Below are 49,094 nucleotides of genomic sequence, written 5' to 3'. Positions count from 1 at the left end.
TCTCCGCTGCGCGCCTCAAGGTCGTCGCCATCGAGCGCTTCGCGCGTCAACGGCGCTCCACCTTGACCCGCTCCGCTACGACGGCGGGTTGGCGGCTATCGGGAAAGGGGGAAGGGTGGTCGAGGTCTGAGCGGGAAAATCTCGGGCTCCGCCCGATAACTGCGTCGGCCTGGCGGCCGATGCCTGCCCCTGCGCCGGAGCGTTGACGCCTGGCGGTGTCGCGGCCGGTCAATCACCCATGCGAACCCCGAACAGCGCGGCCTTCGGCCGGGTGGGTCCCTGCGCCGGAGTCGACCGGTTGCGGGTGTCGCGGCCGGTCAATGTTCGCGGCGAAAACCCCGATGATCTTGCTCCTGTCTCCACCCTCGGCCGTCGAGAATGGCGACAGGAGCAAGATCATTCCCATGCTGGAACACATTTGTCCGCTTTGTCTAAGAATGCACACGAGGGATGGGGGCTCCTTTTCTGGTGGCTTCTTTCCGGGGAATGGGAAAGGCGGGTCTGGGTGGCCTGGTAAGGGTGTTATCACCTCCGGGATGGGTCCTTTCTGTTCCTTTTTTGATATCCTGGTGGTATGACTTCTTCTTTCGGGCAGTGCGGGAATGCGGCGGGAAACACCCCCGCCGTGGCCGCCATGGGTGCTGCCCGGGGAAAGATCACCGTGGAGATGGCGGAGGTGCCCCCGACCGGTGCGGCTGGCCAGGTCCTGGATGTGATTTCTCAGGTGTTCGAGGACTTCGACCGGGCCCAGCTTGCGATGCTGCTGCGTCTGGCGCAGCTGGAGGCGGCCGGGACCCTGTTGGAGGCGGGTGGGCAGCGGTCGGTGCAGAACTGGCTGATCCACTCGGTGGGGATGGCCCCCGTTGAGGCCAACGGGCGCGCCGAGCTGGCCCGCAGGCTCTTTGCCCAGGAGTTGCCCGCCACCCGCGAAGGCCTGGACTCCGGGTTGTTGTCGATCGGGGAGGCGGTGGCGGTGTGCAAGGCCGCTGATAAGGCGGTGGGGGCGCGCAACACTGGCCGCTACCCGGATGCTGGCCTCTTCCGGCGGATGGTGGAGGCCGGGATTTTGGCTTCCAAGGCCAGGGAGCCGGCGATGTCGAGCTCCGACATCGCCCGGCTGGGTAGGGAGCTGCTGGCCCAGTACAACCCGGCGGTGGTGGAGGAGCAGTACCAGGCCGCCTTCGACGCCCGTGGTGCGCGTTTGGTGCGGACCTTTGATGGCACTCACCTGTTCGAGGCCTGGGGTCCGGGTGAGCACGCCGAGGAGCTTAGGTGTGTGCTTAAGGCCCACGAGTCGGAGTATGACCCCGAGAGGCTGCACGTGTCGTCCTCGGAGCGGATGTATGACGCGTTCATGAACCTGGTCCGGTCCGCGACCAACCCCACCGGCCCCACCGACTCCAGCGAGGGCGCTGAGGGTGCCCGGGGCGGGGACGGCAAGCGCGGCAAGGGCGGTCAGGGTCGCAAGCGTGCTGCGGTGGCGATGATCAACATCATGGTGCCCCTGCCCACCTTCCTCGGCCTCCAGAACCAGACCGAGGGTGCGGGTCCGGCGGTGACGCAGGATGGGCAGGTGGTCTCCATGGCCGCGATCCGTGCCCTGGCCCCCAACAGTGTGCTGCGCCGGATGATCACCTCCCCCAAGGGTGACCGGGTGCTGGACGTGGGCCGTACCCAGCGCGATGCCACGGGTGCTCTGCGGGATGCGGGGATGTTCGGTCACACCACCTGTGCCTGGTACCAGGGCTGCAACTTCCCGGCCAGTGGGTCGGAGGCCGACCACAAGCAGAGCTTCTCGGCCGGTGGGTCCACCAGTGCGGACAACATTCAGCCGCTGTGCTCGGACCACAACCGGCTCAAGTACCGGAGGGAGACCAACCCGGAGGCCTCCATCTGGCAGGGTCGTCCCTCCCACCGCAACCGCAGCAACAAGGGGGAGGACCCGGGCGGGGACCCGGAGCCAGCCCAACCCCCTTCCTGGAGTCACGGTCACCCTCGTTTTTGACTCCAACTGGGGGGTTCACCACACACCGGTACCACTCGAGACCGCTCCGGTGTTTCGCGCTGCCCACAGTGACCGGCCGCGACACCCTCAACCGGTGTGCTCCGGCGCAGGGGCCCACCCGGCCGCAGGCCGCGCTGTTCGGGGTTCGAGGTTCGGCTTTCGCAGCTCAGATTGACCGGCCGTGACACCGCCAGGCGTCAACGCTCCGGCGCAGGGGCAGGCATCGGCCCCCAGGCCGAGGGGTCGGGCGAAGCCCGAGGGGTTCGGCCGAAGGCCGTGTTGGTCCCGCTCGGACCTCGACCACGCGTCCCCCTTTCCCGATAGCCGCCAACCCGCCGTCGCAGCGGAGCGGGTCAAGGTGGAGCGCCTGCGATAGCGCGCCAGCGCTTCGACGGCGACGACCTTGAGGCGCGCAGCGGAGACGGCCACAATCGGGCGGCGGGAAAGGAGGGAACCCCAGCCAACAGAGGCCACTCAAATCCCACCGTGGCATCCCAGTCATCCGCTGTTCCTTTCGGCCAGGAATCCACTGTTGACCTCAACTAGAGTTGAGGTTCTACGGTGAAGTCAACCCCTCCGGACCAGCACAGGAACGAAGAGTAAGAACCGATAGTGAGTGCATGAGATAAACATGGAGACAGATCCGTAGAACTCATCTCACACCGGCCGCCACGCCGGAAAGAATCACCAAAATCTCACCCCGACATCGAAAACTCCCCACCGGCACAAACACGCCTGCACCACTGAGATCGAAAGCATTCTCATTGAACCGTCCAAGACCAGGATGAAATTCGCACGGTAACCCGCCGGGAACCCACCAGGAACCCGCGGCATATTCGATCACAGCGCGCAAGAACCACGGTCGCGATAGATACAACCAGGCAAGGAGAAGGCATGCTGCTGACCCACGTCACTGTCGGGACAACCGATATGGACGCACTGGAGCGTTTCCACCGAGACACACTGCTGCTACCGGTGGACCGGATCAGCAACACCACCGTCGAAGTGCAGGTCGGTACCGGCACCGTGCGCTACGAACAGCGGCCCCAGTTCGCGGGCGCCCATCACCTGGCCTTCTCGATCGCCCCTGAGGACTTCGATCAGGCCCACGCATTCCTGGCCGACCGGGTGGATATATCACCTTCCAACGGCTCAAGCGTGGTCTACTCCGCGTCGTTGGACAGCCGCTCGGTCTATTTCAACGCTCCTGAAGGGCTGATCCTGGAGTACATCGCCCATGAAAGCCACCGCGGACACGGAGGCATCGGGGGGCCACCAGCACCCTTGGGCATAGCAGAGGTCGGTATCGGGGTCGCCGATGTCGCAGCCGCTGTCGGTGAACTCAATAGCCGGGGACTTGCTTCCTTCGCGCCCCCGGAAAAGGCCTTCGCCACTGTCGGGACTATCGATAACCGCCTTGTCATCGTTGACCGAGACCGTTTTTGGTTCCCCGAGATGCGTAATCACCCGGCCACCGATACTTCGACCATCTCCATTAAATCTGAAGGGGCGGTTACCGGAAGAATGAGCCTGGACCGTGCGGAGCTCATCATTACCTGATCGGGCAGCAGGCGAGGTAGTCCATTCACCGGTCACCAAAGCGTTGGTCGAGGAGGAACTTGAACTACAGGAAGACCTCGCCGCTCAGGTAGAGGACGAGGGGCCGTGGGGCCACAGCTACGGGCTGGCTCTTCAGGAGCGGGCCCTCAACGCCCTGTTGTTCGTGCCGGTCGGGATCGCGGCATTCTTCGCTTTCAGCTCTTGGTCCGCCCGGATCTTCTTCGGTCCGGTTCTGTCGCTGACCGTCGAAACCACCCAGTGGGCGTTGGCCGCGGACAGGATGGCGGACACCGGGGACTTGCTCGTCAACAGCGCGGGGTCATGGGTCGGCACTCTGCTCGCCTTGGTCGCCGTCGCCATGACGAGCCGATGGGGACGCCGAGAACCGGTATCCCCAAGCGTCAGCGACGACCACCGACCCCGGCATCCGGACCGCAGCTGAATCCATCGCCACCGTTCACTAGGCTCTCGCGGCCCCTTCGGCTCAGAATCACGACGCAACGGCGGTCGGCAATCACCCTGGAAAGTCCGAGAGCTGGCTGCCGACCCGCTCCACCGTCTCCTCCGGGCCCAGGTCGCCCGTCGAACCCCCGGTCGGTGCCTCGCGCTCCTCGGGGAGCTCCGCCAAGCGCTGGCGCGCGAGCCTCAGGCTGCGCTCGTGGTCGCGGACCAGGGCCACACCGATCCCGCCGAACAGCACCCCCGCGACCCCCAGCACCACCGTGAGCAGCGCCAGGTCGTCCCAGTAGAGGACCCCGAAGACGACCGCCAGGACCGCCAGCAGCCCGGCGACCCCGTAGGCCGTCCACGCCAGCAGCTTGGGGTCGCGCTGCTCCAACTGCTCCAGCTTCTTGCTGAGCCGCTCGCGTTCGGCCTCCACCTGCTCGGTCTCCGGCTGGTCGTCCACGTACCGGTCGAGTTCGGCCAACCGCACGGCGAGCTCCCGGAAGTCGCCCGCGTAGGCGCGGACGGCGACCGCGGCCGGCCAGGGCTCCCCGGCGTCCAGGACGACCCTGCGCACCTGCTCCCGCACCCGGTCCTCTGCGACCCCTTCGGCCGCCCAGTCGGCGCGCTCCGCCGCCGCTTCCGTGTCGGTCCGCTCCCCCGCCCCTGCCAGGGCATGGGTGGCGAGGGTGTGCACCATGTCCCCCTTGGTGTCCGGAGAGATCTCGCTGGGCACGATGCCGAGGTCCCGGCCGATCTGCCCCAGCCATGCCTCGCACTTGCGCAGGTACTCGAACATCACCGCGGTCTGGCGGGCGACCCGCATGTAGTGTCCGCAGCCCTGCCCCGGGCGGCAGTCGTGGTCGCTCTGGACGCAGTCGTGTCGGCTGAACGGCTCCAGCAGATTCCGCTTGGTCACCAGGTGGACGAGCCGCTGGTGCTCCTTGCCCCGGTACGGCCAGGCCCGCCCGGCGCGGGTACCGAAGAGCGCACCCCACGACAGGTCGAGGTCGCGGAAGAGCGGCGGGAGCTCCGGCCGGAGTTCCGCGATGAGCTGGGCCGCCTGCACGTCCGCGCCGCCCCAGTCCTCGGGCAGCTGCTCCACGATCCGCCGCGCCTGCTCCTCTTCCTCCGGCAGCCAGCGCAGCAGGTCCTGGCGCAGGGGCGCGTTCCGCAGGAGGGCGTGCGCCTTCTCCCAGTCGCGCTGGATCCCCTTGGCGAGCGCGTTGGCATTGGAGTAGGACTCACCGCCGATCAGGAAGAGCTCGTCCCGGTCGGTCGGCGTGTGGGCGAACGTGGGCAGGCCGGACAGGTCGATGGGGCCGCTGCCCTGCCCGACCCGCACCCCCATCGCCAGCAGGTCCGTCTTGGCGTCGGCCCCGTCCGGCCACGTGCCGTAGGGACCGGCTCCCGTGCCGTCAGGGCCACCGGTACTCGCCGTAATAACGGTGCCGCCCAGGCCGTCCAACCCGTCCACGGTCCCGGAGTCGCCGGAGATCCCCTGACCGGCGATGCCCTGGCCGGAGATCCCCCGCACCGCTCCCTCATGACCCGGTTCCTCGACCCCGAGCAGCGAAGCCAGGAGCTGGTTCGCGCTCGGCCGCACCTCCGGGTCCTTGTACAGGCACCAGCGCACGATCGCCCCGAGGCTGTCGGGCAGCCCGCTCAGGTCCGGCTTCTCGAACAGAACCTTCCGCAGGGTCACCGCGAGGTTCTCCCCCGCGAAGGCGTCGCGGCCGGTACCGGCGAAGGCGATCACCGAGCCCCACGCGAACACGTCGATGGCGGGGCTGACCTGGGTGCCGAGGAACTGTTCGGGCGCCATGTACTTGGGGGTGCCGAGCAGCGCGCTCGCGGACGCGGGGCTGTTCTCCAGGGCGCGGGCGATCCCGAAGTCGATCACCCGGATGCCGTCGGGGGTGACCATGATGTTGGAGGGCGTGAAGTCGCGGTGCACCACTCCCGAGGCGTGGATGGCGGTGAGCGCCGTCGCCGTGGAGACCGCGGTCCGGTAGAGGTCGCCCTCGGACCGGGGTCCGCCGTCGGGCCCGGGATCCTGCACGGTCTGCCGCAGGGTCGGGCCCTCGACGTACTCGGTCACCACCCAGGGCGGGCTGCCTTCGGGGTCGGCGTCGAGGACCCGTGCGATGCAGAACTCGGAGACCTTCATGCTGTTCTCGACCTCGGCCCGGAACCGCGCCCGGAACTGGGGGCTGTCGGCGTAGTGGTGGTGCAGCACCTTGACCGCGCCGAGCGCACCGTCGGCGCCGCGCCCCAGGTAGACCGTCCCGAACCCTCCCCTGCCGATGACTTCCAGGAGCTCGTATCCGCCGAGTTCGTCGCCGATCTTCACGTGTGACCTCTCCAAGCCGGGGGATGGGCGCGCCCCTCGCTCTCTCGGGCGGCCCCGCATGGTGTGATGCGTGCCAAAGGCACATTGTGCTACGGACTACCCGGTCCCATGGCTGAATCCCAACCCGTAATCCTGCCCGGAACCGGCCATTTCAGTCAGGCTGCTTCAATCAGGCTGCTTCAGTCAGATTGCGCGCCGCTCTCCGGTCCGGACATCCCCGCCCGGTTTCGCTCACCGGCAGTGCTCGGACGGGAACCCCGTGCTGACGGGAGGGGTCGGGTGCGGAGTCCGGGCGCGTCCAGGGGTGATGATTCGGTGTGCGACGGAGGGCGTGACCTCACTCCGCCGCACACCCCAGGGACCGGGTGTCTCCCCTCATGGACACCCCGACCCGGACCAGGGCACCTCACCGGATCGCCGGGGCCACGGAACCAGCAGAAAACGGGCCCTCCCCAGTGGCCCTTTTCTGCCCCGTCGTTCCGCTTCGGCTTTCCGGCCATTCCGGCACAGCTTATGCCGGATTTGTGCGGGCGCCGTAACGAATGGATCGCGGATGGAGGGGAACGAATGGAACCGTTCCCCGCGAACCACCTACTAGGGCGGCCCGTATAAAACTTAACACCAATCGGGGTGGAACAGAATCCCCCGCCTGGCCTGACTCGGCCATTGCCCCCGAGGAGCTAGGGGGCATTCAACGCGATCCTCGCCAACCACCGCGTTCTCCCCGCGGCACAGGGCTTACTCCACCCAGACACCAAAGATCGGATCATCCCTACTCACAGCACGGCCTGATCTTCCCTGAGCCTTTGCGCAAGAACCCGTCACCCCACCACCGGAGGAAAGTCCGTGCCACTGGCAACCCGCACTTCACGGAGCGCCCTAATCGTCCCAGGCGGCGATCTCGTCGGGCTCCGGGACCTCCAACTCAACCCCCTCGTCCACACTCACGAAGGTGTACTCCGTGTACGTGTACGGCTGGTCCCTATGGAAATCCCCCCACATAGCGGTCGTCGGGTTGCCCATGGGCCAAGGCCTCTGCCACTCGTCGTAGTTCGTCTGCGACAAGGCCCAGGAGAAGCTGAGCGGCACGCCCTCGGGTGTGGTCACGAGCGTGTACGCCGTGGTGACCTCTCCCTCCAGACCTTCGTGGGTGATCTCCCCGTCGATCCGCACAGCCGTATCGACGGGATCCGCCTCGGGATGCTCGAACTCTGCCTCGGGGGCCGGGATGGGCACGAAGTCCGACTCGTCCTCGTCGGTGTTCTGCCCGGCATCGAGTATCCCGAAGAAGACTTCGAAGATGTGTTCCGTGGCGTGCGCGTCAGGGTTCGTCCTGTCGCCCGGAGCGGCCCCAACCCAACCGCCGTCCGGAGTCTCGTAGACGAGTTCGCCGTCCACGGACATCGTGACCGTGCTGCCGCCCAACCAGTTCATGTGCGACGCCCGGTACGCCGGCTCGCCCGGTCCGGCCAGGACGTGAGCGTAGTCGAAGGTGTAGGGGGCGTCCGGGTCGGCCGGTGCTTCCTGCCGCGGCTCCGGGCTCTCCGTCCCGAAGGAGTACATGAGCAGTTCGTAGTCGTCGGCCTCCATGACGCTCTCCTGCGCGGCCTCCAGGAGTTCGGGTGCGGTCAGCGGGTCCGGTTCCTCCGGCTCCTCCTCGGGTTCGGCGGCGACTTGGACCTCTTCCTCGTCACCGCCCAACCGGTCCAGGGCGAGATACCCGCCCCCGGCCACCACGGCCACGCCCAGGCAGCCGCCCACGATCATGCTGGTCATCTTGGCCCCGGCTCCCGCGGCCCCCACGGCGCCGGTACCGCCCGTGGCCATCGAAGCACCGCCGGTGCCGCCCGTACCCGCACCGCTGCCCGCGACCGCGCCCGTACCGGAACCACCGGCACCCGAACCCGCGAGACCCTCGGCCACCCGTGCCGCCCCGGTCCCGCCGAGGTCCGCACCGGACCCGCCGGGGTCGTGCACCGGGGCGGAGCCGGAGGCCGCGACGGCCGCCGCCGCACCCAGCCACCGCGAGGGCCGGTCCCAGCCGATGTCGATGCTCGGCCAGCGCTCCCCGAGCAGTTCCCGCAGTTCTCGCTGTCTGCCCGGTTCCCCAGGCTCCTCCCCCAGGGCCCGAACGCAGTCCTCGTAGGCGCTGACCGCCTCCGGCCGGTCTGCGGCACGCGTTGCCAGTGACCGCCGGACGAGGCCGCGAATCTCCTCCGGGATCGCGGACAGGTCGGCGGCAACCCCTTGCACCCGTCGCATGAGCTCGATCTCGCGCTTGAACCGGGTGTTGGCTCTGCTCTCCGAGCCGCCGGAGCCTGCGCTCTGGCTCTGGTCGCCGGGCGCCGGGTGGGCGACCTTCACCGCCACCCGCCCCAGTTCGGCGGAGACCCCCGCGTACACGGTGCCCATGCCGCCGCTGCCCAGTCGGCCGATGAGCGTGTAGTCACCGATCCGTCCGGGATCGCCGTTCTGGAGCGGGTGGACGTGCGGTGGGAGCTGTGCCGGGGAGGGGTAGCGGAGGTCGAAGCCATGGGGGATCGCTTTCGGCTGCCGGAGCACGCTGTTGCATCATCGTGCGCCGGGGTCGGCCATTTGGCCAGACCTCATCCCGAGAAATGAGACAACCGGTGATGTTCCGCTCCGGCCCGGTCGGCGGCAGCCAACGCCGCGAACGGGTTTGGGGCCGCCCACGGAATTTTGGCTACGCAGCTCAGCGGGTTTTCGCCGCCCCTTGACCCCCTCGCGGACCGTGGCCGCACCTGGCCAGCCAACCCGCGTTCCCCCGGGCCGCCGCCCGTCCGACAGCGGCCAAGCGGTCACCTAAGGGTCCAAACCACCAACAAAAGGTGGTCCAGATCCTTCGCTTCGAACAATCCTGCGGAGCTCATGACCCAGTACGAGTGCGTCTCCTCGCCGAACCAGACAATCAACTTCGGGAATTGGCGCTGAACGGCTGCGGACCGGTGGTGTTCTCGGGCATACTCAGAGCGTCGGCCACCGAGTCGGCGCAGGCTTTGGGCCCGAAGCCTGCGGCAACTGCGGTGTCCGCAGGATGTGCATGTCGTTCCATGCATTCGTCCGCTTTGGGGTGCCGTCGGGGGGTTCGCGCCACTTCCCCCCTCATCCCCGGACAGCGGTACAGAATGGTCCCGTGAAGCGATAGAGTACATCTGCAGGTCCCGCTTTCTCACGTTAGTCACACGAGGGTTGGTGGGGCGATCGGGAGTTGCGCTTCGATCGGAAATTCGGTTTACAATAGGGGGGATTTTCCGATGAAACCCACTCCCAGTCGGCCGGGCAGTGTTTAATTCGGGGGAATTCACGTTCTTTCCAGCACGTGAATACACTGCTCGACCATCCAGGGGCTTCCGAGTTCCTCCTGGCCTCTCCCTTCGCGCTGGCATGCTGGGGAGAGGTAGAGAAGAGGGGATCTGGGGGATCACGGGAGCCCCGCTTCTCAAAGGGGGGCGGACGGGCGGCGGCCTGCGGTAGGGGGCTGTGTCCGGGTCGTCGCCCGTCCTCTGGAGACCCCGGCCCGGTGTTACTCGCGCGAGTTGCACCGGGCCGGGGTTTTTTCTGTGCTCAGCCCCGGACGGTTTCCGCGACCGCCGGCGACCTGGCCCCCAGGTAGAACCAGACGTCCCGCGAGGCGTACCGGGCCCGCTCGCCCCACGCCTGGGAGTAGGCGTCGACGATCGCCAGCCCGCGGCCGGACTCCGCCTCCAGATCGAAGGCGCAGCCCGACACCTGGAGCGGCGCGGGGTCACGGTCGCCGTTGCCCCGGTCCCGGCAGATCAGCCGGAGCCCGTCCGCGTGCCGCTCGGTACGCAGGGAGTAGGTGGCCCCGGGCTGACTGGAGAGGCTGTGCCGGATCGCGTTGTTCGCGAGCTCGCTGCCCAGGAGGGTGAAGAGGTAGCGGAAGTCGGCGGGGTACTCGGCCGCACAGGTGTCCAGGTAGGCCCGGACCAGCGGCATCGCGTGCACGATCCCCGGGAAGTCGTACTTGCGCACCCGGTACTTGGGCCGCTCGGGCCGCCCGGAGAAGTAGTGCCGGTGGTGCGGTCGGATGAAGCTGATCAGCGGAACCGTGGCGTTCCCCAGGGGCGGGAACTGGACGTTCATGGACATAGCGAACACACTCCTTGGCATGACTGAGCGAAGGCACAGGTGAAAGGGGTGAAGCGAACGCCCGTTGGAAGATTCACGATTCACGCGACGCACGGAACGGGCAAGTCATAGCCTGACCAGCAGGAACCCTCGGTGACTCACTGCGTCCGGCTACATCTCCATAGTGAAGTTAACCGTTAAGATCGTCAAGCGGTTCTGGTTAACCGACATGATTTTTTCCGGAGTAGACTGATGGCCGTGCAGCAACACCCCCATAGCCCCACAATTCGCCGCCGCCGACTGTCCGCAGAACTGCGCCGCGCACGCGAAAAAGCCCAGCTCACCAGCCGTGGAGCCGCCAAGGAGCTGCGATGGTCATCGGCCAAGCTCAGCCTGATTGAGAATGCCGAGCTCCAGTCCGTGAAAACGGAAGATCTGGACAAAATGCTCGATCTATATCAAGTTGAAGATCAGGACAAACGCGAAGTCCTGCATCAACTTGCCCGCGATGCGAAAATCCGGGGCTGGTGGACCAAGTACAAGGACGTCTTCGAGAACGAGTCCCTCCCGGACTTCGAAGCCGAGGCATCCAACCTGAAAACTCACCAGACCCAGGTCATCCCTGGACTACTCCAGACACCCGACTACGCACTCGCCCTCTTCCAAGGCGGGAGGTTCACCGACCCGAACGAGGTTCAGCGCAGGGCAGATGCTCGCATGGGCCGCAGGGAAATCCTGACGAAGTTCGACCCTGTCTACTTGCGCGCCGTCATCGACGAGGCAGCCTTTCACCGCATGATCGGTGGCCCCGACGTAATGGTCCAGCAACTCAGATGCCTGCTGCACATGGCCCAGATGCCGCATATCGATGTACAAGTGCTCCCCTTCAACAAGGGAGCGCATGCAGGGATCACTGCCCCCTTCACCATCCTCGACTTCCCCAACCCCCTGGACCCCACCATCGTCTGTGTGGAGACCCTGATCGATGCCCTTTACCTTGAGGAACCTCACCAGGTCGAGCGGTACGGAGCTGTCTTCGGGGACGTTCAAGGATCGGCGATCAGCGCGGCAGAGTCCGCTGAGTACATCGCCGAACGGATCAAGATTCTGGAGAGCACCCAATGAGACAGATCGAGTTGAACTTCCGAAAGAGCAGCTACAGCGGTCAGGGCGTCGACTGCGTCGAGGTTGCCCCCATCCCCACTGACTTCCGCAAGAGCAGCTACAGCGGCCAAGACCAGAACTGCGTCGAGATCGGCTCCCTCCCCCAGGGGGCTGCGATCCGGGACTCGAAGCATCCCGACGCCGGGTTCCTGCCCTTCCCCTCCGCCGAGTGGTCGAGCTTCCTCGGTAGCGCGCGGGCCTGACCCTCCTCACGGGCCCCTTCCGCACCGCACACCCCACCCTCTCGCCCCCTCGCCAACCCCCACACAGAACTCACCGCGAAGCCCGACCCGGCACCGGGAACTAGGTCGGGTTGGGCTTCGTTGCGCTTGGTGTGAGTCGAGATATGACGCGGATCGGGCGCGGGAACCCTCTAATGCGGGTCCCGGCAGCTCAGCACGGTCTCCAGCAGCCCGGGGAACCGGCCTTCGAGCTCCTGGTCGCGGAGCGAGAGGTAGCAGCGCGTGCCCTCGGTGCGGTTCTGCACGACTCCGGCGTTGCGCAGGATCTTCAGGTGGTGGCTGAGGGTCGACTGCGCGATGGGCAGCTCGATGTCCTTCCACGCCCGCTCACCACCGAGTTCGGCGAGCATGCACACGATCCGGAGCCGGGTGGGTTCGGCGAGCGCGGACAGCACCGTGACCAGTTCCACTTCGGACAGGGCCGGATGCTCGTAACCCTTCGCCACCCCCTTGGGAACCACGTCCCGACCTCCACTTCCGCTGCCATGCAGCCGCTGCGAGCCCCCGCCCGGGGACTCACCCACTCCTCCACCGGCCACCGTCGTCCGCCGCGCCGAAGCGCCGACGCCCGGACGGGATTTGGTGTGCGTTCAGCGGCGAGTGTACCGTCAATGTTCGATGTTCGTCGATCATCGAATATTCGAGGTCAGTAGGGGTAACTGAGATGTCGGAAACAGCTGGAACACCCGCAGGCACCACCGGATCCGTGAAGCCCGCACCGGCGCTGTCGGTGCTGGACCACGCCAGCATCGTCGAGGGTTCCAACCCCGGCGAGGCCATCCGCGACGCCCGCGAGCTCGCCCAGAACCTGGAGCGCTGGGGCTACAACCGCTTCTGGCTCTCCGAGCACCACAACATGCGGGCGATCGCCAGCGCCGCCACCTCGGTCTCGCTCGGCTTCATCGCCGAGGGCACGTCCACCATCCGCGTCGGTTCGGGCGGCGTGATGCTGCCCAACCACTCCCCGCTGGTGATCGCCGAGCAGTTCGGCACCCTGGAGTCGCTCTTCCCGGGACGGATCGACCTGGGCCTGGGCCGCGCGCCCGGCACCGACCCGCGCACCATGCGGGCGCTGCGCCGCGACGCCAGCTCCTCCTCCACGTTCCCGCAGGACGTCCAGGAGCTCCAGGCCTTCTTCGAGCCCGCCGCACCCGGCCAGCCGGTCCGCGCCGTGCCCGGCGAGGGTCTGCGGGTCCCGCTGTGGATCCTCGGCTCCAGCCTGTTCGGCGCCCAGCTCGCCGCGCACCTGGGCCTGCCGTACGCCTTCGCCTCGCACTTCGCGCCGAACGCCCTCTACGATGCTCTTGCCGCATACCGGGAGGACTTCGCCCCGTCGGAGCAGGCGTCGAAGCCGTACGCGATGGCCGGGATCAACGTCTTCATCGCCGACACCGATGCCGAGGCGGAGAGCCTGTTCACCTCCATGCAGCAGGCGTTCCTCGGCACCCTGCGCAATTCGCGCGGCCTGCTCCAGCCGCCGATGGAGAAGGGTTCGCTCGACACCATGTGGCGCCCCGGGGAGAAGCAGCAGCTGGACATGATGCTGCGCTACTCCTTCGTGGGTTCGCCGGAAACGGTCAAGCCGAAGATCGACCAGTTCATCGCCGATACCGGGGTGGACGAGCTGATGATCTCGTCGATGATCTACGACAAGAAGGCCCGCATGTACTCCTACGAGGCGCTGGCCGAGCTGTACGACCTGGAGGCTCCGAAGGGGAGCTGATTCAGGCCGGGGCGGAACAGGCCTCGGAGAAAACCCTGGCCGGGGGTACTGGTCAAGGGTGGCGGTGCCGGTCCAGGCAGGGTCCGGCACCGTCTCCCCCGGTCACCGGGGCGCGGGGCGGGGTTGCCACAGACCCCGCCCCGCCTTCGTGCTCGTGCTTCGTGCCTGTGCTGTCTCCACCCGTGGCGGCGCGGGGTCACCCGGCGGTGTCGTGGGAGACCTTCTCCGCGCCGATCAGCGCGATGCGCTCGCGGCCCCACTCCCCCAGGCTCTCGAGCGCATTGTTCAGCGAGACGCCCTGCTCGGTGAGGGAGTACTCGACCCGGGGCGGCACCTCCCGGTAGACCTCGCGGTGGACGATGCCGTCCTCGGCCAGCTCGCGCAGGTGCTGGATCAGCATCTTCTCCGAAATGCCCGGAAGGCCGCGCCTGAGCTCACCGAAGCGGCGCGTCCCGCTGTTCTCCAGCTCCCACAGGATCAGTACCTTCCACTTTCCGCTGACCACGTCCATCGCGGCGTCGATCCCGCAGAAATACGGCCCGGTCCGGCTCACGGAAACCCTCCCTCACCTCGATACACACCTAAAGGTAAGTATTCCACAAATTAGTAGGTACTTGTGGAATGGTGAGCACCAGAACGAGTATCGGGAGCGTCTTCGACCACCACGCTCGCGCGGAAACCACACCCTTTTTCGCGCACAGGGGGAATCAGAACCATGACGCAGCACGCACCCGCCCCGGTCTCCGTTCTCGGGCTCGGCGCCATGGGCCGGGCCCTGGCCGACGCCTTCCTGCGTGCCGGGCACCCCACCACCGTCTGGAACCGCACGTCCGGCAAGGACACCGAACTCGTGGCCGCCGGCGCCCACGGGGCCTCTAGCGCCGGGGACGCCCTGGCAGCCGGGGGTCTCACCGTGCTCTGCCTGCTCGAGCACAACTCCGTCCACGACGTCCTCGACCCGATCGCCGACCAGCTCCGCGGGCACACGGTGGTCAATCTGACCAGCACCACGGCCGAGGAGGCGCGGGAACTGGCCGCCTGGGCCGGGAAGCAGGGGGTGCACTACCTGGACGGCGGCATCATGGCCACCCCGGACATGGTGGGCACGGCCCCGGCGAGCTTCCTGTACAGCGGGACGCAAGCCGTCTTCGACGACCACCGCACAGCCCTCGAGGTGCTGGGGACGTCCGAGTACCTGGGCGAGGACCCCGGCACCGCGTCGCAGTTGGACTTCGCGCTCCTGGCAGGGATGTACGTGATGTTCGCGGGCTTCCACCACGGAGCGGCCATGGCCCGGACCGCGGGGATCCCGGCTTCGGAGTTCGCCCAGCGGGCCAAGCCGTGGCTCACCGCGATGACGGCGGCCTTCGACTACCACGCCCAGTTCCTCGACAGCGGGGACTACACGACCGACGTACAGAGCCTGGACTTCAACCGCTCCGCGCTCGACGCCATCGCGCGCACCAGCCGCGAGTCCGGTGTCAGCGTGGACGTGGTGGCCCCGGTCAAGGCCCTGATCGACAGCCAGATCGTCGAGGGCCACGGGGCCGAGAGCTTCTCCCGCATCTTCGAGGGCATCAAGGCCGACTGAGTCGGCGGCGGGGGCCCGGGTTCGTCCCGTTCCGACACGGTTTCCAGATTCGCGCCAGCCACAGGAATCAAACCTCGCTCATGACTTTGCTGACCAGGCGGTCCAGGTCATCTTGCCCTGGAAAACGGGCAGGAGCCAGGTGAGCAAGTCGAATCAACGTTTCAACAGGAGGAAACGGTAGCATGCGCAGATCTGTAGCGTTCACTTGAGTATGCCCGCTGAAGGTACGGAACACCTGGTCAAGAATGGTTGAGTTCAACCACAGCACGAGTCCGAACGCCAGATTCGAGTCTATACCCTGCCCGCCGACATGAAGATAATTGGTCTTGTTGTCGAAAGCAGTAGGTACATCGCTGCTCCAGACCCCTGCTGCGACCCTGTGCTTTTCTTCCTTGGCGGAAAATCGCTTGATCAGCACATACGTTCCAGCCGGAACCGTGAGCTTGTCAGATACCGCTGCACCGGTGCGAAACCACTGTGGCTTACCCCTCACGGGCAGCTGGTGGTTCACCGTGCCCGCTCGAATATTCGCCGGGTAGATCATGGGAACAGCATCCGATGAAGGATATGGATCCAGAAACTCACGACAGCGAAAATCCACAACTTTTCCCGTTGACGCCGTGATGCCGAGATCGGACAAGGCACAGGAGGCCGCGGCCGGCACGACAACCTCACCGTCAGTGAACCTCACAAACGCGTACCGGTCTTCCGGGAGGACCACGGCCTCAAAGGGGACAGAACGCCGATTGATCTCATATCCGGAACCAAGAGTGTTGCACATGGTGACGGCAGAGCCCTGAGCCCCCTTGGTTACGGCAACAACGACATTCTCCTGCCGTACCCCCGAATCTGCAAATACACTAGAGCGATTCTCGAAAACCAACAGGCTGTCAAGGCTGACCTGTGCGAGCAGCCACTGGCGAAAGGACGTGAAGTAGACGCCGTTGGCCCAGGACCGGGGCACGATGACTACCGCTTGCCCGCCATCTGCCAGGGCTTTCACACTGTCGGCCCAGAACGCGGCATAGCGGTTCGGGGTATCCACGGACCGGCGAGCACTGCTCTTGCGTTCCTCGCTTTTCCGGGCGAGTTTGCCGTACGGCGGATTGGCAATCACCAGGTCGAACGGTCCGCGCATCCGGGAGTCGCTGGAGGTGAGGAAGTCTCCCTGAACCAGCTCCGTCTCCACTTGCCCGTACCGCTCACATTCAGCCAGGGACTCAGCCAGGTGCGGCGCCAGGTCCGGGTCTACCTCGACCGCGGTGACGTGGACTGGGAGTTCAGGCCGCTCAGTACGCAACCGGTGAACCACAGCAGCGGTGAGGGAACCCGTCCCCGCCCCCGGGTCGAGAACACGAACCGTCCCGCTCACAGCATCCAGACGCAGCATCCCGGTCAGGAGGTCACCCGTGACAGAGGGCGTGAAGTGCTGCCCGAAGGCTTCTTGAGTTGCGGGGTCGAGCCCTCTTTGGGCGATCTGGCGACGAGTCTCGATAGCGCCACGGATGTCCACCAGGTCAGGCTAGCGGCCAGCCTCTTGTGGATACGGCCTGACGTTGCTGCGCTGCTCAGGCCAGAGCCAACAGGGACCGCGTGAGCGCTTCAGCAGCGTCGTCCTCCCCGAGCAGCACCCCGTGCAGTTGCGCGTCGGCGGTGTGCACCAGCAAGGCGGCCGTGCGCTCCGGGTCCGAGCCGCCCCGCCCGCACCTGCGCAGGTGCGCGGTCAGCCCTTCCGCGACGGTCCGGTGCAGCTCCTGCAGTCGGCGCACACCCTCTGGGACGCGCGGTGCGTGGGCGTGCATCACCTCGTGCAGCACGGGCCGGTCCTGGTGCAGCACCACCACCTCTTCCGCGAACGCGCGCACCGTGTGCTCCCAGTCGGCCTGCGACTCCGCCAGCCTCGCGAACAGCGCGGTCAGCCTCGCTTCGGCGTCGTCCAGGTGCCGCTCCGCCAGGACGTACAGCAGTGCCCGCTTGTTCGGGAAGTACTGGTAGAGGGTGCCCACCGAATACCCGGCCCGTTCAGCGATCCGGTTCGTGGTCGCGTCCAGCCCTTCGGCCTCGAAAACCTGAGCAGCCGCCTCCAGGAGCACGTCGACGGTCTCCCTCGAGCGCTGCTGGTGGGGCAGTTTCCTGGGCGTATCGATGACGCGTCCAATGCGAGTTGTCAGGGCTGGCCACGGCACAGAGGATCGTGGCATGACCCATTCTTACACCGCCCATATGCCCGTGGCCCTGCGTCCGGATCCCCGGCCCCGGTGCGAGTCCACCTGGTGGCGCCGCGCAAACGAGCTCGTGCACGTGGAACGGGTGGGCGAACCCGACGCGCCGGTGCGTGCCGTGTTCCTCCACGGCGCGGGCGGCCACGCCGGACTCCTGCGGCCCTACGCCGAGCTCCTCGCCCAGCGCGGGGCGCAATGCGTGGTCCCCGACCTGCCCGGTTACGGGCGCACCATCGTGCGCCGCCGTGCGGCGGTGCGCTACCCCGACTGGGTCGCCGCCGCCACTGACCTGGTCCTCCGCGAACGCGAGTCCCACGACGGCACACTGCTTCTCGTCGGTGCCAGCGTGGGCGGAATGCTGGCCTACGACACCGCCACCCGTACCGGTGCCGCCGACGCCGTCGTGGCGACCTGTCTGCTGGACCCCCGTGATCCGGCGGCCCGTCGAGTCATCTCACACCACCCCCTACTGGGTGATCTCGCGCTTCCGCTGATCCGAGTGGTCGCCGGACCCCTCGCGGGGGTCTCCGTGCCGATGCGCTGGTTGACCAATATGCGGGCGATCAGCAACCGCCCCGAGCTAACCGAACTGGTGCTCCGCGACCGTCTGGGCGGTGGCAACAGTATGCCGCTGGGTTTCCTGCGCAGTTATCTGGAGTACACCCCGCCCGTGGCACCCGAGCAGGCGAACGTTCCGGTCGTCCTGGCCCACCCCGCCGAGGACCGGTGGACGCCCGTGGAGGTCAGCCTGCCGTTCTATGAGCGGTTGGCGGGTCCCAAACGGCTGGTGATGCTCGAAGGGGCGGGACACATCCCCGTGGAGGAGCCGGGTGTCGGCCAGCTGGCGGAAGCGGTCGCGAACGCGGTATCGCTCGAGGGGTAGCTCGAGAGGGAAGGGGTTCGGACGGTGGGGCCCGGGGCGACACCGTTGTTCCAGGGTGTTGGCCCAAGCTCCTACCGGTGCTCGCGCTGGCACCTATACGGATTCACCACGGGCCTGCACCATCTGGTCCGGTACTGCACGTACACGGCGCCACCTCAGGTGCCTCTTGGCTGCCTAAGCCGATCGCTGCAGCTTGCGGTGCAGAAAGTCGGTCTGGGCCGCCACGGCCTCTTTGAAGAGGCGGCTCTCCGGATACAGCAGCCCGAAGTGGCCGCCATCGGTGTCGACCCACTCCTTGGGTGCGACCAGCGAGTCGTACACCTGCCGGGTGACGGCCGGGTCCGCCTCATTGATCTCGTCGTCGGGCGCCACGATCAAGAGGACCGGGCAGGCTACCTGCGGAGCCGCCAGCCCGGCGTGGAACGGTGGTGCCTCGGCGGGGACGGCGAACGTGGCCTGGTTCTGCCAGCCTGTGCCGAACCGGCCGCCGAAGTCGACGAACCAGCGGTACGCCTGGATCGGCGGAAGGAAGGACGGGGACCGGGGGTCAGCCGACACCACCGGCAGCGGGCCGACCGCATCCCCGGGAGCCGCCAGCACGTCCCCTTCCAGGAGGCGCCGCTTGATCTCCAGGAACATCGCTCCGTCGGGATCGTCGGGCACAGCGCTCTCACCGAAGGCCGGGACCTGGGCGACCACGGCGCTGACCCGGTAGTCCGCGGCCGCCACCACCAGGGCGCCGCCAGCGCTCAGGCTGTCGCCCCACAGCGCGATCGAACCGGACGGCCCGAGGCTGCTGGCTTCGAGGTAGTCGATCGCGTCCCGGTAGCCGACTGCTTGGAGCCACGGATTGGCCTGCTGGCGCGGTTCCCCGTCGCTGGAGCCGAAGTTGCGGTGGTCGTAGAGGAGAACCGTGAACCCGGCCTCGCACAGCGCTTCGGCGTAGCGGTCGATGGCCATGGTGATCGTCGCCGTGAACCCGTGGCTCATGACCACCGCTGGCTGGTCATCGGATTCGTTGGCTCGGTAGAGCCGCCCCCGTAAGGTCGCTCCCTGCGACTCGAACGCCGCTGGCTGGTAGTCGATGGCCATGAGAATCACAGCTCCCGGGTCACTGATGAGGACGGGATGGGCCAGCGGGGTTTGGTACGGCCGACTCTGGGTCGGCCGGAGCTGCTCAAGGGGTGTGACCTGAGTCACATATCAGACGCTACCACTAGCGGGAGCGGCAGAGTCGGGGTTCGCGCACGCGTAGTCAGTACCCCGGAGGGCCGTAGCTTCGTTGGCCATCCCACTTGGACCCGTATACGGCCGCCGGGACGAAGGGAAGTAGAGCGGAACCGCGGTCAGCGCGGTGGGCGAGGGCCGATCCGGACTACCGCTGAACCACAGAATCCGCGGAACCACCAGTTCAGCGCCAGGAACTATCCGGGACCCATCTCGAAGGGCTTGTAGCTCATCGCTGCATCAGCCATCTCCTCTATGGTCCCCCCATCAGGATTGAGGCCATGATAATGGGGATAGAAAATAATATCGGACACATTAGGACAGGGAATACCAAAATACAACTGCTCGATTTTTTCATCCAGCAGTTCATCATCAATGCCTTGCGAACCATTGATGATGTTCCTTATTTCTTCAAACGCCAGAATCACTTGACGCCGGGACAGAGCTGCCATATTATTCCTCCTGAGTTAGCCATCTCTATCTTCCGGACTTTCCTGCCACAGCCCACACTGAAACCCGATCCCCTCCGGGAAAGCTGAACACAACACTGCGATCGACGTTTTCACCCTGCTGTACGGACGTGCACCTGCGGGGATCAACCAGCTCCGCTTCACCGATGAAGTGCCGCTCGTGCTGTTCCTGCTTCAGTTCACCGTCAGGCACAGGAAGATAGTTGCCAATATTGCCGCTTCGGCAGAAATCTGCGACGCCTTCTTCACTAGCCAGGGTGAAGGTGGCGACATATATCGGGAACGAGTCGACTTCACCTACAGAGAAGACCTCGACGGACTCGGCAGAGTCGGGAATCTCAGCGCCTGAGAGCTCCTCGAAGTCGCTCAACTCGGCCGGTTCGGTCGGTTCAGGCTCGGGTTCGGCAACGTCCCCGGAGCCGATACAGCCAGCCAGCAGAACGACCAACAGCGCGATCAGGGCAGGGGCGATGCTTCGCAGCATCAAAGGGATGGCACCCCCGCTTTTCCGGCGTCAGCTCCAAGCCGGTGGTACTGCTCGCTCATATAGACCCGAGGCTCCACGTCGTCGGTTCCAGCCCGCCAAAGCGTAGCGCCAGCTCTTGACGAATTCCACTGGGATTCCCGGACACCGGACCCCATCAGCCCTGGTCAGAAACCGAATCCTCCGGGCGACAAATCACTTGTCACCGCTCGCTACGTGGCGGCGTTCCCGCCTTGTGTACAGGTCCGGTGCTCTCCTGGGCGACGATCGTGTCGAGTTCTCGACGGGCGGGGCCGCTGGCCGGGATCCTGCGCCACCACCAGTCAGCGTGCCCGGCGACGTCGGGGTCGGCCAGGGCCAGGCGCCCGTCCCCGTCCTCGTCGGTGAGGGCGCGGAACCGCTCGTCCACGTCGGCGACCGCAGCGTCCACGCCAGCCGTGCGCTCCGTCCCGAGTTCGTCGAGCCCCCGTTCGACGAAGTCGCGCAGGAAGAGCGCGGCGATCACGTCGTGGATGCCCCAGGCGGTCTGGTCCGTGTCGGGGAGCGGAAGGTCAGCGGCGAGCTTTCGGACATGCAGGTACCAGGCGCCCAGCAGGCCCAGGAGTTCGAACTCGTGGCCGGTGGGGACGCGGACCGGGATCCGTTCGAGCCGGGTGAGCTCCTCCGGCGCGAAGAAGCGGAGGAACCACTCGCCGACCTCTGCTTCTGCTTCCATGACGCCCCTCCCGAGCAGACACCGCTGCGCGCCCCGCACGCAGGGCCCCCTTGAACTCTTCCACCAGCGGGCCGCGGGTGGAAGTCCCGGCCGCCAAGCTTCACCGCGCCGACACACACCGGCGGGGCTCCGGGGGCACGGGGTGCAGCGGTCAGGTGGAGGGGTTTGTGGGACTCCCGCCCCGGCAGCGGTACCGACCTTTCGCAGGGCCCGGGAGCGGGGCCGTGCTTCGGGTCCGCGCGTGGAACGGTACGCCCGATGCGGATCACGCATAGCCGATCTTGCACGAGCCGCATAGTGGTTCTTCGGCGGGTTAGAGACCGTCCGAAGCACAGGGCGAGGGGTGCCCGAAACAGGGCGACCACCCTTGCCCGAGCGGCAAAAGGGGTGTCTGTGTACCTTCTGACCCCTGCTCCGGAAGCCCGGGCGTGTCGGGCTTCCCGCTTCATGACACCTGGTCGTTCCGCCCAGGTGGAAGCCCCGGAACTTTCTCGGGAAACGGCCCCACAGCGGTGGTACCCGGTGTACAAATGACTGCGGAGGGGGACGCACGGACCCGAGGTGCTGGGAGGGGCCCCGAGTCCGCTCCTCGAGCGCCCTCGGCAGCCCGATCTCTTGCCGGGCCACAAGGGGGAGTGCCCGGTACTCCCATCGGGCTTCTCCGAGGGCCACCTGGTGCGGCCGACGACGTTCGGTCGGCCGCACCAGCTCCGTAGCGACGTGGGAGCGCGCTCAGCTGGGCTGCCAGCGCACGACATTCGCAGCGGGCGGTATTCCCGGCGGGCGGTGTTGTCCGTGGGCGGGGCTCAGCTACCGCCACCACCACCGCCGCCATCACCGCCCCCTCCTCCGCCGCCGTCGCCACCGGTACCGCCTCCGTCACCGCCGCTGGCTCCCCCGTCCACGTTGCACGCCCCCGCGAAGCGGCAGAGCGCGTCCCAACCGAACTCGGGGAGCTCTCCCCCCTCCCCAGAGCCGTCTCCGCCCGAGTCATGGCTAACCGGTTCACTGCCGTCCCGGCCGTCGCCTTCCCCGTACAGGATGACGGTCCGTGGGGTGGTGTCACTGGAAGCCTCCTGACCGAAGGCCCTCGGCGGCACCTGCCGTCCCATCACGCCCAGCCCTACAACCGCCGTATAGCGCAACGCCGTCTCCCGGTCCATCGCACGCCCCTCGGCCTCACGGATCTCGTACGCCTCCTCCGCCTCACGCGCTACGTCCTTGCCGACCCGCGTCAGGGTGGAGATGTTCTTACCGTCCTCCTCCGCGTAGTGGAACCAGGCGATCCCGCTCGTCACCGCGAGAACGATCCCCAGAAAGAGCACGAAGAGCGCCCACCCGCCGACCTCCGGGAGGACTTCGAGTGCGATACCGGCGACCGTGGTGAGAATGCCGAGGAAGGTCAGGCCCGCCGCGATCATCCCCGCGTCCTGACGGTCTGCCAGCGTCTCCGGTAGTTCCGGCGCCTGGGCGAGCAGACGGCGTTCGGCGAGTTGTTCCCGGACCCAGGCGATCCCCTTCGGAAAGGTCGCGGCCCGCACCAGCCCCAGGGCGGACAGCCCGGTCCGGCCCTTGAACGCCTGGACCAGTTCGCGCCGGATCGGGTCCTTCTCGCCCGTGGAGGGGGTCGAGGGCCCCACGAGGACGAAGGTGCCGCTCTCCGCTTCCCGCCGGATGCGTCCGGCGAGGAAGAGGTCCATGAGCGCGACCTCGCCCATCCGCGTGGAGCCACCGACCAGGTAGCCGAGTTCCAGTGGGGAGAGTTCGCCGGGGGTAGGCGGCTTCTCCGGCTTGGGAACCGCGGCGACCGCGGAGAGGACCCGCCGGTTCCCGGTCCGCACACTGACGAGCGGCCAGGAACCGATGGCTGCGCCCAGCAGTCCCCCGGCGACAGAGCTAACCAATGTGGTGACCAAGCGGCGGACCTTTCTGTGCGGCGCCCCGGCGGGAGAGACCCGGAGACCCTGGTTGGTGTCTTCGGTCAGGAGGGAGAGGACTGGGGCTGAGGGATCGGTGCGGGTTCGGGGTGGGGCCAGTGCGGGGAGTGGGGTCGGACTGGGTTCGTGGACATACGTCGGGGGTGGAATCCGAGCCGGGGGTGAACCCGGTTCCCGCTTGTGGCACTGGGGACTCGGTGCGGGTGGCTGACAGCACCTCGTGGTGGGTGAGACTGCCGCCGAGCGGAGGGGGTTCGGCAGTGGAGCGTTCTTCCTGGAGCAGGCAAGTAGGCGAAAGGCGGGTACAGCAGTCAACACCACAGCCCGTAAGACCACGGTGAGGGTGCGGCTTGCCCAGGCCAGGTCAAGGGCTTGCGGTCGCTGCTGAACGTACGGCTTCCCGGCAGGGGACAGAATCGTACGAGAACCGAACAATTCGACCCAATAGAACGGTGAAGCGGCGATGGCCTGGTCTTTTGACCCCACTCGTGACGTTCGACCGGGCTGCGTGCAATCATGGTGACTCGTCGAACACCGATCGTGACCCCGGACGGCGGAAATCGTGCGCGGATATGGCTGCGGCTACCTGCTTTCACCTGGGACTTCACCAGGGTCTCCAGAGAAGCAGCGGCGTGACCAGGCACAATACGAAACGCAAACCTGCATGGCCACATCCGGTCAGGACCCGGGCTAGCACACCGCTTCATATCCGATAGTGGAGTTTCGTGGGTTCACAGGACTCACGACGAGCACCAAGGGTGGGCCCGGACCCCAGGCTCACAGACAATCGACCACAGAGAAGTGGCGTGTAACCCCCCTTCCCCCAAGGAGCTACCCCGTGAACACCATGCACAAGTTGTGGGTGACCCTCAGCACCTGGACCGTCCCAAAAGCTGGTAGCGGCAAGGAGGCAGGCGCCGGACTCATCGAGTACACCGCCATCGTCGTGCTCGTAGCTGCGATCGCGTTCGGAATCTATAACCTCAATTTGGTCGGCAGCATAACTACAGCAATCTCGACCAACGTTGACCGAATTCTCGAAGGCCCCGAGTAGTAGAGGCCGACGTGATCACGTACTCCCTGTAACCGATGAGGCCAACCAGAGAAGCGGGAAGCTATTGATTTCAAGAAAGCAGCCTTCCCAGGCAAGAATAACCACTAGCCCTTCACTCTGGATGGCAGCGTTAGCAGGCGTCCTGCTAGTCATCTCCGGTTGCGTGGTTAGCGGAGATGAGCCCTCTACCGGCAACGGCGGCAACGCCGAAGCATCTCCAGGGGAAGAATCCCCCGCCGAGGAAGCACAGGACGATGCCGAAGCTATCGCAAGCTCCTTTACAACCACTACCAACCTCGGGGCAGACCTACAGATCGACATCAATTCACTGGATCGCCTTGACAGTGGAATGATGAAACTGGATATTTCCATAATCAACGATTCGGACGAATCTTTTCAGCTGGCCGATGCACTATCCCAAGACGGAGAGCTTGGAACCGCCAGCAGAATAAGTCTTATTGACGCCAGCAACCAGCAGCTCTACCTCAGTCAAAACAGAAGCGACGGAAGTTGCTTCTGTGAATCCATTGACGGCGATATCTCCCCCGGAGAATCCGCCGACTTGTGGGTCATATATCCGCAGCTGGAAGTTGATGGCGTTGAAGCGATGACCGTAACCACACCCATCACTTCACCCTTTTTCGATATACCTATTTCAGATTCATCTGATTCAATCGAAAGCGAAAACCTCGAAGAGCCAGACATTCGCGATCTCACGATGATTTCGGACAGCCTCGATGAGGATGACACTGGAAGGTCGGAGAGCGGCGATGAGGTCAGCATCATCCTCTCGTCAGATGTTCTCTTCGACACTGAAAGCGCTGACCTAAGAACCGAGTCGGAGGATATTCTGGAGCAGGTTGCCCAGGAAATCGATGACGCCACCTCCCCAACGGTGAGCATCGATGGCCACGCAGATAACACGGGCAATGACTCCATCAACATCCCCCTCTCCGAGGAGCGAGCCGAAGCGGTTGAATCGGTAATTTCTGATCTAGTTAACCGGGATGACGTATCCTTCGAGACAGAAGGCCACGGATCAGCGGATCCCATTGCCGACAACGACACCGAAGAAGGCAAACAGCGCAACAGGCGAGTCAGCGTTACATTCGAGATTTGAGTGCAGAGATGAAACCCTTCATTCGACTGATGAGCATTGCAGTGGCAGCCACCCTTCTTCCGGCAGCAACCGCCAGTGCATCAATTCCTCCACAGACAGAGAACTTAAATGCACTGGGAACCGCTTCCAGTACAGAATCCCACTCTGCTGGAATGATGGCAGAAGCCAATTCAGCAGAATTGAACACGGATGGAGATCTTCTATCTGTCACTTGGAGCATTGAGAACGGTGGCGACGAAGAGAAGTCGCTTGGATGGCTTTACGGAACTTCCTACATATACACGGACAGGTACTTCTACGGAGTCACCATAACCGACGAGGATGAATCCAGGAGATTTCATCCAGTAATGGACTCTGCCGATGACTGTCTCTGCTCGGGAAACCACGGAGTTGGCTTCAAGAGGATGATCAATCCGGGCGAAAAAGTTGCCTACTGGTCAATGTACTCAGTCCCCGAAAATGTGGATTCAATCAATGTTGAGATTCCCGGATTCGAGCCCATTGAGGACATCCCGATCTCCTAACGCCCCACACCCCCACCAACTCCCCCACTGACACTCCTGGCACCTCTGGAGGCGGCGTTGACCACCCCCCACCGCCCCGAGCTCGGGGATCCGAGACGGCCCTCGTCCGACCGGCCACCCAGCCGCTTGGGCGATCGCGACCGTCCTCCCCGGGTCACCAACCGGCGGGACAACGCCCTGCGCTGGTTCCGGCCCGCACGTCGAAGCGAGCGGGACCGCGGGGCCGGGTTCGTCGAGCTGGCAGCGGTCACCCTCCTGGTCGCGGCGATCATGGTGGCCGTCTACCGCCTGGAGCTGAGTAGTCAGTTCAACGAGGGGGTCCGGCAGATGGTGTGCCTGGTGCAGGGCCCCAGCTGTGGTGACGAGACCTGGGTCGACGCCGAACGCCCGGACGAGCCCGAAGAGTACGAGTGGGGCGGCAGCGGCGAATCCAATGTCGCCGACAATCAGAACATCGGGATGCAGCAGGCCGAGAACGAGTTCAACTGGAGCGGCCAGGAGTGGACCTGTCTGGACAACCTCTGGAGCCAGCAGTCCGCCTGGGACCACAATGTGACCGACCCGGACACCGGCGCGCGCGGAATCGTCGGCTTCAACCCCGCCCAGCACGGAGACATGCCCGACGGCTTCGAGGACAGCCCGGCAACGCAGATCGACTGGGGCCTGAACCACATCGACCAGAACTACGGCACCCCCTGCGCGGCCTGGTCGTACTGGCAGAGCACCGGCAGCTACTAGCGGTCGGCGCAGGGCGTCCGGGCAACTGAACCGGCCCGGTGAGCAACTGAACCGGCCCGGTGAGCAACGGAACCTCCCGGTCGCGGGGACGACTCGCCCCGCACCTCCGCTGAATCCACCCCCGGGACGATGCTGAAGGCGCATCGCTGTGCGCGGCGTGCGTGGCCGAAGAGTGGGATAATGCAGTCAGACCTCGGGGCGCGCCGCGCTCCGAGCCTTTTGGTTATGACACTTCTGTATACCGGCCTGGACCTGCCCCGGCCCGTTGTCGCCCGCATCGCGACCGCCGGAGACCACACCGCCCTGCGAAGCCTCTGGTTGCTGTTCCGGCACCACATGTCCGAGTTCAACGCCGCGCTTCCCGCACCGGACGGCACGTACCGCTCCGACTGGCTCGACTACGCGCTCAGCCCGGAGTGCCCGACGTGGCAGGCGTGGATCCTCACGGCGGGCGGACACCCCATCGGTTTCGCCGTCACCCGGGCGCTGGACCAGCCCGTGCGCGTCCTGAACGGCTTCTTCCTCGTCGCTCCCGCCCGCCGCGGCGGGCTCGGCACCCAGTTCGCCCGCGCCGTAGTGTCCGCGGCCCCCGGCGAGTGGGCGGTGGCCTACCAGGAAACGAACCGCGCCGCCGGCGCGCTCTGGGCCCGGGTGGCCGCCGAGTGCACCCCCGAGTGGCGCCGCGAACGGCGCCCGGTCCCCGGCCGCCCCGACCTGCCACCGGACACGTGGAACGTCTTCACCGTCGGCTGAGTGCTCACGCCGCCGGTCACTGTTCACCGCTGTCTTCTTGCCAGGCTTGCAGTTCCCTTTGGCTGGCGTGTGTGCTGGGGATCGGCGGCCGTGCTTCCCCTCCAGCCGCGACCTGTCCCTCGGATTTCCGGGCGATAAAATGCCTCCATTGCCAGCCCATCCTTGGGGCAGCCATGGACATCGGAATAGGTCTGCCGGTCGAGGTTCCCGGAGTAACCGGACCGACGCTGATCGACTGGATGGTCCGGGCCGATGAAGGCCCGTTCCGGACGATCGCGGTGACCGACGAGATCGTGTCCCACGATTACGACAGCCTGGCCACCCTGGCCGCCGCCGCGGCGGTGACGATACGGGTCCGCCTGATGTCGGTCGTGATCGCCGGGCCGACCCGCACCACCGCGACCCTGGCCAAGCGGGCGGCCACCATCGACGCCCTCTCCGGCGGACGCCTGTCCCTCGGGCTCGGCGTCGGCGAAATGGTCGACGACTTCGCCGCGGTCGGCGCCGAGATGCGCGCGGTCGGGGCAAGTGCTTCGACGAACAGCTGGCCCGGCTCAAACGCATCTGGGCCGGTGAGCCGACGGGGCAGGTCGGTCGGCCCATCGGCCCGCCGCCGGTACGGAGCGGCGGGCCCGAGCTGCTGCTCGGTGGCTTCGCGCCAGCGGCGCTGGCCCGGGTCGGGCGGTTCGCCGACGGCTATGCGGGCGCCATCCTGTCGGAGGAGATGCTCACTGACGAGCCGCACCGGCTGGTCGAGCAGTCCTGGCGCGAGCACCGGCGCCCGGGGCGGCCGCGGCTGGTCCAGAGCGTCTACTTCGCCCTCGGAGAGCAGTCGGATGATGCGATCGACGCCTACCTGGCCAGCTCCTACGCCGGCGCCCCGGACTACGACCTCCAAGAGATGCGCAAGGCGATCCCGCGCACCGGATCCGAGGTCCGGCGCATGAGGCGCATGATCGGGCGGGTCGAGTCGATCGGCGCCGACGAGCTCATCCTCCACCCGGTCTCCCAGCACATCGACCAGCTGACCCGGCTCGAGCAGGTCGTTGGTTGAGTCCATCCGGTCCGGGGCCCGTCGGCTACGCCCCCGCCGTTGGCACCGCCGTACAGAAAGACGCGTGGGCACAGGCTCCTGCCCACGCGCTGTGTGCTGGCCATGGGCCGCGCGCCAGCCCGGCCGTGTTGTGGTCCGGCTGCTGTGCAGCAGCGTACTGGGAGGGCCGCTGATTGGACCCTCTGCGAGAACGCCCAAGGGTTCTTCTTGCGGTAGCGAACGCCCTGGCGGAGCGGCCGGGCGGGGATGGGCTTACCGCACCCGACCTGGGTTACTTACCTGCCTAGCCATGAAATAAGCAGCCTGTGGGCGCCCCTACCCGCACCTAGCGCCCACCACGCATCCACGGGGCTCGCGCACTGGCGCGGACTCACCGCCGCGGCGGTGGCGCCTCCCCCGTGTCCGCCAGGTGGCGGGCGAGATCACCGAGCTTGGTGTTGAGCCGGTTGGAGGCGTCCCGCAACTTGTCGAAGGCCTGATCGGGCGTGAGCCTCTGGCGCTCCATCAGGATGCCTTTCGCCTGGCCGATCACGTCGCGGCTCTCCATGGCCCGCTCCAGGTGGGCCTCGCGCAGGCTGGCCTTCGACAGGGCCGTGGTCGAAGCCAGCGCGACACTGGCGTGCGCGGCCAGGAGCATTCCGATGTCACGCGCACTGTCCGCGAAGGCGTCCGGGTGGTTCGCGTAGAAGTTCAGTGTCGCCAACCGGGGCAGGGACGCGCTCGGGTCGGGGAACATGCCCAACGACAGCACCGACCGGCCCCCGGCCGCCGCCGCGGCGGGGGCGAAAGTCGGCCAGGGGGTGTCAGCCGCCAGGTCCGCACAGGCCGCATACGCCTCCCCCGAGGTTTCCGTGGCGTCCAGGCTGGGCCCCTGTCCGTGCTCGTACTGGAGCTGGTCGAGCTGGAGAGCCAAGTCCCCGTGGTGGGCGGGGGTGCTGTGCTCTCCCTTGCGCCGCACCGTCACGCTGACCGCGTCGGTCCCAGGGACCACCTGCGCCCCGGCCACGACCAGATGGTCGAGCACCTCACCGACCGAACCGGCCACGAACAGGGTGGTGGCCAGCTCGGCGAACAGCGCAGCCAGCGGGTAGTCGGACGTTGCGCCGTGCTCGCGCAGGCGCTGCATCTCCTCGTCGCGCACGGCGGCGGCCTGTGCGCGTTCAGCTTCCCGCGCGGTGCGCAGGTGGGCGCGATCCTCCCGTTCCTTCCGCCGCTCCGCGGCCCCGGCCTCGTCGATCAGGTTGTGGTCGAGCAGGCACTGGTCCGCCTCGGCCTCCCGGTCGTCAGCGGTAGCCTCCCGCACGTCGGCGATGGCTTCACGCGCGTCGAGGCTCTCCTCGCGGGCGTGCACCGAGAACTCGCGCCGCTCACTCGCCCAGGCCCGTGACTCAATGGGCTGTGCTTCCACCATCGGCTCAGCTACTCCAGCCTCTACTGTCCAACGAAGGTCTCCCCCCGTTTTCACAGGAAACTGCCCCGGGGGTCCGTCCACCCACAGTATCCTCAGCCCGTCGCGCAGGGCTCTCCAGGCCGGGAGGCCCTCGCCGCTCACCGGTGCTGAGACCGGGACAGACCGTTGATCAGCGAGTGGACCGCGCATATCCCTGCCACTGAGCGTTCATGCTCGCGCGGCACATAGTCACCGCCCTGCTTCCGTCGAACCCCGCATAACGAAAGACCTGCATTCGGGTGAAATCTGAGCACGGGGAAGCTTTCCGCTGCCACCGCGGCTCCGCTGGCGAACGGGCGTTCTCGCAGGTCCATTCCCTCTATGCACGGAACTGCCCGGGAAGGCCGGGAACCTCCGGGCCCGTTCCCTTCCTACACAGAGCGGCGTCGGGATGGTAAAAATTTAACGCATAGTGCTCCCCCCACTATCCCCCGCTCGGAGGCTTGCCCATGACTCGCCGGTGGTCGATCCGCTCCCGAACAACAGCCACCGCGGCCGCAGGTTCCGCGCTGGTCCTCACGCTCACCCTCACCCCGATCGCCAGTGCCAACCCCGCCGACAACGAAGATCCGCGCGAGCACACCGCGTTCAGTGAACCCGTCGAGATCCCCGTACCCGGCTCGGTCGCCCAGGCGGACGACCCCGATCCGCGGCTGGAGACCTACAGCTCCGAACGCCCGGTCGCCCCCGGCGTCACGCTGGACTCGGTCGAGGCCTACGGCCCGGACGGCTACTCCGGGGACCCCACGTGGTTGCAGGCCGACCTGCTGACCACCGACCTCACCGGCGGCGTCAGCGTCGACTACCTCTTCCCCGGCCAGGTCGCCGACCGGGAACCGTTGAGCGAGCAGGCGGACCGGGCCGAAGCGGTCGCCGCGGTGAACGGCGACTTCTTCGACATCGACGCCTCTGGGGCGCCCGAGGGCGTGGCCGTGCAGAGCGGCGAGCTGGTCCAGTCCCCGATCACCAACGAATACCGCGAGTCCGCCGCGGTCTTCACCCCCGACGGGCTCGGCTCCATCGGCGAGGTGTTCTTCGAGGGCACCATCGAGCTGCCCGACGGGGACACGCCCCTGCTGGGCGCGATCAACAAACCGTCCCTGGACATCGGTGAGATCGCCGCGTTCACCCCGCTGTGGGGGGACTACTGCCGGTGCCGCGCGACCGACGGCGCGGCCAACACGCTGGAGGTGGTGGTCACCGACGGCGTCGTCACCGAGGTCGTTGAGGAACCGCGCGAAGGCGAGATCGCCGACGACGCCTTCGTCCTGGTGGGCCGCGAGGGCGGCGCCGACGCCCTGTCCGACCTGGCCGAGGGCGACGCGGTCAGCATCGACTACGACGCCCGCGGCAGCGAGGACCAGGAGCTGCACGCCGCGCTGAACGGCCGCCAGATGCTCGTCGTCGACGGCGAGGTCCAGGATGCCGAGGAACACGACAACATCCCCGGCGCCCCGCGCATGGCCCTCGGGTTCTCCGAGGACGGCTCGGAGATGTTCCTGCTCAACGTCGACGGCCGCCAGCCGTCCTTCGCCGAGGGCGTCGGCCTCGACGAGTTGGGCGAGATGATGGTCGAGGCCGGTGCGCACACCGCGCTCAACCTCGACGGCGGCGGCTCGGCCACCATGGTGGCGCGGACCCCCGGCGCGGAGCAGGTGCAGGTCGAGAGCCGCCCCTCCGAAGGCGAGGAGCGCGACGTGCCCAACGGGCTCGGCCTGTTCGCCCCCGAAGGCAGCGGTGACCTCGACGGCTTCTGGGTGGAGACCCACATCCAGCCCGAGCCCGTCGTCGAGGGCGGCTACGCCAAACCCAGCCGGCCCGACCGGGTGTTCCCCGGCCTGACCCGGACACTGACCGCGGCCGGCCACGACGAGACCTACGCACCGGCCGACGCCGACCCGCACTGGCGCTCCGACGACCAGCGGACCGGCACGGTCGACCGCGACGGCGTGTTCACCGGACACGCGTCCGGGACCGCCACCGTCACCGCCAGCGAGCGGAGCGCGAGCGGAGACACCGACCTGACCGTGCTGGGCGACCTCGCCCGGATCGAGACCGCGCCCGAACGGGTCGGGCTGGCCGACGCCGAGGCGTCGACGGTGATCGAGGTGACCGGCTACGACGCCGACGGGTTCGCCGCGCCGATCGAACCGGACGACGTCGAGGTGACCGTCGACGAGAGCGTCGCGCAGGTGTCGGCGACCGAGGACGGGCGGTTCGAGGTCCAGGCCGCCACCGACAGCGGGTCCGCGGTCGCCACCGTCGAGGTCGACGGGGCCGAGACGGCCTTCCCCATCACCGTCGGCCTGGACGAGGTCGTCGTCGCCGACTTCGCGGACGCCGCCGACTGGACCTTCTTCGGTGAGCGAGCCGAAGGGGACACCGCGGTGGTCGACGGCCGGGAGGGTGACGCGGTGGAGGTCACCTACGACTTCACCGACTCGGCCGCGACCCGCAGCGGCGGCATCCTGCCGCCCGACGGGGAACTGGAGATCCCCGGGCAGCCGCAGGAACTGCGCGCCTGGGTGCACGCCCAGGGCGACGGGGAGTGGGCCAGCCTGCAGCTCTGGGACGGCGCCGGGCAGCTGCTGCCCGCGCTGCGCGCCGGATACCTGGACGAGCCGGGCTGGCAGGAGCTGGTCTTCGAGGTGCCGCCGGGCACGCAGTACCCGCTGTCCGTCGACCGCTTCTACTTCGCCGAGACCGAGCCGGACGCGAGCTACCACGGCGAAGTGATCATCGACGAGCTGACCGCCATGGTGCCGCCCTCGGTGGACGACCCGCCCACCGAAACGGTCGCCGACCCGGTGGTGGCGCCCGGCGAGGCCGTCGCCGGCCAGGACTGGCGGTTCGCCGTCCTGTCCGACGCCCAGTTCGTCGCCCGCGAGCCCGACAGCGAGATCGTCGCCAACACCCGGCGCGCGCTCCGCGAGATCCGCGACAGCGACGCCGAGTTCCTCATCATCAACGGCGACTTCGTCGACGAGGCCGCCCCCGAGGACTTCGACCTTGCCCGGCGCATCCTCGACGAGGAGCTGGAGGACGAGCTGCCCTTCTACTACGTGCCGGGCAACCACGAGGTGTCCGAGGGCACGCTGAACAACTTCCGCAAGGAGTTCGAGGACACCCAGTACGTCGTCGACCACCACGGCACCAGGTTCATCCTCCTGGACACGGCCCGGCTCTCCTACCAGTCCAGTGACTGGTCGCAGCTGCCGCTGCTGCGCGAACAGCTCGACGACGCGGCCGAGGACTCCTCCGTGACGTCGGTGGTGGTGGCCCAGCACGTGCCCCTCCGCGACCCGCTGCCCACCAAGGCGAGCGAGCTGGGCGACCGCAAGGAGGCGGCCACCGTCGAGAACTGGCTGGCCGGGTTCCAGGCGGAGACCGGCAAGGGCGCGGCGTTCATCGGCGCGCACGCGGGCCTGTTCCACGCCAACCGGGTGGACGGGGTGCCGTACGTGGTCAGCGGCAACGTCGGCAAGGACGCCTCGACCGGGCCCGCGGAGGGCGGCTTCACCGGCTGGTCGCTGTGGGGGCTCGACACCGGCGGAGCGGCCTCGGAGGACTGGGTGGCGACCGAGCTGCGCCCCCACGTGGACAAGCTGGAGATGGACGCGCCCGCCTCGGTGGACGTGGGTGACGAGGTCGGCATCACCGCGACGCTGGACAACGACGGCGTCGAGGTGCCGGTGGACTACCCGGTGAGCGCGGACTGGGCAGGTTCCGGCGACGTGCACATCGGGCCGCCCGAGGACGCCGGGAACAGTCACGCCGCCGCGTTCGACCCGGCGACGGGCGAGTTCAGCGCGCTGGCGCCGGGCACCGTCGACCTCGGCGTCACCGTGAACGGTGTGACGGAGGAGGTCACCATCGAGCTGACCGCCGCACCGCAGGGATAGCAGGGATGGCAGGAATCAGCGGGGAGAGTGGGGACCAGCGGGGCGCAGCGATGTCGGCTGGGCCCTCTGGGGCTCGTCGGGAGATGTAGGGATCGGCGGGGCCGCTCCGGGCGGCCCCGCCGAGGCGTGTGTATCGGGGCTTTCCGGAGCTCTGCCGTGGCCTTACGGCCCCGTGTAGGCGGTGCGGGAGAAGTCGCGCGGGCGGGACGGACACGGGCTGTCCGTAGGGACGTGTGCGGGGCCCGCCCAGCGCTGGGTCCCCTAAGCCAGGTCGAGCCTGCCTACGAGAGGTCGTGGCCGAACTCGGCTCCGCTTCCGTCCAGGCCCATCGTCGTGCCGCCGAACTTCCGCGAGCCCTGACCGCTCAAGCCGTCGGTGCCGGCGTAGAGAACGGTGATAGCGCCGTTGCCCTCGTTCTCACCCGGCACCCCGGCCACCAGGTCCATCAGCCCGTCGCCGGTGAAGTCGACCAGCGTGACCGACGCACCCATCCGGTCCCCGGCCTCGGACGTACCGTCCACACCGTCCTCCCCCTGGACGAAGGACTGCTCACGCCCGTCCAACCAGTCCGGACCGCCGTAGAGCACGTTCACACCACCGGCGTCAGCGCCCCCGTCCGGGTCCTGCACGGTGGTGTCACCGAATACGACGTCGGCATATCCGTCACCGTCGATATCACCCACCGCCACAGCGTCCGATCCCAGGTCATCGTCCAGGGTCGGCCCCTCGCTCGTCAGCCCAGAGGAAGACCCGGCCAGGATCCGGGGCGCACCGCCGTCAGCGTGGGTGACGACCACGTCGGCATACCCGTCGCCGTCGATGTCTCCGGCTGCCATCTGGGGCTCGGCCGAGGAGAGCGGACGCCGGTCCTGCAACGGCAGCTGTTCGAGCCCTTGGGCCGAACCGGCGTAGAGCAACAGATCCCCGAGTTCGCCGTTGCCGCCGCGGTCCGCACTCAGCACCAGGTCCAGATATCCGTTGCCTGTGACATCGGCTAGCTCCAGCCCGGAGACCGCATCGCCTGCGTTGTCAGTGGCTGGGAACGAGGTGACCGTCGGGTCGCTGCCACCGTCGGGCAGATCGGAGCGCCCCCACAGAACGGTGACGTGATCACCGGTGCTGATGACCACGTCCTCGCGCCCGTCACCGTCGATATCGCCCACGGCCAAGTGGGTCCCGAAACCGGTGTCACCGCGCTCTTGGCGCGGGGAGTGCAGCGTGACCGAGTCCTCGGAGAGCCCGTCCTCGGAACCGAAGACGACCTGGACCAGCCCGGCGTCCATGAACTCGCCGACGTCCTCGCCGGGCACGGCCACCACCAGATCGGCGTGCCCGTCGCCGTCGATGTCGGCCGAGGCGACCTGCCCGCCGAAGCGGTCCCCAAGCTCGGGTGCACCGCCCACCCCCTCGGAGTCCTGGTCGACCTGGTAGCCGGATTCTGGGTCGGCGCCGTCGGGCCCACCGGGCACCACGGCCACATAGCCGCCACGCACACCGTTGCCGCCCACACCTTCTGGGGCGCCCACGAACAGGTCGGCGTAGCCGTCACCGTCCACGTCCTGGGCCGCGGTGGTCCCGGCGTGGGCGGGCACCGCCAGGGTCAGGGGGAGTGCGAGTGTGGTCACGGAGAGCAGGACCGCGGCTCTACGAAGGCAGGCAGGGGGATAGTGCGTGTGAAGGGTGTGGCTTCTCAAGGAGAACGCTCCATAACAAAGAGGAGGATGGGGGGCGCGTGCATGCGTTGCGCGGGGTGTTGAGAGCGGGCAATCCCCACAGAGCGGACACACGGGGATGCTCGCACCGCCCACGGAAGAGTGCCAGTGACCGAATGACACAGGTGTTACTAGAAGTAACTGCCCTGTATCTGGTTGAGGACGCTCCCCAGCCCGCCCGAGCGCGCGACCGTAACCTTGACCAGCCGTCTCTGTGCTGTAGGCGTACGCGGAGCGTCCAGTGTCTGGGCTGTTCTCATGGTGCTGGCACTGTGGCGCCGGGGCCGAATGTGGCCAACGGTCAACAGTTGCCGCCCAGCAACCACATGCGCTGAGCCTCCTCTCCCCTGGACACCGAGGAGGGAATCCAGTGAGCTGCATAAGGCCACCACCCATGTGATCCATGGGTCAGACCAGGCCGAGGGCGCGCCGATAAGATCTGGTTTGGTGAGCGCACCGGCACTACTCAGGCGGAACAACCCTCAGCGCTGAGTTCGCACGCCCCCACACCCCACACCCGAACATCGAACCAACGGCGCACCCAATCCGCATGAGTTGTAGACCGACAACTATTGCCCCATGGCCACATTCGGCCCGCACAGCACAGCCTTCGCACCGCACCACCACCCCCAAACCCGCTCCCCGCGCCCCACAGAACCCTGGGAAGCGGCTGGCCACGGCTATGGGCCACGCCAATTTCCTCCGAGGGTTCGTCCTAAACCTCCACCCAGGGTTCTCACCCACAGCAATGCGTGTAACCACCGGTGACTGGCGCCCATCCCCGTGTGGTGCCACCATCACGGGGCGTCCACCCGGTGGGGTTGCCCGCTCTCCACACCCCGCGCACCGAACGCACCCAATACCCCTTCCCCCTTCTTTGTTCTGGAGCGTCCCCCTCTTGAGATGGCACCCCCTGCGCACGGCTGTGGCCACAACAGCCGCCACCACCCTGACCTTGGGCCTGCTGACAGCACCGCCCGCCTGGGCCGACGACGACCCCCACTCCCCGGCCGACCGCACCGTTCCGGTCCCCGAGACCTGGGAGCCGGGCGAGGCCAAAACCGAGCCTGTGGGAGATGACCCACCCCAGGAGCCATGGGAGCCCGTGGCCGGTGAAGACTCCGAAGGCGACGAGGGTGAGCGCAGCCCCGGCTGGACGTGCTCCTCCAACGAGGAAAACCTCGGGATCGCGGACTGGTACCCCATGCAGCGCCACCAGATCAGCGACCGCCTGGACGTGGACATCAACCTGGAGAGCGGCAATGCCGTCATCCGCCACCGCGACCTGACCGTGGGCGGCACCGGGCTGGACCTGGGCCTGAACAGCGTCTACAACTCCCGTGATCTCAACATCAAGTGGAAGCAGTCCCTGGGCCGCGACATCGGCCTGATGTTCGAGTCCGACCGGGTGGCTTTCCACGGCCCCACCGGCTCCTGCGACGAGTTCATGGAGAACGAGGACGGCGGCTACGACGCCCCCGCCGGGCTCAACGCCACCCTGACCGAGCTGGACAACGGCCACTGGGCACTGACCTACACCCGCGGCGAGTTCGAGGACCAGGTCTGGCACTTCGACGCCAACGGGTGGGCGGTCCTGCAAGCCGACCGCAACGGCAATAGCAACCACCTGCGCTACTCCAGCAGCGGAGATCTGGCGGCCATCACCGACACCCAAGGCCGGGTCACCGAGCTGGGCTGGGACGACCAGGGCCGCCCCACCGAGGTGACCGACCCCACCGGTGAAGAAGCGGTGGCCTTCGACTACCCCCAGGACCATGACCGCCACCCCACCACGCTCACCGACCGGGCCGGGAACGACATCGGCTTCGCCTACGACGACGGCTACCTCACCGAGATCACCGACCCTGAAGGCGGGACCTGGGAGCTGTCCTATGACCCCGAAGGCCGCGTCACCAGCTTCACCGAACCCTACGGCGACGGTGGGTCCACCCACTCCTTCGACCACGGCGACGGCCACACCACTGTGACCGACCCCGACGGAGGCGAGTCGACCTTCGAGTTCGACGACCAGGGCCGCCAGATCGAAGCCACCGACCAGGTCGGCAACACCCGCTCCCAGACCTGGACGGCCAACTCCGACGTGGCCACCACCACCGACGCCCTGGAAGCCTCGGTGAGCTATGACTACGACGACGCCAACAACCTCATAGGCACCGAGCTGCCCACCGGCGCTGAAACCTCAGTGGGCTATGGGGATGCGGCCAACCCGGCCAAGCCCACCGACGTCACCACCCCCGATGGCGCTGAGATGTCACTGTCCTACGACGACGCCGGCAACCTCAGCCGCGCCTACTCCGAGGACGAGGACATCACCATCGCGGAGGTGAACTACAACCACGACGGCACCGTCTCGTCCCAAGACGACGGCAACGGCAACCGCACCACCTTCAGCTACGACGACGTGGGCAACCTGACCGCCATGGCCGAACCCGGCCCGGTGGGAGAGGTGTCGTTCGGCTACGACACGCTGTCGCGGGTGACGTCCGTGACCGACGGCAACGGCCGCCAGCTGGACTATGACTACGACCGCCTGGACCGGGTGGTAGCCATCAGCCACGACGGGGACGTGCTCGAGTCCTTCGAGTACGACGCCAACGGGCGCCAGTTGGCCACACACACCGACCAGGCGACCACGGAGTTCTCCTTCAACGCCCGGGGCGACGTGACCGAGTCGGTGCGCACCGACTCGGCGGGTGAGGAGACGACCTCCTATGGCTATGACGTGGTGGGCAACCTGACCGAGTTCACCGAACACGGCCGCACCACCACCTATGCCTACGATGCGGCCTTCCGCCTGACCGAGCTGGTCGATGACACCGGCGCCGAGACCACCTTCGACAGCAACGCCAACAACCAGCGCACCTCGATCGCCCACCCCGACGGGGCGCAGGAAGACCGCTCCTATGACGACTCGGGCCGTCTGACGTCGATCACCACCACCGGCGCTGAAGGTCAGGAACTGGTGGAGGCCTCCTACACCTGGGACACCGCCGACGGCGATGACAGCGACCAGCTCCAGTCACGCACCATCAACGGCGAGTCCGAGGACTTCTCCTACGACGGGTTGCAGCGTCTGACCAGCAACGGCGAGGTGGACTACACCTACGACGACGCCGGCAACCTCCTTGAGGCCGGCGAAGAGGAGTTCGAATACAACGACGCCGACCAACCCACCACCGCCCGCGGTGACGATGTCTCCAATGATGAGGCCGGGAACATGGTCGGGCGTGGTGAGTACGTGTATGAGTACTCGGTCACCAACCAGAACACCCGCACCGACGACAGCGACGGGAGCCTGGCCACCAGCCTGAGCTATGACACCACCGACCAGACCCAGCTGCGCGGGGTCACCGACGTGCACGAGGACGAGCGCATCGAACGGCAGCTGTCCAACACCGCGCTGGGGGTGACCGGGATCGCCTCCGACGGCGAACGCACCAGCTACGTGCGCGATCCTGAGGGCGAGCTCATCTCGATGGTTTCGGCTGGTGGGGACGAGCGCTACCACTACACCACCGACCACCAGAACACCGTCCTGGCGGTCACGGCCGAAGACTCCGAGGCCGAGGAGCCCGACGCGGTCTACGAGTACACCCCCTACGGGAAGCAGACCAGTGAGACCCTGGAAGACACCCGGGCCGGAGAGCTGAACCCGTTCGGCTACACCGGCGCTTACCAGTTCCAGGACGGGACCGTGCACCTGTCCCACCGCTTCTACGACACGTTCACTCTGGGGTTCACCCAGCCGGACCCCTCCCGGCAGGAGCTGAACAACCACACCTACGCGATGTGCGATCCCATCAACAACACCGACCCCACTGGGCTGAACACCTTGCCCTCATGGCAGTGTGCACGATCCGCAGGGTATTTTATTGCAGGATTTGCATCCGTGACTATCAGCTTCACCTCTATGCTGTTTACTGCTGGAGCTGCTACTCCTGCAGCGATGTGGTCTCTCGGCCTTGGGGTGGTTGGGATTGCTGGGGGAATTGAAGGGATGGCAACTAGTTGCTAGGGAATGCTTGTGAAAAAGAAGACCTCCGATAAGCTCATTCTAACCTCCCTCTTGCTCGGGTCATTTGTCATGCTGGCCCTGGCAGGTGAAAGATTTATTGGGCCTAGAGAGTTTGGCTTGATGGGCTTCCTGTTCCTTGCCTGTGGAATCATTGGACTGCTCTTTATCGCCCTCCAGGTTCGGCAGATTATATATAAGTAACCCACTTTAGCCATACAGTACTTCCATCGAAAGTGCGCATGGGTGTTCCTGTTTGTATTAGAAAATGCGCTTGTCTAGTCTGGCGCATGGCCGGAGGAGGATGCTAGCGATACGCAGGGTGACCCAGTAGGCCGCGGTGAGTACGTCTACGAGTACTCGGTCACCAACCAGAACACCCGCACCGACGACAGCGACGGGAGCCTGGCCACCAGCCTGAGCTATGACACCACCGACCAGACCCAGCTGCGCGGGGTCACCGACGTACACGAGGACGAGCGCATCGAACGGCAGCTCTCCAACACCGCGCTAGTAGTACTTTGTTAAGTTCCTGATTTCTTGGTGCGGTTCCGCCATGATGAGTGGGTGGACCTGGCTGCTGTAGAAGAACTCCGCGAGGACCTCGACGCGTTCTGTGCCGAGGTCCTCGCGTCCATCCCCCGTAAGGACTCCCGGGCGTGGGGCAACTGCTACCTGCGCGGACTCATGCTGGACGGACGCCGCAAGTCCATCCAACCCATGGCCGAACGTCGGCCCGACGGCGACATGCAAGCCCTGCAGCAATTCGTGACCTCTTCCCCCTGGGAGCACACCCCTGTACGGCGCCGGATCGCCACCCAACTCACCCAGGCCATCAACCCCGATGCGTGGGTGATCGACGACACCTCCTTTCCCAAGGCCGGAAAGCACTCAGTGGGGGCGGTGCGCCAGTGGTGCGGTGCTTTGGGCAAGAAGTCGCTGTGTCAGGTGGGGGTGAGCCTGCACTCGGTCACCGATGCGGCCTCGGTCCCCTTGGACTGGCGGCTGTTCCTGCCAAAGGAGTGGGCCGATCCGGCCGATCCCCGCCGGGACAGGGCCGGTATCCCCCAAGAAGTGGGGCATCGGGAGAAGTGGCGTTTGGCCCTGGACATGATCGCTGCGGTCCAGGGGTGGGAGCTTCAGGACCAGGTCGTCGTGGCCGACGCCGGATACGGGCAGAACCACCACTTTCGTGAGGGGCTCACTCGGCGGGGGCTGGACTATGTGGTGGCGGTACGCGGCGGACCTGAACGCTCATCCGGGCCAGACGCTGCCGAGTGAGCCCCGAGCGCGCTGGGGCGCGAGGGCCGCAGCCGATGCCGCGCTATCAAGACCCGGCCCGCTCCCTGGAAGAGCTGGTCATCGCCCGCGGCCGCGCGGCGTTGCGGCGCTGTACCTGGCGCCAGGGCTCGCAAGGCAGCCTGCGCAGCAGGTTCGTGGTGATGGCGGTGCGTCCGGCCGGGGTGGCCGCCACCCAGGCGGCACGTGTGCGTGCTGGCGGCTCCCGGGGTTGGGACGGTGTACTGCCGACCGAGACGCTGATCGCTGAGTGGCCGCCCCACCACGAGGCTCCGACCGATTACTGGCTGTCCAGTCTGCCCGCGGACACCGTGTTGCGGTCCCTGGTGCGCTTGGCCAAGATCCGGTGGCGGATCGAGCACGACTACCGCGAGCTCAAGCACGAGCTCGGGTTGGATCACTACGAGGGCCGGACCTGGCGGGGCTGGCACCACCACGTCACGCTGGTCAGCGCGGCGCAGGCCTTTCTTACGCTGCGAAGACTCGACCCAAAAACGCAGACGTCGGCCTGAGCTTGTACCAGGTCCTGGAAGCGCTCCAGGGGGTGCTGCTGTGCTGGACCGGCGTGTGTTCCACCTGTCACCGGCCGCTCGCACAGCAGCACCCACCCGACACGAGTTAACAAAATACTACTAGGGGTGACCGGACCCCACCGCACCCCGTAGGGCCGGTTCCCGCCGCTGAGGCAACGCAGTCAACCTCGGTGGCCACGGAGAATAGAGCGGAGGGCTCACGCCTCCGGGACGAGAAACCCCGCCGCGCCCGCCGGTCTTCTCCGGGGACTTCCCCCGTTACTCGGGTACCGATCCCACTTCGATGTCCTCCCGACGACGGTCCACGAGAGCAGCGTCCGGATCAGCGCTTTCCGGTATCGGACCGTCGGCCGTGCCCCGCCAGTCCAGGCACAGGACCAAGGTGTCGTCCTCCCGCTCGCCACCCTCGCGGAAATCGGCGAGGATACGCAGCACCTCACCGGGAACGGACGCCGCCGGGAGCAGACGCGTGGCGAGAATGGCCCTGCTGAGCGCGCGGTCCCCGAACCTCTCCCCTGTCCGGTTGTCGGCGTCGAAGACCCCGTCGCTGACGAACACCATGCGGTCACCGGGCCGGGCCGTGAAGCGCTGCGGGGAGAAGACGGTGTCCTGGGCCATCCCGACCGGCATCTGGGCCTCGAAGGGCTGCCGGAACACCGCATCCTCGCGCTGCACGTACAGGCGGGGCGAGCCCGCGTCGACCGCCTCCGTCTCCCCGGTGGCCACATCGAAGGCGAGCAGGAGCACGTCGACGTGGCGCGTGCCGCCGTATTCGGCGTAGACGGCCTTGTCGGCCAAGGCCACCTGGTCGGCCAGGGGCACGCCGCCGCGTCGGGCGTTGCGCAGCGCGTTGACCGCCAGGCTGGTCAGGAGGGAGGCTTCGATGCCCTCACCCATACCGTTGGTGATGCTGAGCAGGAGGCGGTCGTGGCCGACCGACCAGTCGAAGTTGTCCCCCCGGATTGCGTAGGCGGGTTCGAGCTGGGCGCCGAGGCTGTACTCGAGGCACTCGTAGGCCCGGCCGGCCAGCAGGTCCCACTGCATCTCCGCAGCGAGTGTGAGCCGGTGCCGACGCCTGATCCTGCGGTAGAAGTCGGTGTCGCGCTCGGCCACGAGCAGCTCGTGCCCCAGTGCCTCCGCGGCGGTGGACAGGTCCTCGAGCGTGCGCGGGTCGATCTGCTGGCCGTGGAAGGTCACCACGAGTACGCCCAAGCGGTCGCCTCGGACCGTGACCGGCAGATAGGCGCTGATCAGGTCCGGCCCGGAACGGTGCTCCGCCAAGGGTTGCTGGGAGCCGAAGACCCGCCCTTCGGTGCTGGAGAAGACCGAGTAGTGCACGGATTCCCGGTGTTCGTCGCTGACGTGGCAGAGCACGGTCATTCCGTAGTCGGCCAGGAGCAGGTCGGCCCAGACCGCGGCGTATTCGGCCCCGAGGACACCGCGTAGGGCCGTGAGCAGGCCGTCTGGTCTAGCACTGCGCAGAACCCGGAAAACGGCCTCAATACTGTTCAACGTGTCGACCTGCGTTCTCTCTGCGGTTGGCGGCGTCTTGCTGGATCCGTGGGGGTGCGGTCGGCGGGCACGGAAGTGGACGTTCCGTTATGGTCATGGAGATAGCCGACCGCCGACCAGGATGCGGGCCAGCTCACTACGGGATGCGTGAGAGTGGGATGTGAGTTCTGAATCGCAGGAAGAGACGCGCGAGACGACTCGGGCCGCTTCCGCGGTCTCCGAGCTCGTCGAGGTGCTGTGGGGAAGGGGGCGCGAGTTGGCGACCGCCCCGGTATCACCGCCCCAACTCAAGGTCCTCTTCATTCTCGAACACGAGGACGGGGTGAACCTGCGCACCGTCACTGACCGTCTTGGCTCCACCCCTCCGTCCGTCAGCAGATTGTGTGACCGCCTCGAGGCTGTCGGATTCCTCCATCGCACAGCCAGCCCCAACAGCCGCAGGGAGCTGCGGCTGTGGCTGGCTGAGGAGGGGCGCACCTTCCTGCGCGACCTGCGGGCGCGCAGAGAGGAAGAGCTCCATGCCGTGATCGCCCAGATGCCCCCGCGGAAACGGGCGATGCTTCTGGAAGGACTCACCTCGTTCCGAGAGGCGGCGCAACGCGCTGACGACTACGCCGACGGATCCGGGCAACCGGACTACCGTACGGCGTAAGAACCGTCCCTGAAGAACAATGCCCACAACCTTAACTATTGTCAATAGGCAACAGTCATGGGCCTGTGGGCGCGAAGGCGTGTCGACACGGCGGCGATGAGGCCCTGACGGGGGCTTGCCGGGGCTTGCCGGGGCTTGCCGGGGGATGCAGACCACTTCTTGAGGGATCGCCCCGCAGGCCTCACCTTCGACTTCACCCTCTGCCGAGCACTCCTCACCCGTTCACCCTCCGCCACCTGGCCTTTCCTCATTGTGGCCAGATTCGGCCACAGGAAGTCCGACGGGACCCACGACTTTTTCAGTTACTTGCGGCAGAGTGTCCATCACAACCAACGTCGCGTTGCTATCCGCAAGACAGTCAGACGTAGGACGACCACCGAATGTTGTTCGGTGGAAACATGCGTCCACTCTGGCAGCGCGGAAGCGTCACCGATCCACCGCGTGCGCCCCTCCGCACCTTCGGCAGCGCGCGAAACAAGCGAGACCCCAGCTCGTCAGGAACACGCCTTGGACCCCCAGCTCACCACCGCACCCCCGACCCCGGAGCCACCGGTCGGCACGCACCGCAGCGCCCTGCTCCACACTGCCTCCCGGTCGGCTGCTCGGTGGGGTTACGGCGCCGCCGCCCGGACCGTGGCCGTAGCCGTCGCCCTGGTCGTCGCCACTGCCGGGTGCGGACTGGCCTCGGGCAACGCCGGAGAGGACAGCGGGACCGGAGCGGACCAGGCAGACGAAGAAGTGGAGGAGGAATCGGAGCCGGGCGCGGCCGAGCCGGTCGAACTGCCGGTCAGCTCCGCCACCACCTCCACCTCGCTGGGCCCGTACCTGGAGATCGAAGTACGGGACCTGGAGCGGGTCGGCGACGGACTGCTCCTGCTCACCCTGGGAGTCGGCAACCACACCGACGAGGACATCCGGCGCTTCGACCTGCTCAGCGGTGACGATGGCGACACCTTCCTGGAGGACCAGGAGACCGCCAGCGGTGTCACCCTCCTGGACGCGGTCAACCACCAGCAGCACCTCAACCTCACCGTGAGCGAGGACGGCACCTGCCTGTGCTCGAAGTTCGACCACAACCTGCTGCGCGCCGGGGTGGTGGAGGAACTGCGGGTGGCCTTCCCCGCCCCTCCCGAGGACGTGGACACCATGAGCGTCCTCACGCCGATCACCCCGCCGTTCCTCGACGTGCCGATCAGCGACGGCGAGCCCCTGGACGCCCCGGAACTGGAGGACGGACGGGTCCTGGCCCTGCACCAGGACACGGACGAAGTCCTGGGCGGGACGCCCGAGGAATGGGACGACGGGGGCATCGAGGACGGCGTCGAAGACGGGACCGACTCCGGAGGGGAACCGACGGGTCTGCCGGAGATGGAGGCGGAACTGGAGTCGCTCGGGAGCGTCACCGGATCCACCGAGGACACGGAGAACCTGGCCGCCGAGGTCAACGAGGTGCGCCGGGACGCGGCGGGCGAATACGTGGTGGTGACGTGGACGGTCCACAACGACGGCGCCGAGGACGCCCGGCTCGGCTGGGACGAACTCAGCGCCAGCAACCGCGGCTACGAGATGCCCAGCTTCGCGGGGGTGACCCTGACCGACCATGAATCGGACACCGTCTTCCACCCCGTGATGAACGAACAGACCCTGTGCCTGTGCTCGCGAGGCGGCTTCGACGGGGCCGAGACCCGGATTCCGCCGAGCCACCAGGTGACCTACTGGTCCCTGTACAAGACCCCGGCCGACGTGCGGACCGCGACCGTGACCCTGAACGGGTTCGGACAGGTCACGGAGGTGCCCGTCGGTGTGTGACCACAAGCCAGGAGGCGGCGCTGGAGCGGGGGGCGGGCCCCGCACCGGTAGACCGGGTTCCGAGGTCGGGGGGTGTCCGTGCCTGGAGGGTCACCGGACACCGACCCGGCACCGTTCCGGAAGAGCCGGAACCCGGCCGCGCCGCCTCCGCCCCGCTCCCCCGTCCACGCTCCCGGCTTCCCTTGCCGTGGGACGGGGGAGCGGCCCCTCGACCTGAGGGCGTCCCGCCGACTCGGCGCACGTGCGGCACTCTGCCGTCCTGCCGCACGTGCGCCGATCGCCTTCGACCCCGCCCCCGAACCCGCCCGGTCGGCTCAGCCCGGGTTCCCCACGGGTGCGGGGGAGGGCGTCCCCGTGCGCGAGGCCACCGTCTCGCGTACGGGGCCGGCACCTTCACGTGCGGGGCTACCGCTTCGCATACGGGGCCGTTACCTCCGAGTGTGGGGCGACCGCTTCGGATGCACCCCTCCTGGGTCCCGCTTTCCAGGGCCCACCACACCCGACCGCTCCGGTCAAGGTCCTGTGCCCGGATTCACCTTTAACGGGCGCTCACTTTTCTTGTTTGTGAACCAGCCTTAAAACACCAACAGAGTCCGGCAAACCTTTGGGCATTGCCGCCCAGATTCGGTCTTTTCACCCCATCTCGCCCATAGCCTGATCCAGGAATCCCCACATCACCCCTGTTCAGGGGCTCAGCTCAGTGTGGGGAAACGGGGGACGGCGCTGCCCCGTGCAGAACGCACGGGGCGGCGCCGCGAAATTGGGGGCTCGATGAAGATCGCCTATCTGATCAACAACATGTACGGCATCGGCGGCACCGTGCGTACCGTCGCGAACCAGGCGGCCGAGCTTTCGGCCCGGCACGAGGTGGAGATCGTCTCGGTGTTCCGGCACCGCGCCGATCCCGTCCTGCCCGTCCCCACCCAGGTCAGCCTCCGCCCGCTCGTCGACATCCGGCAGCAGGTCGGGTCGGTCGGCTCCGAGGGGCGAACGCTGTACGAGGGATCGGAACGGGCCGGTCTTCCGCCACTGCTCTTCCCCGTCGAAGACCTCCGAGGCGCTGTCTACAGCCGCCTCACCGACGACCGCCTGGAGCAGTACCTCGCCACCACCGACGCCGACGTGGTGGTCGGCACCCGCCCCGGGCTCAACGTGGTCATCGCCCGGGCCGCCCCGCGGCGGGTGATCAAGGTCGGCCAGGAACACCTCACCTACGAACAGCACTCCGAGGAGCTCCGGCGGATCATGGCCGCCGAGTACCCCAACCTCGACGCGTTCGTCACCGTCACCGAGGCCGACGCCCGCACCTACGCGAACCGGATGCCGATGCCGGGTGTGCGGCTCCAAGCCATCCCCAACTCCGTGCCCGCACCGCCCTTCACGGTCGACGGGCACAACACCCGCACCATCGTCGCGGCGGGCCGGCTCGCCCCCAGCAAACGGCACGACCTGCTCGTGCAGGCCTTCTCCATGGTCAGCGAGGACTTTCCCGACTGGACGCTCCGGATCTACGGGAAGGGCAGCCGACGCGGGCAGCTCGACAGGCTCGTGGGTTCGCTGGGGCTACAGGACCGGGTGTGGCTGATGGGATCGCACCCGAGAGTCGAGGAGGCCTGGGCGCAGGGCGCGTTCGCGGCGGTGACATCCAGCGAGGAACCGTTCGGGATGACCATCGTGGAAGCCATGCGGTCCGGGCTGCCGGTGGTGAGCACCGACTGCCCGCACGGCCCCGCGTCCATCATCCGGGACCGCGAGGACGGGCTGCTCGTGCCCAACAAGTCCGCCCCCGGCATCGCCGAGGGCTTGGCCGCGATGATGGGCGATGACGGGATGCGGCGGCGGATGTCGTCGGCGGCGCTCACCGACTCCGAGCGCTACGACCCCGCCCACGTGGTCCGCCAGCACGAGGAACTGTTCGCCGAGCTCACCGGCGCGAGGGTGCCGTCCCCGCCGGTGTCGTCCGTCCCCTCCCCCCGGCCCGAACAGGCCGCCTCCTGCCGGGTGGAGGTCGGTCCGGAAGGGGCCGCGGTGCTCTCCTTCGGACACGTGAAGGGGAATTCGGGAGCCGGGCTCGGGGGCGGAGCTGGGGCCGGAGTTGGAGTTGGGGCTGGAGCCGGGTTCGGGGGCCGTGCCGGGTTCGATACCGGGTTCGGTGCAGGTCGGGTCCCCGACCAAGTGGTGCTGGCCAGGGTCGGTAAGCGGGTCGAGCGGACCCCCGACGCCGACGGCCGCGTGGTGGTGGACGCGTCCAGTTCGGTGCTGGCCACCGGGACCTGGCAGGTCTTCCGGGTGGACCGCGGCGTGGAGACCCCGGTACGGGACGTCGAGATCCACCAGTACGGGTTCCCGCTCTCCCCGGCCAAGACCGACGAACTCTCGCTGGTGATCCCCGCCCGCTCCGCGAAGGGCCGCCTGGTCCTCCACGTACGCCGCTCCGCGCACCACGCCGAGATCGAGTACGTGGAGATCGCCGACGGGCTCATCACCGTGCAGGGCCGGATCCTCGGCAGGGAGCGGACCGACGCCCGCGCCCGTATGGTCGTGCGGCTGCGCGCCTCGCCGCAGCGGCGCCGGGAGTTCCCGTCGGCGGTCGCGCACGGGGGTGAGTTCACCGCCGTCATCGACCCCGGACAAGTGGTGCAGGGACGGCACGGCGACTCCGACAAGTGGGAGATGCGGGTGGTGCTGTCGGACGGAACCGAGTGCACGGTGGGCAGGCACCTGTCCGGGGTGGTCGGGTACAAGGAGATCATCGAGTACGCGTCCCACCAGGTGAAACCCGACCGTGGTTTCGGCACCAGGGTGCGCCCCTACTACACGGTCAACGACCGGCTGGGGCTGGTGACCTCACCTCTGCCCCCGGCCCTTCCCGTGGACCGCGTCCGCGTGCGCCCGTCAGGCAGGCACGGCGACAAGCTGAGCTTCGAGGTCCGTCTGGGCACACCCGTCCCGGAAGGGGCGAACTTCGCGGTGGAGGTCGTGCGGGGCACCAACGCCGGACAGCGGTTCCCACTGGAGGCGCTGCCCAACTACCCGGGCCGGGAGGAGGGCCGTCTGGTGGGGACGCTGCCGCTGTTGGAACACAACGACTACCGGGGACTGTCTGTTCTCAGGACGTCCTGGCAGCTCAGGCTGTTGGCAGGACCGCCAGGGGCGATGGGCCGCCTGGGAGCGAAGGCCGTCCCCGAGCAGACCAGCCGCAAGTGGAGCCACGGCGCCTACGTGCGCTCCGCGACCGTCAACCCCTCGGGGTCGGGCGACGTGCGGTTAACGGTCGCCGACGTGCATGTCCTGGACGCCCTGAACCGAAGGATCACCTGAGGTGTGGGGTTCGTGAGGCAGGTTCCCCGAGGCTTGGTCCCGTGAGGCAGGGACTTTGCGACCGGGTCTCCGAGGTAGGGACGCAGTGCCTCCTGGGGCCCCGAAGACCTCGTCGAAGAGCGGCGAGGAGCGAGCGGGGTGTGAGGCGCGCTCACACCCCGCTCCGCTGTGGCTCGTGGCCAAGACCCATGATCGGCAGCCGGGCAGGCCCCGTTATCCACAGCCGGTCGGCCCTCGGGTTGTCGCGGGCCCGTTCTGGCGCGCATGCTCGATAACCGGGGGAGCTTTCGTCCCCGCCCGCGTCCGTGTGCCCGAATCCCGGACCCGGTGAGTGGGGGTTTGCTGGCACCGGTGGGCCGGGGTTTGTTGTTGGGTGCGGGTGGTTTCCCCGTTTCCTGCCGCTTGATGGTGGCCGTCTCCGCTGCGCGCCTCAAGGTCGTCGCCATCGAGCGCTTCGCGCGTCAGTGGCGCTCCACCTTGACCCGCTTCGCTGCGACG

34 protein-coding genes and 2 pseudogenes are annotated in these 49,094 nt (G+C 67.2%); 21 read left to right on the top strand and 15 right to left on the bottom strand.

Going from position 1 to position 49,094, the window contains the following annotated elements:
* Positions 1 to 574: 574 nt before the first annotated feature.
* From ACYVD1_RS23520 to ACYVD1_RS23510, 3 genes are all read left to right on the top strand, one after another.
* A complete protein-coding gene (locus tag ACYVD1_RS23520) occupies positions 575 to 2,005 on the top strand; it encodes an HNH endonuclease signature motif containing protein (RefSeq protein ID WP_460776653.1) in 1,431 nt (476 codons plus the stop codon).
* An 894-nt stretch (positions 2,006 to 2,899) separates the two neighbouring features.
* Entirely contained in the window at positions 2,900 to 3,565 is a 666-nt protein-coding gene (locus tag ACYVD1_RS23515; protein WP_460776652.1) for a VOC family protein, read from the top strand.
* A 43-nt stretch (positions 3,566 to 3,608) separates the two neighbouring features.
* Positions 3,609 to 4,007, top strand: a complete 399-nt coding sequence (locus ACYVD1_RS23510; protein ID WP_460776651.1) for a VanZ family protein — start codon at positions 3,609 to 3,611, stop codon at positions 4,005 to 4,007.
* 72 nt (positions 4,008 to 4,079) lie between these two features.
* Here the strand turns inward: ACYVD1_RS23510 and ACYVD1_RS23505 are convergent, their stop codons facing one another.
* The 3 genes from ACYVD1_RS23505 to ACYVD1_RS23495 form a co-directional block, all read right to left on the bottom strand.
* The gene (locus ACYVD1_RS23505; RefSeq protein WP_460776650.1) at positions 4,080 to 6,362 is read right to left on the bottom strand and encodes a serine/threonine-protein kinase; all 2,283 of its coding nucleotides are present in this window, start codon (positions 6,360 to 6,362) and stop codon (positions 4,080 to 4,082) included.
* Positions 6,363 to 7,241: 879 nt separating this feature from the next.
* Positions 7,242 to 8,924, bottom strand: coding sequence for a hypothetical protein (locus ACYVD1_RS23500; RefSeq protein ID WP_460776649.1), 1,683 nt, complete (start codon positions 8,922 to 8,924; stop codon positions 7,242 to 7,244).
* A 1,023-nt stretch (positions 8,925 to 9,947) separates the two neighbouring features.
* The gene (locus ACYVD1_RS23495) at positions 9,948 to 10,493 is read right to left on the bottom strand and encodes an ATP-binding protein (protein ID WP_460776648.1); all 546 of its coding nucleotides are present in this window, start codon (positions 10,491 to 10,493) and stop codon (positions 9,948 to 9,950) included.
* Positions 10,494 to 10,724: 231 nt separating this feature from the next.
* On the opposite strand from ACYVD1_RS23495, the gene ACYVD1_RS23490 reads away from it, so the two are divergent.
* Together ACYVD1_RS23490 and ACYVD1_RS23485 are read left to right on the top strand one after the other, a co-directional pair.
* Positions 10,725 to 11,597 carry a helix-turn-helix domain-containing protein gene (locus ACYVD1_RS23490; RefSeq protein WP_460776647.1) on the top strand — a complete coding sequence of 291 codons (873 nt, stop codon included), beginning with the start codon at positions 10,725 to 10,727 and terminating at the stop codon, positions 11,595 to 11,597.
* Positions 11,594 to 11,839 (top strand): DUF397 domain-containing protein, encoded by a 246-nt coding sequence (locus ACYVD1_RS23485; protein WP_460776646.1) that lies wholly within the window; start codon positions 11,594 to 11,596, stop codon positions 11,837 to 11,839. The genes ACYVD1_RS23490 and ACYVD1_RS23485 overlap by 4 nt, the downstream gene beginning before the upstream one ends.
* Positions 11,840 to 12,009: 170 nt before the next feature.
* On the opposite strand, the gene ACYVD1_RS23480 is transcribed toward ACYVD1_RS23485, so the two are convergent.
* Complete coding sequence (locus ACYVD1_RS23480; RefSeq protein ID WP_460763784.1) at positions 12,010 to 12,288, bottom strand: ArsR/SmtB family transcription factor; 279 nt, start codon at positions 12,286 to 12,288, stop codon at positions 12,010 to 12,012.
* Between the two features lie 254 nt (positions 12,289 to 12,542).
* Between ACYVD1_RS23480 and ACYVD1_RS23475 the strand changes: the two genes are divergently transcribed.
* The gene (locus ACYVD1_RS23475; protein ID WP_460776645.1) at positions 12,543 to 13,601 is read left to right on the top strand and encodes an LLM class flavin-dependent oxidoreductase; all 1,059 of its coding nucleotides are present in this window, start codon (positions 12,543 to 12,545) and stop codon (positions 13,599 to 13,601) included.
* Between the two features lie 196 nt (positions 13,602 to 13,797).
* On the opposite strand, the gene ACYVD1_RS23470 is transcribed toward ACYVD1_RS23475, so the two are convergent.
* On the bottom strand, positions 13,798 to 14,112 hold the full coding sequence (locus ACYVD1_RS23470; RefSeq protein ID WP_460776655.1) for a winged helix-turn-helix transcriptional regulator: 315 nt from the start codon (positions 14,110 to 14,112) through the stop codon (positions 13,798 to 13,800).
* 204 nt (positions 14,113 to 14,316) lie between these two features.
* On the opposite strand from ACYVD1_RS23470, the gene ACYVD1_RS23465 reads away from it, so the two are divergent.
* Positions 14,317 to 15,192, top strand: coding sequence for an NAD(P)-dependent oxidoreductase (locus ACYVD1_RS23465; protein WP_460776644.1), 876 nt, complete (start codon positions 14,317 to 14,319; stop codon positions 15,190 to 15,192).
* Between the two features lie 67 nt (positions 15,193 to 15,259).
* On the opposite strand, the gene ACYVD1_RS23460 is transcribed toward ACYVD1_RS23465, so the two are convergent.
* Both ACYVD1_RS23460 and ACYVD1_RS23455 read right to left on the bottom strand, forming a co-directional pair.
* A complete protein-coding gene (locus tag ACYVD1_RS23460) occupies positions 15,260 to 16,705 on the bottom strand; it encodes an Eco57I restriction-modification methylase domain-containing protein (protein WP_460776643.1) in 1,446 nt (481 codons plus the stop codon).
* 55 nt (positions 16,706 to 16,760) lie between these two features.
* A complete protein-coding gene (locus tag ACYVD1_RS23455; protein ID WP_460776642.1) occupies positions 16,761 to 17,393 on the bottom strand; it encodes a TetR/AcrR family transcriptional regulator in 633 nt (210 codons plus the stop codon).
* On the opposite strand from ACYVD1_RS23455, the gene ACYVD1_RS23450 reads away from it, so the two are divergent.
* Positions 17,392 to 18,297 carry an alpha/beta hydrolase gene (locus tag ACYVD1_RS23450; protein ID WP_460776641.1) on the top strand — a complete coding sequence of 302 codons (906 nt, stop codon included), beginning with the start codon at positions 17,392 to 17,394 and terminating at the stop codon, positions 18,295 to 18,297. The two genes, ACYVD1_RS23455 and ACYVD1_RS23450, sit on opposite strands and share 2 nt — an antisense overlap.
* 174 nt (positions 18,298 to 18,471) lie before the next feature.
* Here ACYVD1_RS23450 and ACYVD1_RS23445 read toward each other — a convergent pair whose 3' ends face one another.
* The 5 genes from ACYVD1_RS23445 to ACYVD1_RS23425 all read right to left on the bottom strand — a co-directional run bounded on the left by ACYVD1_RS23445 (position 18,472) and on the right by ACYVD1_RS23425 (position 23,109).
* Positions 18,472 to 19,497: an alpha/beta hydrolase gene (locus ACYVD1_RS23445; RefSeq protein WP_460776640.1), complete on the bottom strand. Its 1,026-nt coding sequence runs from the start codon at positions 19,495 to 19,497 to the stop codon at positions 18,472 to 18,474.
* A 224-nt stretch (positions 19,498 to 19,721) separates the two neighbouring features.
* Positions 19,722 to 19,976 (bottom strand): hypothetical protein, encoded by a 255-nt coding sequence (locus tag ACYVD1_RS23440; protein ID WP_460776639.1) that lies wholly within the window; start codon positions 19,974 to 19,976, stop codon positions 19,722 to 19,724.
* Positions 19,977 to 20,001: 25 nt separating this feature from the next.
* Entirely contained in the window at positions 20,002 to 20,478 is a 477-nt protein-coding gene (locus tag ACYVD1_RS23435) for a hypothetical protein (RefSeq protein ID WP_460776638.1), read from the bottom strand.
* 202 nt (positions 20,479 to 20,680) lie between these two features.
* On the bottom strand, positions 20,681 to 21,193 hold the full coding sequence (locus ACYVD1_RS23430) for a hypothetical protein (protein WP_460776637.1): 513 nt from the start codon (positions 21,191 to 21,193) through the stop codon (positions 20,681 to 20,683).
* Positions 21,194 to 21,999: 806 nt separating this feature from the next.
* Positions 22,000 to 23,109 carry a TIGR04222 domain-containing membrane protein gene (locus ACYVD1_RS23425; RefSeq protein WP_460776636.1) on the bottom strand — a complete coding sequence of 370 codons (1,110 nt, stop codon included), beginning with the start codon at positions 23,107 to 23,109 and terminating at the stop codon, positions 22,000 to 22,002.
* Positions 23,110 to 23,968: 859 nt separating this feature from the next.
* Here ACYVD1_RS23425 and ACYVD1_RS23420 point away from each other — a divergent pair.
* From ACYVD1_RS23420 to ACYVD1_RS23390, 7 genes and pseudogenes are all read left to right on the top strand, one after another.
* Positions 23,969 to 24,184, top strand: coding sequence for a hypothetical protein (locus ACYVD1_RS23420; protein ID WP_460776635.1), 216 nt, complete (start codon positions 23,969 to 23,971; stop codon positions 24,182 to 24,184).
* Positions 24,185 to 24,305: 121 nt separating this feature from the next.
* Positions 24,306 to 25,304, top strand: a complete 999-nt coding sequence (locus ACYVD1_RS23415; protein WP_460776634.1) for an OmpA family protein — start codon at positions 24,306 to 24,308, stop codon at positions 25,302 to 25,304.
* Complete coding sequence (locus tag ACYVD1_RS23410) at positions 25,301 to 25,828, top strand: hypothetical protein (RefSeq protein ID WP_460776633.1); 528 nt, start codon at positions 25,301 to 25,303, stop codon at positions 25,826 to 25,828. The genes ACYVD1_RS23415 and ACYVD1_RS23410 overlap by 4 nt, the downstream gene beginning before the upstream one ends.
* A gap of 57 nt (positions 25,829 to 25,885) precedes the next feature.
* Positions 25,886 to 26,566, top strand: coding sequence for an aggregation-promoting factor C-terminal-like domain-containing protein (locus ACYVD1_RS23405; RefSeq protein WP_460776632.1), 681 nt, complete (start codon positions 25,886 to 25,888; stop codon positions 26,564 to 26,566).
* Between the two features lie 225 nt (positions 26,567 to 26,791).
* Positions 26,792 to 27,319 (top strand): GNAT family N-acetyltransferase, encoded by a 528-nt coding sequence (locus tag ACYVD1_RS23400; RefSeq protein ID WP_460776631.1) that lies wholly within the window; start codon positions 26,792 to 26,794, stop codon positions 27,317 to 27,319.
* A 173-nt stretch (positions 27,320 to 27,492) separates the two neighbouring features.
* A pseudogene (locus ACYVD1_RS23395) lies at positions 27,493 to 27,774 on the top strand (LLM class flavin-dependent oxidoreductase); the annotation flags it as partial.
* An 89-nt stretch (positions 27,775 to 27,863) separates the two neighbouring features.
* Positions 27,864 to 28,373, top strand: coding sequence for an LLM class flavin-dependent oxidoreductase (locus tag ACYVD1_RS23390; protein ID WP_460776654.1), 510 nt, complete (start codon positions 27,864 to 27,866; stop codon positions 28,371 to 28,373).
* Between the two features lie 370 nt (positions 28,374 to 28,743).
* Here the strand turns inward: ACYVD1_RS23390 and ACYVD1_RS23385 are convergent, their stop codons facing one another.
* Entirely contained in the window at positions 28,744 to 29,784 is a 1,041-nt protein-coding gene (locus ACYVD1_RS23385) for an ANTAR domain-containing protein (RefSeq protein WP_460776630.1), read from the bottom strand.
* A 488-nt stretch (positions 29,785 to 30,272) separates the two neighbouring features.
* Here ACYVD1_RS23385 and ACYVD1_RS23380 point away from each other — a divergent pair, with 488 nt between their 5' ends.
* Positions 30,273 to 33,725: a phosphodiester glycosidase family protein gene (locus ACYVD1_RS23380; RefSeq protein WP_460776629.1), complete on the top strand. Its 3,453-nt coding sequence runs from the start codon at positions 30,273 to 30,275 to the stop codon at positions 33,723 to 33,725.
* Between the two features lie 281 nt (positions 33,726 to 34,006).
* On the opposite strand, the gene ACYVD1_RS23375 is transcribed toward ACYVD1_RS23380, so the two are convergent.
* Entirely contained in the window at positions 34,007 to 35,350 is a 1,344-nt protein-coding gene (locus ACYVD1_RS23375; RefSeq protein ID WP_460776628.1) for an FG-GAP and VCBS repeat-containing protein, read from the bottom strand.
* A 985-nt stretch (positions 35,351 to 36,335) separates the two neighbouring features.
* Between ACYVD1_RS23375 and ACYVD1_RS23370 the strand changes: the two genes are divergently transcribed.
* Positions 36,336 to 39,473 (top strand): RHS repeat-associated core domain-containing protein, encoded by a 3,138-nt coding sequence (locus tag ACYVD1_RS23370; RefSeq protein WP_460776627.1) that lies wholly within the window; start codon positions 36,336 to 36,338, stop codon positions 39,471 to 39,473.
* Positions 39,474 to 40,037: 564 nt separating this feature from the next.
* Positions 40,038 to 41,281: pseudogene (locus tag ACYVD1_RS23365) on the top strand (IS701 family transposase).
* Between the two features lie 279 nt (positions 41,282 to 41,560).
* Here ACYVD1_RS23365 and ACYVD1_RS23360 read toward each other — a convergent pair.
* The gene (locus tag ACYVD1_RS23360; protein ID WP_460776626.1) at positions 41,561 to 42,814 is read right to left on the bottom strand and encodes a PP2C family protein-serine/threonine phosphatase; all 1,254 of its coding nucleotides are present in this window, start codon (positions 42,812 to 42,814) and stop codon (positions 41,561 to 41,563) included.
* Positions 42,815 to 42,974: 160 nt separating this feature from the next.
* Between ACYVD1_RS23360 and ACYVD1_RS23355 the strand changes: the two genes are divergently transcribed.
* The 3 genes from ACYVD1_RS23355 to ACYVD1_RS23345 all read left to right on the top strand — a co-directional run bounded on the left by ACYVD1_RS23355 (position 42,975) and on the right by ACYVD1_RS23345 (position 48,596).
* On the top strand, positions 42,975 to 43,466 hold the full coding sequence (locus ACYVD1_RS23355) for a MarR family winged helix-turn-helix transcriptional regulator (RefSeq protein ID WP_460776625.1): 492 nt from the start codon (positions 42,975 to 42,977) through the stop codon (positions 43,464 to 43,466).
* A gap of 507 nt (positions 43,467 to 43,973) precedes the next feature.
* Positions 43,974 to 45,275, top strand: coding sequence for a hypothetical protein (locus ACYVD1_RS23350; protein WP_460776624.1), 1,302 nt, complete (start codon positions 43,974 to 43,976; stop codon positions 45,273 to 45,275).
* Positions 45,276 to 46,046: 771 nt separating this feature from the next.
* Entirely contained in the window at positions 46,047 to 48,596 is a 2,550-nt protein-coding gene (locus tag ACYVD1_RS23345) for a glycosyltransferase family 4 protein (protein WP_460776623.1), read from the top strand.
* Positions 48,597 to 49,094 lie beyond the last annotated feature (498 nt).

This window comes from Nocardiopsis nanhaiensis (genome assembly GCF_054778635.1).
Note: the sequence above shows the minus strand (reverse complement) of the source record. Positions and strands in the feature narration are given on the sequence as shown.

Bases quoted from the DNA above. Each gene is read 5' to 3' on its own strand.
- ACYVD1_RS23520 (WP_460776653.1), top strand. From the start codon at position 575: ATGACTTCTTCTTTCGGGCAGTGCGGGAATGCGGCGGGAAACACCCCC.
- ACYVD1_RS23515 (WP_460776652.1), top strand. From the start codon at position 2,900: ATGCTGCTGACCCACGTCACTGTCGGGACAACCGATATGGACGCACTG.
- ACYVD1_RS23495 (WP_460776648.1), bottom strand. From the start codon at position 10,493: ATGTCCATGAACGTCCAGTTCCCGCCCCTGGGGAACGCCACGGTTCCG.
- ACYVD1_RS23490 (WP_460776647.1), top strand. From the start codon at position 10,725: ATGGCCGTGCAGCAACACCCCCATAGCCCCACAATTCGCCGCCGCCGA.
- ACYVD1_RS23485 (WP_460776646.1), top strand. From the start codon at position 11,594: ATGAGACAGATCGAGTTGAACTTCCGAAAGAGCAGCTACAGCGGTCAG.
- ACYVD1_RS23475 (WP_460776645.1), top strand. From the start codon at position 12,543: ATGTCGGAAACAGCTGGAACACCCGCAGGCACCACCGGATCCGTGAAG.
- ACYVD1_RS23470 (WP_460776655.1), bottom strand. From the start codon at position 14,112: ATGGACGTGGTCAGCGGAAAGTGGAAGGTACTGATCCTGTGGGAGCTG.
- ACYVD1_RS23465 (WP_460776644.1), top strand. From the start codon at position 14,317: ATGACGCAGCACGCACCCGCCCCGGTCTCCGTTCTCGGGCTCGGCGCC.
- ACYVD1_RS23450 (WP_460776641.1), top strand. From the start codon at position 17,392: ATGACCCATTCTTACACCGCCCATATGCCCGTGGCCCTGCGTCCGGAT.
- ACYVD1_RS23455 (WP_460776642.1), bottom strand. From the start codon at position 17,393: ATGCCACGATCCTCTGTGCCGTGGCCAGCCCTGACAACTCGCATTGGA.
- ACYVD1_RS23440 (WP_460776639.1), bottom strand. From the start codon at position 19,976: ATGGCAGCTCTGTCCCGGCGTCAAGTGATTCTGGCGTTTGAAGAAATA.
- ACYVD1_RS23435 (WP_460776638.1), bottom strand. From the start codon at position 20,478: ATGCTGCGAAGCATCGCCCCTGCCCTGATCGCGCTGTTGGTCGTTCTG.
- ACYVD1_RS23430 (WP_460776637.1), bottom strand. From the start codon at position 21,193: ATGGAAGCAGAAGCAGAGGTCGGCGAGTGGTTCCTCCGCTTCTTCGCG.
- ACYVD1_RS23415 (WP_460776634.1), top strand. From the start codon at position 24,306: ATGGCAGCGTTAGCAGGCGTCCTGCTAGTCATCTCCGGTTGCGTGGTT.
- ACYVD1_RS23400 (WP_460776631.1), top strand. From the start codon at position 26,792: ATGACACTTCTGTATACCGGCCTGGACCTGCCCCGGCCCGTTGTCGCC.
- ACYVD1_RS23385 (WP_460776630.1), bottom strand. From the start codon at position 29,784: ATGGTGGAAGCACAGCCCATTGAGTCACGGGCCTGGGCGAGTGAGCGG.
- ACYVD1_RS23380 (WP_460776629.1), top strand. From the start codon at position 30,273: ATGACTCGCCGGTGGTCGATCCGCTCCCGAACAACAGCCACCGCGGCC.
- ACYVD1_RS23345 (WP_460776623.1), top strand. From the start codon at position 46,047: ATGAAGATCGCCTATCTGATCAACAACATGTACGGCATCGGCGGCACC.